Source organism: Actinopolyspora sp. BKK2, from assembly GCF_011291845.1.
Classification (GTDB): domain Bacteria; phylum Actinomycetota; class Actinomycetes; order Mycobacteriales; family Pseudonocardiaceae; genus Actinopolyspora; species Actinopolyspora saharensis.
This window is the reverse complement of record NZ_JAANTE010000002.1, coordinates 343,674-400,666: the sequence shown is the minus strand read 5'-3', so window position 1 is coordinate 400,666 and position 56,993 is coordinate 343,674. Positions and strand designations below refer to the sequence as shown.

Below are 56,993 nucleotides of genomic sequence, written 5' to 3'. Positions count from 1 at the left end.
CTGCTGGTGCCGTTCACCTTGGGCTGCTCGGAGCGCTGGTCCGCACCGTTGCGCCTCGGCTGCTCGGCGACCTCCTCGTCGCTGGTCAGCTGCTGCTCGATGGGCGAAACCCCCGGCATGCTCGGTGGCCCCTGGGGCGGTCCCGTGGGGGTCGGCGTGGACTGCTGCGGAACCTGAGCGGAACCGCTGCGGTCCGGGATGACGAGGTCCGGAGGCACGTGGACGGTGGCACGTATGCCGTCCACATCGTCGCCGCCGTGCAGTCGCACGGTGATCCCGTGCCTGCCGGACAGCCGCGCGATCACCAGCAGCCCCATCCGGCGCGACACGGACAGGTCATCCTCGTCGAAGGAGGCCAGCCGCTCGTTGGCCTCGACGATCTCCTCATCCCCCATGCCGATGCCGTGGTCCAGCACGTCGATGGTCAGCGAGGAGTCCTCCGACCGGCGACTGGACACCGTCACCGAGGTCTCCGGCGAGGAGAAGTTCGCGGCGTTGTCCAGCAGCTCCGCGACCAGGCGAACCAGGTCACTGCCCGCGTAACCGACCAGCCGCGCCGCGGGCGGGGACTGCACCACGACCCGCGGGTAGTGCTCGATCTCCGAAACACCGGCACGCAGCACGTCGGCCAGCTCCACGGGCTGGGTGAAGCGCCTGGCGATGTCACTGCCGGACAGCACCATCAGGTTCTCGTTGTTCCGGCGCATCCTGGTCGCGAGGTGGTCCAGCCGGAACAGGGTGGACAGCTGGTCCGGGTCGTCCTCGTCCTGCTCGAGCTGCTCGAACAGGCGCAGCTGACGTTCCAGCAGGCTCTGGCTGCGCCGGGAGACGTTGACGAACGAATCGCTGTACCCGCGACGCAGGTTCGCCTGCTCCGAGGCCAGCCAGAGGGCCTGCCTGTTGACCTCGTCGAAGGCACGCGCCACCTGGCCGACCTCCTCGGTCGTGGCCACCGGAACCGCGTCGACCTCGGTCTCGGCTTCGTTGCCCTGTCGAATGCGCTCCACCGCCCGGGGGAGCTGCTTGTTGGCCGCGTCCAGGGCGCCACGGCGGAGCTGCCCGAGGGAACCGAGCATGTGCCTGCCGATCACGAACATCACGGCAGCGGCGACGACCAGCGCGCTGAACAGCAGCACCGTCGTCGTTCCCGCGCGGTTGCTGGCGTCGTTGTACAGCGAGTAGGCGCGCTCGTTGAACTGCTCGGACAGGTTCGCGCGGACCTGGCTGGTGCGCTGGATCAACTGATCGGACAGCTGGTTCCACTGCCCCAGGGTCAGCGAGGAGTGGACATCGTCCACCCGGATGGCCCGCATCAGGTCGTCCTCGACGGCGGTCCAGCGTTCCATCTCCGCGCTGTTGACGACCTCACGCGCCTGACGCGGCTCGGAGTTGGCCACGGACCGGAAGCTGCTCACGCGCGAGTCCAGTCGTGCTCTGGCGTCGTTCAAGGCGTCGGTCAACGCCGGGGAGAACTCGCTGCGCGGAAGCGCGGCGTCCACCAGCGCACGCTGCATGCGGATCTCGTCCTCGGCTCTGGACAGCTCGTGCAGCGCGTTGATCATCGTGTACAGCCCGGAGTCGTCGATGGTGTTGATCACCGCTCGCTCCAACGACAGCAACGAGCCGATGACGTCGTTGTAGCGCTGGATGGCGTCCACCGGGCTCAGCGTTCTGGTGGCCACGCCCTTGCGCAGCTCCCGGAGAGTGCCCAGCTGCTTGCGCAGCTCGTCGAACTGGGCCGAGGTCACCGGGCTGAACTCCTGGACGTTGTCCAGCACCTGCGGGGCCTGCTCGGCGTACTTGGTGACCTTCTCGTACTGGCCCCGGTACTCCTGCATGGATCCCGGAGCGCCGCCCAGCACCTCGGCGGCCTTGGTTCTCTCCGCCTGCAGGCCGGTGAGCAACGGCTGGATCTTGTCACGCGCGGTAGCGAGGCGGCTGATCTCCTCGTACCGGTTCGCTTTCGTCACTTCGTCGTGGATCTGGACGACACCGAGTCCGACCGCGAAAACGACCGGGACCAGGACCACCGCGGCGAGCTTGATGGGGATGCGCCAGTTGCGCCAGTCGGTCAGCGCTGCCCGACGCGACCCTCCGGGCCTGCTGGGCGCGGCCGAAGCATCCTGGGCCTGCTCTCGGTTCGCCCGTCGTGCCGCCGCACTCACAAAGCCCCCCGGAAGTCAAGCTGTCGTTCGTCCTGCTCTGTCACAGTGCGGGTCCCTTCCGAACGAACAAATCGTAGGAGAACGGCATCTGCCACTCGTTCGAGTGAAGGCTTATCTACCTGCTGCCCGAGCAGATCTGAGCTCAGCGCAGGTGGTTTCGGTTCACAACTATTCTCGGCAAAGGGGATCCTTGCAATACTCTCCGTCACCAATAGTCGCCCACCGCAAGGAGTCACTTCACCGGCCTTTTCAACGGGTGACGCGCGGCTCGTGGCCACCCCGGATTGTAAAGACAGCGGCCAACATACCGATCACGGGGCGACTTTTCCAAACTTCGGGAGGTGATCTGCGAAATCGATTGCCGGCAAGATCACCCCGTCGGGGCGGGGACACGCCCGCGCCGCACCGGCCGGAACCGCACCGGACAGCGGGAAACCCAATCACTCTAACCGCCTCCACCACGCATGAAAACGGGGACAGCCGCGACTCCGCGCAGTAACTGTGGTACTCATCAGTAATGGCTTATGAGCTGCGGACACCGCAACCCGAGCCGCCGCGGCCCACAGCGCGGCACCCCGCCGTGGACCACCCCGACCCCCTACGACAGCAGGACCGTCACTCACCCTTCAGCAGGAGTGGCCCGTAGTATGTTGCGCTGACCCCGGCTGGGTCCGACGGACCACGTCGGACGCGGCGACCCAACCGCTCACGACTTTTCTCGACGCGGTCACGCGAGGCGGCACCGAATCGGAACAATACTAGTCAGCACAGTTCACCGACTTCGGAAGAAGGGCGCATGAGCAACACGACACCACCGCCGCTACGGTCCCGGCACGGGCAGCGGAGCGACAAAACGAGCGCCTCCTTCGGAGGCATCGACAAAAGCGCGGCCCGGAACTTCGGCAGCTCCGGGCCCGATTTCACCGGAATCGCGCGCTCGGCCGAATTCGCCGAGATCCGCTCGCGGTCGAAGCGATTCATAATCCCGATGACGCTGCTCTTCCTCGTGTTCTACATCGGGTACGTGGTGCTCGCGGCCTACGCGCCGGACTTCATGGCGGAACCGGTGTTCGGGCACATCAACGTCGGGATGTTGCTCGGGCTCAGCCAATTCGCTTCCACGCTCCTGATCACCACACTGTACGTCCGTTTCGCGACGCGGAAGATCGACCCCGAGGTCGACGAGATCCGGAACACGGCCGCTGGAGGTCAGCAATGATCACACACGCCCAGGACGAACCGGCGCTGGGCACCGGCAGTCCGGCCGTGAACATCACGGTGTTCGTGGCTCTGATCCTGATCACCCTCTACGTCACCTACCGCGCCAGCAGCCGCAGCAGCACGAGTGACTACTTCGCGGCCGGAGGGACCTTCTCCGGAGCGCAGAACGGGATCGCGCTCTCGGGGGACTTCCTGTCCGCCGCGTCCTTCCTCGGCATCGCGGGCGCCATCGCCGTGCACGGCTACGACGGCTTCCTCTACTCGATCGGCTTCCTCGTGGCCTGGCTGGTGAACCTGCTGCTCATCGCCGAACGCCTGCGGAACACGGGGCGCTTCACCATGGGCGACGTGCTCAGCTTCCGGATGCGTCAGCGCCCGGTGCGCGCGGCCGCAGCCGTGTCGACGCTGTTCATCACCGTCGTGTACATGATCGCGCAGATGGCGGGAGCGGGCGACCTCGTCGCCCTGCTGCTCAACGTGCGCAGTTCCGCGGGACAGGCTCTCGTGATCGCCGTGGTCGGCGTGGTGATGGTGCTCTACGTGCTGATCGGCGGAATGAAGGGCACCACCTGGGTGCAAATCCTCAAGGCCGGAATGCTGATGATGTCGGTGGCGCTCATCACGGTTTTCCTGTTCGGCAAGTTCGGCTTCAACTTCAGCACTCTGCTGCAGCAGGCTTCCGAGAACAATCCACTCGGTGACCGAATTCTCGCCCCCGGTGCGCAATACGGCGAAAGCGCACTGACCAAATTGGACTTCGTATCCCTGTCCCTGGCCCTGGTTTTCGGAGTGGCGGGGCTGCCCCACGTGTTGATGCGTTTCTACACCGTTCCGAACTCGCGGGAGGCGCGGCGTTCCGTGGTGTGGGCCACCTGGCTGATGTCCACGTTCTACCTGTGCACGCTGGTCATCGGTTTCGGCGCCTCGGCGATGGTCGGGGTCGAGGCCATCCAGGCCGCGCCCGGCGGGGAGAACTCGGCCGCCCCGCTGCTCGCCTACGAGATCGGTGGCACCGTGCTGCTCGGGGTGATCTCCGCCGTCGCCTTCGCGACGATCCTCGCGGTCGTCGCCGGGTTGACCCTGACCGCCTCCGCCTCGTTCGCCCACGACTTCTACGCCAACGTGATCCAGCGCGGCAACACCGACCCCGACTCCGAGGTCAGGGTCGCCCGGATCACCGCGATGGTCATCGGCGGTGTGGCCATCCTCGGCGGAATCCTGGTCAACGGACAGAACATCGCCTTCCTGGTCGGGCTGGCCTTCGCCATCGCGGCCTCGGCGAACCTGTCCACGCTGCTGTTCACGCTGTTCTGGAAGAGGTTCAACACCACGGGGACCCTGTGGGGCATGTACGGCGGGCTCGGCTCCTGCCTGGTGCTGATGTTCTTCTCGCCCGTCATGTCGGGGGCGCAGGACTCCATCATCCCCGCCGTGGACTTCAGCCTCTTCCCGCTGAGCAACCCGGGGATCGTCTCCATCCCGTTCTCGTTCCTCTGCGGGATCGTCGGCACCTTCCTGCACCGGGAGAAGGCCGACCCGAAGGACTTCGCCGAGATGGAGGTCCGCTCGCTCACCGGCATCGGCTCACGCGGCGCCGGGGTCTGACCGGATCCGGTCGAAGCCCGCGGGTGGGTACGGCACGGCGCCGTACCCACCCCTCCCCTTCGTCACCCGTGGATTCGGCGCACGAACTCGGCCACGACCTCGCCCAGTTCGGCCCCCACGTCCTCCTGCAGGAAGTGCCCCGCGTTCTCGAGCGTGGTGTGGTTCTGCCCCTCGGCTCCCGGGACCTTCCCACGCAGCACCGGGCCCATCGCCCCGGTTATCGGGTCGCTGTCCCCGAAAGCGGTGAGCAGCGGGATCCGGCTCGCGGCCAGTGCCCGCCAGGCCGCCCGGTTGGCCTCGGTGGCCGGGTCGTCCGGGCTCGTGGGAACGAGGGTGGGCATGACGCGCGGCCCCGCCTTGTGGGACTCGTCGGGGAACGGGGCGTCGTAGGCCGCCCGGACCTCCTCGGCGACCGGCCGGGCGCACCCGCCCTCGACCAGCCGACCGACATCGAGGTTCTCGGCCTTCTCGACCGTGCGGCGGAAGCGCCACCACACCTCGGGCATGTCGCGATCCCCGGTGGGCATCCCGGTGTTGGCCGCCACGGCACCCGCGAACCGCTCCGGGTGCTCCGCCAGCAGCCGCAGGCCGATCAGCCCGCCCCAGTCCTGGCCGACCAGCGTCACCCCGCGCAGGTCCAGCACGTCGAAGGCCAGGGAGCGGACCCACTCGACGTGGCGGGCATAACTGTGGTCGGCGGGGTCGGCCGGCTTGTCCGAACGGCCGAAACCGACCAGGTCGGGGGCCACGGCGCGGAGCCCCGCGCCGGTGAGCACCGGGACGACCTTCCGGTACAGGAACGACCAGCTCGGCTCCCCGTGCAGCAACAGCACGACGGGCCCCTGCCGCGGTCCTTCGTCCACGTAGGACATCCGCAGCGTCCCGCCGTCCTGGTCGGGCACCTCGGCGTAGTACGGCTGGTAGTCGAATCCGGTGACCCGCTCGAAAGCTTCCTGCGGGGTGGTCAACACGCGCATGTGCGGACGCTACAACCGCACGGGCCGCGGCGACCACAGCGACGTCCCCGCAGGAGCGTCCCGCCGAGGTCTTGGCGCACATTTGGCGCGGCGTGGCCACGCATTGGCCACGTGTACGTGCATCGTACGTAGAAGACCGGGTGACCCCGGGGAATTCCGGGGACGACCGGGTACACGAAAAAACCGCCCCCTGTCCCGTTTTCGCGGGTCAGAGGGCGGTTTCGCCGATGGTGCCGGGTAGAGGATTCGAACCTCTGAAGCTTGCGCGGCTGATTTACAGTCAGCTCCCTTTGGCCGCTCGGGCAACCCGGCTTGTGAGCCATCCGCTGTTGGCTTGTACTCAAATCATACACACCGTCGGACGCGCCTTCACAACGGGGGGCGGGTAGCGTGTTCGGGCACCACAAGCGCAACCGAAGGCGAGGAGTTGAACATGGCCGACCCGTCGTTCGACGTCGTGAGCAAGGTCGACCGCCAGGAGGTGGACAACGCGCTCAACCAGGCCGCCAAGGAACTGGCCAACCGCTTCGACTTCAGGGGCACCGGAACCAGGATCAACTGGGCCGGCGAGGAGAGCGTGACCCTCGAGTCCGAGACCGAGGAACGCTGCAAGGCCGCCGTGGAGGTCTTCAAGGAGAAGCTCGTCAAGCGCGGGGTGTCCCTGAAGGCCGTGGACCTGGGCGAACCGATCAGCTCGGGCCAGGTGCACAAGGTCACCGGCAACCTCAAGCAGGGCATCGCCCAGGAGACGGCCAAGAAGATCTCCAAGAAGATCAGGGACGAGGCCCCCAAGGGCGTGCAGGCCCAGATCCAGGGGGACCAGCTGCGCGTGTCCGGCAAGAAGAAGGACGACCTGCAGGACGTCATCTCGCTGCTGAAGAACAGCGACTTCGACGTGGCGCTCCAGTTCGAGAACTATCGTTGACACCTCGAACGCCCGCTGAACCGTCCCCGCCGCGGGGACGAGGGCGCCGCCGGTGACCCGACGGAAGGAGCCACGTGAAGGGGATCGTGCTCGCAGGAGGCAGCGGAACACGTCTGCACCCGGTCACGCAGGTGGTTTCCAAGCAGCTGCTGCCCGTCTACGACAAACCGATGGTGTACTACCCGTTGTCGGTGCTGATGCTCGCGGGCATCAGGGACGTCCTGCTGATCTCCACACCGGCCGACCTGCCGCTCTTCCGCAGGCTGTTCGGCGACGGAAGCCACCTCGGGCTCGACATCGACTACGCCGTCCAACACGAGCCCAACGGCCTGGCCGAGGCTTTCGTGATCGGTGCCGACTTCATCGGTGACGACTCGGTGGCCCTCGTCCTCGGGGACAACATCTTCTACGGCCAGGGCTTCTCGAAGCTGCTGCAGCGCAGCGCCCGCGAGCTGGACGGATGCACCCTGTTCGGCTACTCGGTGCGCGACCCCCAGCGCTACGGGGTCGGCGAGACCGACTCCTCCGGACGTCTGGTCTCCCTGGAGGAGAAACCGAGCCAACCGCGCTCCGACAAGGCGATCACCGGGCTGTACTTCTACGACAACGAGGTCGTGGACATCGCGCGCTCGCTGACCCCCTCCGCGCGGGGCGAGCTGGAGATCACCGACATCAACTCGGAGTACCTGAAGCGGGACAGGGCCAGGCTCACCGAGCTGGGACGCGGCTACGCCTGGTTGGACACCGGCACGCACGAGTCACTGCTGGAGGCGGGACAGTTCGTGCAGGTGCTGGAGAACCGCCAGGGCGTGCGCATCGCCTGCCTGGAGGAGATCGCCCTGCGAATGGGCTACATCTCCGCGGAGGCCTGCTACGAGCTCGGGGCCGGACTGGCCAAGTCCGGCTACGGTCAGTACGTCATGGAGGTGGCCCGGAGCGTGGCCGACGCCCCGGCACCGGACTGAGCAGCGGAGCATCCGCTCGGTTCCGCTCGGGTGGTCCGGCGAGGTGCCCCGCCCCTCCGGACCGGGATCGGGCCGGACCGGATCAGTAAGAGGGCAGCCTGCGACCAGCCATCCCCTCCAGGCGCTGCACCCGGTCCGAGATCGGCGGATGGGTGGAGAACAACCGCGCCATGCGCTCACCCGGGCGGAACGGGTTGGCGATCATCAGGTGGGACTCGCTGACCAGTCCCGGCTCGGCCGCGAGCGGGGCCTCCTGGGTCCCGCGCTCCAGCTTGCGCAACGCCGAGGCCAGGCCGAGCGGATCCCCGGTCAGCTCCGCGCCCGAGGAGTCGGCCTGGTACTCCCGGGAACGGCTCACCGCCATCTGGATCACGGCGGCCGCTATCGGACCGAGCAGGGAGACGAGCAACATCATGGCCAGACTCGGCCGGTCCTCGTCATCGCCCCCGAAGTGCGCGAAGAGCATCCCGAAGTTGGCCAGGAAGGTGACCGCGCTGGCCAGCGCCCCGGCCACGCTGGAGATCAGGATGTCGCGGTTGTACACGTGCGAGAGCTCGTGACCGAGCACGGCGCGCAGCTCGCGCTCGTCCAGCAGCTCCAGGATGCCCGCCGTCGCGCACACGGCCGCGTTGCGCGGGTTGCGTCCGGTGGCGAAGGCGTTGGGCGCCTTCGTCGGGCTGACGTACAAGGTGGGCATGGGCTGCTTGGCCGACGTGGCCAGTTCCCGGACTATGCGGTACATCCCCGGCTGCTCCGCCTCCGAGACGGGGCGGGCCCGCATCGAACGCAGCGCGAGGTTGGCAGAGTTGAAGTAGGCGTAACCGTTCACGCCGAGGGCGACCAACAGCGCCACGACCATCCCGGTCCGACCGAACAGAGCTCCGATCAGCACGATGAGCGCGCTCATGCCTCCCAGCAAGAGCGCCGTCTTGACTCCGTTCCACTGCCTGTGCACTGTGCTCCCGCCTTCGTCCGGACTCCGAACCGTTCGGCGAGTACTCCGCGGCGGAACCGGGACCGCGAACCACGCCCACCCGATCCGGTGGCCCCGTCCACGCCCCGACTCCGCGGGCGCCCTCCGAGGCTCGTGCCCGTCTCCGGGCACCTCGCGGAGAACTCACCTGGTCAACGTCGTGCGCCCTCCCCTAGTTCCGCGCCCCCCGACGACGAACACGTCACATGTGACCACCGACGATCGTGAACACGACCACCACCGATCATCTTTGCCTTCCCGGCAAACTAAACTACTGATCAGTTGAAGGTTCGTCTCGTAATGACCCCGTAGAACCGCACGGACTTCTCCGACGACCGTGCTCACGATTGACGAACGGGCTCCTGTGTACTGTCGCCGAACACCGAACCGGTGACCGGCGGCGGAGAGGATTTTCGGATGGTCTTGTCCAAACTGCGTCAACGTGGTTTCACCCGCTCCAGGAAACCGGGCCGAGAGGGTGCGAGCAACGCGCTGCCCCCGACACCTCTCGACGGCGGGACGTTGAGCTGCCAGGTGCACGACGAGGCTGATCGTCCGCTCCCCGACGCGACCGTCACCGTGGTCAACCGACTCAACCAGCAGGCCGCCGTCGGCACCACCGACGGGTACGGCTTCTTCCTCGCCACGGTTCCCCCCGGACAGCACAAGGTCTCCGTCACCGCGGGCGGCTATCAGCGGTTGGGCACGCGGGTGGAGATCCGCACCAACCGGCACACCTCCATCGGTGCCGTGCGGCTGACGCGCGACCCCGAGAGCGCCACCCTGCCCGAACCCGGCGTGTGGACCTTCGACCCGGACCACAGCGAGATACGGTTCATCGCCCAGCACATCGGCATGTCGAAGGTGCACGGCGCCTTCCGGGACCTCGAGGGGCGCATCATGGTGCGCGAGCCCTTCGAGGAGTCGAAGGTCGAGGTCGCCATAGACGCCTCCAGCATCGACACCGGAGTGCGCATGCGTGACGAGCACCTGCGCTCGGCGGACTTCCTGGACGTCGCCAATCACCCGAAGCTGTACTTCCGCAGCGACAGGATCACCCAGCTGCGCGGGGACAAGTGGCAGGTCAGCGGCAACCTCACGCTGCGCGGGAACTCCAGCCCGGTCCAGCTGGAAACCACCTATCTCGGCACCAGGAGCTGGAACGGCACCCGCACCGCCTGCCACTGCGCCACCGAACTGCGGCGGGAGGACTTCGCGGTCAACTGGCAGCAGCTGTTGAACAAGGGGATCGGCGTGGTCGGCCCCACCGTTCAGGTGAAGCTGGACATCCAGGCCGTGCTGGAGGAGTGAGCTGCGCCGCCCGCGTCGTCGCCTCCGGGCAGCGTTCCGGACCGGCACGTCGCGGGGCGGCGGGACCGGGCAACGCGGCACCACCCGCTCGCCCGGTGCCGTCCGCGCGGTCCCCCGTTCGAGAACGTCGGCCCGCCCCCGGGGTCACTCCCCGTGCAATTCCATTGTGCAGCACTTGGGGCCACCGCCGGACTTGCGCAGCTCCGAGACGTCGGTCAGCACCGGCTCGTAGCCCCGCCCTTCCAAGCTGCGCGCCAGGCCGGTCGCCTCGCTGGGCAGCACCACGTGCTTGCCGTCGGAGACCCCGTTCAGCCCGAGGCACTCGGCGTCGGCGGAATCGGCGATGACCGCGTCGGGGAAGAGCCTGCGCAGCACCCGCTGGGAGCCCGCGGAGAAGGCCTCCGGGTAGTAGGCCACCTGGGGGCGCGGGCCCTTGCTCAGCACGAACAGCGCCGTGTCCAGGTGGTAGTAGCGAGGATCGGTCAGCCCGAGCGAGACCACCGGCACGCCGAGCACCTCCTGCGCCTCGGAGTGCGCGCCCGGGTCGGTCCGGAAACCACTGCCCGCGAGCAGCAGCTGCCCCGTCCAGGCGAAGTCGCCCTCCGCCTCGTTGATGCTGGAGGGCATCACCAGGTCCCGGTACCCCTCGGTGGAGAACCAGCGACGGAAGTGCTCCGCCTCCGGGGCGCGCTCCGCGGAGCGGAAACGAGCCCCGAGCACCTTCCCCTCGATGACGGTGGCCGAGTTCGCGGAGAACACCATGTCCGGCAGGCCGGGCTGGGGCGGAACGGTCTCCACCGTGTGCCCCAGGTTCAGGTAGATGTCCTTCAGCGCACGCCACTGGGCCATCGCCAGCTCGGTGTCCACGGGCGCGTTCGGATCCATCCACGGGTTTATGGAGTACTCCACCGCGAAGTGCTCGGGTGGGCACATCACGTAGTGACGCCGGGTGGCGAGGACGGCGTCGTCCTCGGCTCGGGGGACGGCGTTGGGCACAGCGGTAGTGGGCACCGACATGATTCGCAATCTAATCCTCGTTCACCACTGCATTCAATGCGCCTTCATTGCGGTGGATGCGGCAGAATGTTGCACATGGACCCCCTGGACCAGCGAATCGTTTCGCAACTCGTCACGGATGCCCGAGCCAGTTACGCCGAGATCGGCCACGAGGTCGGCCTCTCCGCCCCGGCCGTGAAGAGGCGCGTGGACAAGCTGCTCGACACGGGCATCCTGCAGGGCTTCACCGCCGTGGTTGACCCGGAGGCCCTCGGCTGGGGGACCGAGGCCTTCGTGGAGGTGCACTGCCACGGGAACGTGCCGACCGAGAGGCTGCTGGCCGGGTTGGAACCGCTTCCCGAGGTCGTCCGCGCCTACACCGTCTCGGGAGAGGCGGACGCGATCGTGCACCTGCGCGCCGCCGACATCCACCACCTGGAGACGGCGCTGGAGCGGTTGCGCGCCGTGGAGTTCATCAACAGGACCGTCTCCACCGTGGTGCTCTCCCGCCTGCTCGACCGCCCGCCGCAGGCCTGACTTCCCCGAAAACGGTGGGACGTTTCACGCGAGACGTCCCACTACCCGCACCGCCGAGCAAACCGAGCAGATGAACTCCCGCCAGGAACTTCCGGAAGAAGGGCTCCATCCAACGCAGGCGCTTACGAGCCTGAGCAACCGGCACCGCCGCGGGTTCTCTCGTGGTGCTCTCGCGAGGAAGGCCCGACGTTGTGTAGGTCGCTACCCGATGTCGGGCCTCCCGGAGCGAGAGCCCGCGAGAGGTTCCGCCACGGAAACACCTACGCAAGCTGAGCCGCTCACTCCGAATGGGAGTCCCAGGGCTCAAAACCCGCCTGCTCCGCATCGGCAGCACTGCGGAACCAGACCTCGGCGACCACGTGGTCGAAGTACGGCGAGTCGGGGGTGTGGTACTGCCGGGAGCCGAACTGGCCCTTGACCGTGTAGCTCGCGTCCGGTCGTTCCTGGTCGGGAAGTTGCTCGTCCGGGTACCACTCCTGGGGGCGGTCACCGGCGGTCGAGTTCCCCTCGCCCGTCTGCTCGGAGTTCGGAGGGCGTCCCAGCGTCGGGGCGACGGCGGCGTCCTCGGGTATGTCGAGCACTCTGCCCGTCATCACCGGGCGGGCGTTGGGCGGGGTCCCCGGCCTGTCGGTGCTTCCCGGAACCCGCCTGGGCAGATCCTCGCCCGCACCGGTTTCCTCCGCGGTGCCGGATTCGCCCACCGAGTCGGCCGCGTTCCCTTCCGCCGGCTCCGCACTGCCGTGCTCCGGGGGCTGTTCAGCGGAGCGCTCGGGCTCCCCCGCGGACGTCTCCTCCTCCGCAGCGGGGGTGTGCCCCGGGAGCTCGACCCCTTCCCGGTCCGGTTCGATCCCCGGGGCGGCGAGCGGTTCGAACAGCGAGCGGAGCCTGCCGGTCAGCTCGCCCTCGGACTCCTTCCGCTCGGGTGCCGCGAGCGTCTCCGTCGATTCGTCGTGCGCACCCCCCGTCGCCGGGGCCGATTCGTTCCATCGCGGGGCCGCGTCGACCGCGGGGGATTCGGGCTGCGACTGCTCGACGCTGTCGGTGTCGTACATGTCGAATTCCGAGGCGGCGAACCACGTGTTCTCCCGGTCCGCGCCCGCGAGCTCGGCCCCCGGGGCCAACTCGGCGGGCGCCGTGGGCGGATCGGCACGTTCCTCCCTGCTCACGGAGGCCCGAGGAAGGTTCGGGGTGGTCTCGCGGTCCCGTTCCAACCGCAGCTCGGCGTCCTCCACGGGGGGTCCATCCGCCGTCCCCGGGGTTTCCTGGACGGGCTGCCACTCCGTGGCCGTGGACGCGAGCTCCTGCTCACCCCGCCCCGGTTGCGCACCGGTGTGCTCGGCGGCGAAGGCCTGGCCACCGAAGTCACCGGCGGCGACCTCCATCCAGCGTCCGCGCCCATCGTCCGGGGGCTGCGCGCTCGACTGCTCGGCGGAGCTCTCCTCCACCGAGCTCCCCGCCACGCTCCGCTCCGCGGTGCCGGACACGCGGAACGGCCGGTCCCCGGCAGGTCCCCCGAAGGCCGCATCGTCCGCGGAGTCCACGTCCAGCAGGTCCCACACGGCCGTGTCGGACTCCTCCCGCGGGAAGGCGTCGTCCTCCGCGCGCTCGGCCGGACCCGTCGCGTCCCACTCGGCCGCTCGTTGCCGCTCGCGCAGCTGCCTGAGCTGGCGATGGGCGGGGCGGACGAACAGCAGCCAGGTCAGCCCCACACCGCACAGGAAGCCTGCGAAGCTCCACAACCAGACCTGGGTAAACAGCCACGTCACCGCTGCGGTCCTTTCTCTCGCGACGCTGCCGGGACACGAGTATGACCGCGGTGCACCCCTGCGCGGTAGCCGGAGGTGCGCAGCGTCAACTCACCGGGTACGAGCCACCACGTAGTCGACCAGGGCGTAGAGCGCGTCACGCGGCGGGGAATCCGGCAGTCGGGCCAGCTCCGCGTTGGCCCGCTCGGCGTACTCGTCCAGGGTCTCACGAGCTCGTTTCAAACCGACCGAGTCGCGCAGCCCGCGCAGCGCCTCCTGCACGTCGTCGTCCGTCTCGAGGGTCCCCGAGAGCAGCTCGCGCAGCCGGGGATCGGCGTCGGGTTCGGTGAGCTCGCACAGCATCGGAAGCGTGCGCACTCCCTCTCTGAGGTCCGTGCCCGGCGTCTTGCCCGACTCGTCGGGCGGGGAGGCGATGTCGATGATGTCGTCGGATATCTGGAACGCCGTGCCCACGATCTTGCCGACGTTCTCCAGCACTTCGACCCGCTCCGCATCGAGCCCCGCGAACATGGCCCCGAAGCGCCCGCAGGTGGCGATCAGCGATCCGGTCTTCTCGTAGATCACCTCCAGGTAGTGGTCCACGAGACCGTCGTCCGACTCGGCTCCCACGGTCTCCCGCATCTGGCCGGTCACCAGCGACTCGAAGGTTCGCGCCAGGGAGCGCACCGCGTCCCCGCCGAGATCGGCCGCGATCCGGGAGGCCTGCGCGAAGAGGAAGTCGCCGGTGAGGATGGCCACCGAGTTGTCCCACCGCGCGTTGGCACTGGTCGCGCCGCGCCGCATGGTCGCCTCGTCCATCACGTCGTCGTGGTAGAGCGTGGCCAGGTGGACCATCTCGAGCACGGCCGCCGCCTTGACGACGCCCTCCCGGTCCGATTCGCCGAACTCCGCCGCCAGCAGCGTGAACAGCGGGCGGAACCTCTTGCCTCCCGCTTCCACGAGATGCAGCGAGGCGCGGGTCGCGAAGTCCAGGTCGCTGTCCACCGCCTCGTGCAGCAGTCGCTCGACCTGAGCCATCCCCCCGCGCACCGACTCGGCGAGCGCCGAATCAGCAATGTCGAAACCGCCGACGGCGGTGGCCGCTTCCCACGGCACACCGCTCGTCGGATCACCAACTGGGCTGGTCACGTCACCGTCGCCTTCGTCTCCCCCGGAAATGCCCTGCGAGGGACACCCTACGACACGAAGCCACCGACACTCGCCCAGTCCAGCGCCAGCATCGGAACCACTCCGAGCAGCAGGGTCATCACCACGCCCAGCGTGACAGCCGCCGTGGTGAAAGCTCCCGGCACGCTGACGGTCGGCCCGTTCGGGTCCGGATCGTGGAAGAACATCAGCACGATGAGCCGGATGTAGAGGTAGGCCGCCAGCGCGCTGGCCAGCAGGGCGACGACCACCAGCGGGGCCATTCCGGCGGAGAACGCCGCCGAGAAGACCGCGAACTTGCCCATGAATCCGCTGGTCGCCGGGATGCCGGCCAGGGCGAGCAGCAGGAAGGTGAACACCCCGGCCACCAGCGGGGAGCGCTTGGCCAGCCCGGCCCAGTCGGAGAGGTTGGTCGCCTCGCCCTCGGAGGTGCGCACCAGGCTGACGACGCCGAAGACCGCCAGTGTGGTGAAGCCGTAGGCGAGCAGGTAGAACAGCGTCGCCGCCAGCCCCCGGTCCGTCAGGGTGATCGAACCGACCATGAGAAATCCCGCATGGGCTATCGACGAGTAGGCGATCATGCGCTTGACGTCCTGCTGGGTCAGCCCGAGGACCACGCCGATGACCATGGAGAGCACGGCCACGGTCCACAGCACCCAGTGCCACTCCCAGCTGGAGGCCTCGAAGGCCACGTGCAGCAGCCGCAGCAGCCCGCCGAACGCCGCGACCTTGGTGCAGGCCGCCATGAAGCCGGTGACCGAGGTCGGCGCGCCGTGGTAGACGTCCGGGGTCCACAGGTGGAACGGCCCGACCGATCCCTTGAACAGCAGCCCCATCACCACCAGGCCCAGGCCCGCGAACAGCAGGGTGTCCGAGCGCAGGCTCCCCGCCGTCGCGGCGGATATCTCGGACAGCTGCACCGAGCCCGCGTAGCCGTACAGCAGCGCCAGCCCGTAGAGGAAGAAGGCCGAGGCGAAGGCCCCGAGCAGGAAGTACTTGACCGCAGCCTCCTGGGACAGCAGCCTGCGCCTCCTGGCCAGCCCGCAGAGCAGGTACAGCGGCAGGCTCAGCACCTCCAGCGCCACGAACATCGTGAGCAGATCGTTAGCGGCGCAGAACACCATCATCCCGCCGAGGGAGAACAGCGTCAGCGGGAAGACCTCGGTGCGCATCCCCACCGCCCCGGCTGCGCGCTCCATCACGGCCGACGAGGCGGCTCCCGGCGCGTCCGCCGGGGTCGCCCCGGGCGCCCGCGCCTCGGGCACGCTGTTCGTCTCGGCGACGAACGCGCCTCCCGGCTCGATCGACCTGTCCGCGATCAGCAGGATCGCCCCGAAGGACAGGGCCAGCAGGGTTCCCCACAGGAACAGGGTGGCCGGCCCCACCGCGAGGGTCTCGGCCAGGGTCGTCGCCCCGGTGTTGATCCCCTGCGCGTGCACCCCGAGGAAGACCCCGGCCAGGAGCACGGCGAGCAGACTGATCCCCACCTGAACGGGCCATCGCCGACCGGCGGGGGCGAAGGCCTCGACCAGCACCCCGATGCAGGCCGCCCCCAGCACGATCATCAGCGGCGCCACCGCCGCGTACTGGATCGACGGCATCTCGGTGGACTGCTGGGCCAGCACTCCCGAGCGCGGGGGCAGAGCAGCTCCCGCTTGCGCTACCACTCCCACTTTCAGTTACCTCCCTGAGAGGTCACGGGGTCGGTAACGCCGACCTCGCTCATCGTTGCTTCCACCGACGGTGTGATCACGTCCAGCACCGGCGCGGGATAGACGCCGAGCAGCACGACCAGCACCACCAGGGGGGTCAGCAGGCCGATCTCCCTTCCGCTGAGATCGCGCAGGTTCCCGCGCGCGGTCGCACCTCCGGAGTCGCCCCGCGGGAGGGTTTCCGGGTCGGTCGCGGCTCCGGGACCGCCGACCGCGTCGAGCACCGCCGTTCCCGAGGGCGGCCCCTGCATGACGCGCTGGTACAGGCGCAGCACGTAGGCGGCTGCCAGCACCAGCCCGAGCGTGGCCAGGGTCGTGAAGACGGGCCTGGTGGCGAACGAGCCGATCAGCACCAGGAACTCGCTGATGAAGGAGTTGGTCCCCGGCAGGGAGAGGGTGCTCAGTCCCGCGATCAGCAGCATCCCCCCGAGCAGCGGGGTCGCCCCCGCCATCCCCCCGTAGTCGGCGATCCGCGTGGAACCACCGCGCGCGATGATCATCCCGACCACCAGCACCAGCATTCCCGTGGCGATGCTGTGGTTGACCATGTACGAGGCCGCGCCCACCTGGGCCTGCGAGGTGAACGCGAAGATCCCCAGCGCTATGAACCCGAAGTGCGCGATCGAGACGTAGGCAATCAGCCGCTTCAGGTCGGTCTGGGCGAAGGCCTGCAGCGAGCCGTAGAGCACACCGATCACGCCCAGCGTGAGCACCAGCGGGGCCAGCAGCTGGGAGGCGTCCGGGGCCAGCGGCAGGCTGTAGCGCAGGAAGCCGAAGGTGCCGACCTTGTCGAGCACCCCGACCACGAGGACGACCACCCCGATCGGGGCCTGCTCCGCCGCGTCGGGCAGCCAGGTGTGCAGCGGAACCAGCGGGGCCTTGATCGCGAAGGCGGCGAAGAAGCCGAGGAAGATCCACACCTGCACCTCGGTCGGGGCGTCGGCGAGGACCGTCCGCAGCGTCGCCCAGTCGAAGGTTCCGACCCCGGTGGTCTCGGCCGCGTAGGCGTAGGCGCCGATCGCGGAGGCCAGCATGATCAGGCCACCGAGGAAGGAGTACAGGAAGAACTTCATCGCGGCGTACTGCCGTCGCTGCCCCCCGTAACCTCCGATGAGGAAGTACATCGGGATCAGCATGATCTCGAACAGCACGTAGAACACGAAGACGTCGGTCGCCGCGAACACCGCCACGGTCAGGGCCTGTTCGAGCAGCAGCAGCGCGAAGAAGCCTCCCCGCGTGCGTCCGGCGGGGAGCCGCTCGTCCCAGCTGAAGGCGAGCACCAGCGGCACGAGCAGCGCGATCACCGCGACCATGACCAGGGCGATGCCGTCGAGCCCGAAGGACAGGCTCACCCCGTAGTGCGGGATCCATTCCACCGAACCGGCGAGTTGCATCCGCGCGCCGCCCGGCTCGTGGACCACCCACGCCGCGGCGGCGAGCACGATCTCGAGCAGTGCGCAGACCAGCGCGACCGGTTTCGCCGCGCGCTCGTTGCCGCGCAGCAGCGCGACGACCACCGCGCCGAGCAGCGGCAACAGGATCAGCGCGAGGAGCAGGTTCATCGCGTCCCCTCTTCTCCGGCTATTTCGCGTGGATTCGACCGGCGGATCACCGTCATGGGGTCCCCACCGAGAGCAGGGCGGCGACCAGCAGGACACCGCCGACCAACATGGACATCGCGTAGGACCGGACGAATCCCGTCTGCCACCGGCGCAGCACCTGCGAAGTGGCGCCGAACGTCGAGGCCACCCCGTTGACCGCGCCGTCGACCCCGGCGCGGTCGAACCGGGCCAGACCGTCGGCCAGCCCCACGGTCGGGCGCACGGCCACGGCGCGGTTCAGCGCGTTGCCGTACAGGTCGGCGCGGGCCGCGCGGACCAGCGGCGACACCCGCTGCGGGCGGGTCTCGGAGACGGGGCCGCGTCCGACCACCAGCCAGGCCAGCAGCACACCGAGCGCGGAGAGCCCCAGCGTCAGCACCGGGATCACCGAGTGCGGCAGAACCGCGTGCCCCTCGGGCGCCTCCCCGAGAGCCGGGGAGAGGAAGTCCACCAGCATTTCCCCCCTGGTGAACACCAGGCCAGCCGCGACGGAGCCGACGGCCAGCACGATCATGGGGCCGGTCATCACCGGCGGGGACTCGTGCGGGTGGAACGACCTGCCGTCCGCGGTGGTGCGGTTCTCCCAGCGCCGCTCGCCGAAGAAGGTCATCAGCATCAGGCGGGTCATGTAGAAGGCGGTCAGCCCCGCGCCGAGCACGGCGGCACCGCCGAGCGCCCAGCCCTGCCATCCCGGCGCTTCGAAGGCCGCGGAGACGATCGCCTCCTTGGAGTAGTACCCGGACAGGAACGGGAAACCGATCAGCGCCAGGTACCCGAGCCCGAAGGTGACGAAGGTAACGGGCATGTAGCGGTACAGCCCGCCGAAGCGGCGCATGTTCACCTCGTCGTTCATGCCGTGCATGACCGAGCCCGCCCCGAGGAACAGCCCCGCCTTGAAGAAGCCGTGCGTGAGCAGGTGCATGATGCCCAGCGCGTAGCCGGCCGGCCCCAGTCCGACGGCGAGCATCATGTAACCGATCTGGCTGACCGTGGAGTAGGCCAGCACCTTCTTGATGTCGTCGTAGGCGCAACCGATCACGCAACCGACCAGCAGGGTCACCGCTCCGACCAGCGCCACGACCAGCTGCCCCGTCCCGGTCAGGCTGTAGAGCGGGTTGGCCCTGGCGATCAGGTAGACACCGGCGGTGACCATCGTCGCCGCGTGGATCAGCGCCGAGACCGGGGTCGGGCCCTCCATCGCGTCGGGGAGCCAGGCCTGCAGCGGAACCTGGCCGGACTTGCCGCAGGCACCGAGCAGCAGCAACAGGGCGATGGCCAGCAGCACCCCCGCGGGCAGCTCACCGGCGCGCGCGAAGACCTCGGAGTACCGCGTGGTTCCGAGGTGGGCGAACATCAGGAAGATCGCCAGCGCCAGGCCGACGTCGCCGACCCGGTTCATGACGAACGCCTTGGTGGCCGCCCCCGCGGCCGAGGCCCGCTGCTGCCAGAACCCGATCAGCAGGTAGGAGGCGAGTCCCACGCCCTCCCAACCCAGGTACAGCGTGACGAAGCTGTTGCCGAGCACCAGGATCAGCATCGCCGCGACGAACAGGTTGAGGTAGCCGAAGAACCGGCGGCGCTCGGTGTTGGCGCTTCCGGACCTGCCCTGCTGATCGTGCGCCATGTAGCCGATCGAGTAGATGTGGATCAGCGCACCGACCCCGGTGATCAGCAGCACGAAGACCAGCGACAGCGGGTCGATCCGGAGTCCGAAGTCCACGCTCAGGGCGTTGACGGGGATCCAGGAGAACAGGTGCACCGAGCGGGCCGCCGCTTCCCCGCCCGCGGCGGAGGAGAACAGGGCCAGGGAGTACCCGAAGGAGGCGATCACCGTGGCACAGCCGAGCAGGTGCCCCCATCCGTCGGCGCGCTTGCCTGCCAGCAGCAGCACAGCCGCACCGAGCAGCGGTATCGCGATGATCAGCCACGCGTTGCCCTGGATCGCCCCCTGAGCTGCCTGTACCGGCTCCGGAGCGGCCAGAATGGAAGTCGTCACGCTGTCTCCCCATCCGTTCCGTGGGTCCATTCGCTGTGCGTCCGTTCGGTGTGGGCTAGTACTTCAGCAGGTTGGCGTCGTCGACGGAGGCGGATCGGCGGGTCCGGAAGATGGACATGATGATCGCCAGGCCGACGACCACCTCGGCCGCGGCGACGACCATCACGAAGAAGGCCATGACCTGGCCGTCGATCGTTCCCTCGATCCGGGCGAAGGTGACCAGCGAGAGGTTGACCGCGTTGAGCATCAGCTCCACGCACATGAACAGCACGATCGCGTTCCGCCGCACCAGCACCCCGACCGTGCCGATGGTGAACAGCAGCGCCGAGAGCAGCAGGTAATGAGTGGGGGTCACTGCCTGACCTCCTCGGGTGAGTCGGCGTCGGTCCCGGGGTTGTCGGGGACGCCGTCGTTGCCCGCCGGGGCGGAGCCGTTGTCCTCGCCCCGACCGTTCTTGCCGTTGGTCGCGCCGTCGTCGGTTCCGCCGCCGCTCGCCGCGCTGCCGCCGGGGGAACCGCCCTGTTCGGCGGAACCGCTCGCAGGCCCCTCCACCGCGGCGTCCGCGTCGGCGGGCCGCTCGGTGCCCCCGTCGGCACCGCCCTCCCGGGTGGGTTGTCCGGTCAGCGCGTGCGCATCGGGTTGCCCGGTGCGGCCGGAGACCGCGGTCCGATCGGCGCGCAGCCGCTCCACGGGAGTGGTGTCCAAGATGTCCGACAGCGAGTCCTCGGCAACCGAGCCGTCCGGCAGCAGCGCGGGCGTGGCCACGGAGTTCGCCGTGGCGTAGACGCCGGGGCCCGGAAGCGGCGAGGGGCGGGAGTACTCACCGCGGAAGCGCGCCTCCACGGTCTCCCGCTGTCCCATGCGCGGCTTGCGCCCCTTGCCGCCGTAGGCCAGCACCATCGCACCGAGCGAGGCGGTGATCAGCAGCGCCGAGGTGAGCTCGAACGGGAAGAGGTAGTCGGTGAAGATCACCTGACCGAGACCGCCCGCGGCGCCGCCTCCCGGAGCCCACGGGTTGAGCGGGGCGGCGGGGACCACGTCGGTCAACGAGCGGGCCAGTCCCGCCACCAGCAGCGCCGCGAACGCCACTCCGAGCACGGCCGCGGCCAGGCGCTGACCGCGCAGGACCTCGACCACCGAGTCGGAGGCGTCCCTGCCGACCACCATCAGCACGAACAGGAACAGCATCATGATCGCGCCGGTGTAGACGATGATCTGGGTGAATCCGAGGAACTGGGCGCTCTGGGCCATGTAGAGCACGCCCAGGCTCAGCATCGTCAGCACCAGCCACAGCGCCGAGTGCACCGCGCTGCGCGCGAACACCATGCCCAGCGCCCCGAGCAGCGCCAGCGGCCCGAGGATCCAGAAGACCACGGTCTCGCCCGTGCCCACCACACCCTGCTGGGCCAGCGTCGTCTGCGCGAGCGTCGCGCCGGAAACCGCCAAGGTCATCACCGCACGGCCTCCTCGCCACCGGTCTCGACCGTCGTGTCGGAGGGCACTCCCTGCTGACGGGCGAGTTCCGGACCGTTGACGTAGTAGTCCTGCTCGTTCTCACCGAGCCGCATGTCGTGCGGGGGCTGCTCCATGCCGGGCAGCAGCGGGGCTAGCAGGTCCTCCTTGGTGTAGATCAGGTTCTGGCGGTCGTCGTCGGCGGTCTCGTACTCGTTGGTCATCGTCAGCGCCCTGGTGGGGCACGCCTCGATGCAGAGCCCGCAACCGATGCACCTCAGGTAGTTGATCTGGTAGTCGAACCCGTAGCGCTCGCCCGGCGAGTAGCGCTCCTCGTCGGTGTTGGTCCCGCCCTCGACGAATATCGCGTCGGCCGGGCACGCCCAGGCGCACAGCTCGCAGCCCACGCACTTCTCCAGCCCGTCCGGATGCCTGTTGAGCTGGTGCTTGCCGTGGAACCGCGGGGCGGGAATCTTCTTGACCTCCGGGTACTCCTCCGTGAGCACCGTTTTGAACATCTTGGACAGCGTGACTCCGAAGCCCTTCAGGGGATCAGTCATTCCCATCGGGTGCCTCCTTAGTTGAGCTGGTGGGCTCCTGTCCGGCCTCCGGCAGCCGGGAACGCGTCCCCGAAGCAGTCGGGACCGTGGTCGCGCGCGGGTTCTCCGGGACCCTCAGGTCCGTGGGAGGTACCGGGTAACCGCCTCCGGAGAGCGGCACTTCGTTCTCGGCGGTCTCCTCCTCCGGAGGTTTGCGGTCCGGAACGAGGAAGGCCAGGATCAGCAGGGCCACGACCACACCGCCGCCGATGAACAGGAACTGCTGCGAACCGAGCAGGTCGGCGTTGCGGATCCCCCTTATCGCGGTGACGGCGCAGATCCACACCAGGCTCAGCGGGACCAGCACCTTCCACCCCAGGTTCATGAACTGGTCGTAGCGCAACCTCGGCAGCGTGCCGCGCAGCCAGACGAACACGAACAGGAAGAGCATCGTCTTGAGCAGGAACCACAGCACCGGCCACCAGCCCGTGTTCAGCACCCCGTCGCCGACCAGGTAGAGCGGCCACGGCGCGTGCCACCCGCCGAGGAACAGCGTGGTCGCCAGCGCGGAGACGGTGACCATGTTGATGTACTCGGCGAGGAAGAACAGCGCGAACTTCAGCGAGGAGTACTCGGTGTGGAAACCGCCGACCAGCTCCGACTCGGCCTCGGGCAGGTCGAAGGGAGCGCGGTTGGTCTCACCGACCATGGCGATGGCGTAGACGACGAAGCTGAACGGCAGCAGCGCGAAGAACCAGCCGTTCTCCTGGGCCGCCACTATGCCCGATGTGGACAGCGTTCCCGCGTAGAGGATGACCGCGATGAACGACAGCCCCATCGCGATCTCGTAGGAGATCACCTGCGCGGCCGAGCGCAGCGCACCCAGCAGCGGGTACGGCGATCCGGAGGACCAGCCCGCCAGCACGATGCCGTAGACCCCGACCGAGGCGCAGGCGAGCACCACGAGCAGGCTCACCGGCAGCTCCACCAGCTGCAGGGCGGTGCGCTCCCCGAAGATGGTCACCTCACCGCCGACGGGGATCACCGAGAACGCCACCAGCGCCGGGGTGGCCGACACGACCGGAGCCAGGATGTAGATCCACTTGTCGGCCAGGACCGGACGTATGTCCTCCTTGAACGCGAGCTTGAGGCCGTCCGCGAGGGACTGCAGCATCCCGAACGGACCGGCCCTGTTCGGCCCGGGGCGCTGCTGCATCCTGCCGATGACCCTGCGCTCCGCCCAGATGGTCAGCAGGGTCATCACGACGAGGAACGCGAAGGTCCCCACTACCTTGATCAGGATCAGCCAGATGGGGTCGTCCCCGATCAGGCGTGCCGTCTCGTTCATGTTCACGCGTCACCCCCGTCGGTGTCCGCACGGCCGGTCCCGTTGCGCCCGGAACCGTTCAAGCCGCCGTGCTCGGAACCGTGACCGTTGGGACCGCGGACCGATGCAGGCGCGGAGACCGCGCCCTCCCGCTCCACCGTCCCGGCCGGGATCTCCGCCCCGGCCGCCTCGTCCGCTCCGGAGGGGGCGCTGCGCGGCGCCGGAACCGGCCCGACCGCGATGCTCACCACGGAACCGTGCCCGGCCCCGAGCACCCGGTTCAGCCGCGCCGAACCCGAGTTCCCGGGCAGCCACACCACCTCGTCCGGCATCTCGACCACTTCGGACTCCAGCGTCAGCTCCCCGTGCGCGGTGCTGACCCGCACCGTCCGGCCGGAGGCCAGGCCCAGCCGCCGCGCCGTTCCGGCGGACACCCGCGCCACCGGGGGGCGGGCCGTTCCGGCGAGGTTCGGCTCCTCGACCTGCAGGCTCCCGTTGTCCAGCAGGTGCCTCCAGGTGGCCAGCAGCGCCCTGCCCTCACCCGGACTTCCGGGGCGGGTCGCCGGGACGTCCGGGGGCTTCGGCCGCGCTCCGGGATTCGGCCCGAGCCTGGCCAGCTCACCCGCCACCGCGGCCGGGGTCTGGGTGAACAGGTCCACGTCCATCTCGACCGCGAGCGTGTCCAGCACGCGGCAGTCCGGCAGCGCCCCGGTCCCCTCGATGGTCACCTCGAACTCGCGGGCACGGCCCTCCCAGTTCAGGAAGGTCCCCGACTTCTCGACGGTCGGGGCCACGGGCAGCACCACGTCGGCCAACTCGGTCACGCCGCTCGGGCGCAGCTCGAGGCTGACGACGAAGTCGGCCGCCCGCAGCGCCCGCTCGGCCTGCGCGGGATCGGGCAGGTCGTCCGGTTCGACTCCGCCAACCAGCAACCCGGACAGCTCCCCCGACTCGGTCGCGGCGAGGATTCCCTCCAGTTCCTTGCCGGGGAGGCCGGGGATGCCGCCCTCGTCCATCCCCCACTGCCGCTCGACGTCGGCCCGCACGACCGAGTCCGAGACCGGGCGTCCGTTCGGCAGCAGCGTCGGCAGGGTTCCCGCCTCCACGGCGCCGCGCTCGCCCGCGCGGCGCGGGATCCAGGCCGGGCGCGCACCGGTGCGCTCGGCCACGCGCATCGCTGCCGAGTACAGGCCGGGCACCTGGGCGCAGCGCTCGCCGAGCAGCAGCACCGAGCCCGGTTCGCTCAGTTCCCGCTCGATCTCCTCCGGGAGCTCGGAGAGCACGGCCGCCTCCTCGCCGGGAAGGCACCGCAGCAGCTCCCCGCTGTGGATCGGGCTGCCCGCGTCGGCGATCTCGGTGGTCTTCTCCACCCCCGGAGAGCCCCACTGCCCGAGGTGGTGCACCCTGGTCCCCTTGTCCCTGGCCGCCTTGCGCAGCCGCAGGAAGACGATCGGGGACTCCTCCTCCGGTTCGAAGGCCACGCACAGCACCGTCGGGGCGGACTCGATCCCCGCGTAGGTGACCCCGTCCTCCGGGCCAGTTCCGACGACGGCGGCGCCGAGGAAGTCGAGCTCCTCCGTGGAGTGCGGCCTGGCGCGGTGGTCGATGTCGTTGGTGCGCAGCGCCACCCGGGCGAACTTCCCGTAGGCGTAGGCGTCCTCGCGGGTGAGCCTGCCGCCGGGCAGCACCCCGACCCCTCCGGAGTCGCGGGCGCTGAGCAGCCCGTCGGCCGCCACGCGCAGCGCCTCGGTCCAGGAGGTCTCCCGCAGCCGTCCCGACCGGCGGTCCCGCACCAGCGGCCGGGTGAACCGGTCGGCCGCCGTGGCGTAGCGGAACGCGAAGCGGCCCTTGTCGCAGTTCCACTCCTCGTTGACCTCGGGGTCGTCCCCGGCGAGCCTGCGCATCACCTTCCCGCGGCGCCAGTCCGTGCGCTGGGAGCACCCCGCGGAGCAGTGCTCGCAGACCCCCGGTGTGGAGACGAGGTCGAAGGGTCGGGAGCGGAACCGGTAGGCCGCGCTGGTCAACGCCCCCACCGGGCAGATCTGGATGGTGTTGCCGGAGAAGTAGGACTGGAAGGGCTGCTGCTCGCCGGTACCTATCTGCTGCAGCGCACCGCGTTCCAGCATCTCGATGAACGGGTCACCGGCTATCTGCTTGGAGAAGCGGGTGCAGCGCTGGCACAGCACGCAGCGCTCCCGGTCGAGCAGGATCTGCGAGGAGATCGAAACCGGCTTCGCGAACGTCCGCTTCTTGTCCACGAAGCGCGAGTCGGCGCGCCCGTGCTTGAGCGCCTGGTTCTGCAGCGGGCACTCCCCGCCCTTGTCGCAGATCGGGCAGTCCAGCGGGTGGTTGATCAGCAGCAGCTCCATCACGCCCTGCTGGGCCTTGTCCGCCACCGCCGAGGTCTGCTGGGTGTGGACGACCATCCCGTCGGCGACCGCCATCGTGCAGGAGGCCGCGGGCTTGGGCATGGGCTTGCCGTTGACCTCGATCTCCACCAGGCACTGCCTGCAGGCGCCTGCCGGGTCGAGCAGCGGGTGGTCGCAGAAACGCGGAACCACGATGCCCAGCCGCTCGGCCGTGCGGATAACCAGCTCCCCCTTCGGGGCGTCCACCTCGATCCCGTCGATCGTCAGTCGGACGTGCCCCTCGGGCACCGGCCGGTTCTCCGCGGTGTCGTTTCCGGACGCGGATGCCACCGTCATCGGGCCACTCCTGCCAACGCGGATTCGGAAGCCTCTGTCGTGTCCTGACCGCGATTGCTCGCGCACAGCGCGCGGAACTCCTCGCGGAAGTACTTGATACCGCTGGTGATGGGGCTGACCGCGCCGTCACCGAGCGCGCAGAACGAACGGCCCAGCACGTTGTCGCAGACGTCGAGCAGGGTGTCGATGTCCTCCTCGGTCCCGCGGCCCTCGACCATCCGTTCCAGCACCTGGGCCAGCCAGAAGCAGCCCTCGCGGCACGGGGTGCACTTGCCGCAGGACTCGTGCTCGTAGAACTGGGTCCACTTCATCACCGCCCACGGGACCGAGACCGTCTCGTTGAAGATCATCAGCGCCGTGGTGCCCAGCATCGACCCGGCCTCGGTCGCTCCCTCGAAGTCCAGCGGCACGTCGAGGTGGTCGGCCGTGAACAGCGGAGTCGAGGAACCTCCCGGCGTCCAGAACTTCAGCGGGATGCCGTCCTTCATCCCGCCGGCCATTTCGAGCAGCTCCCGCAGCGTCGTCCCCAGCGGGGCCTCGTACTGGCCCGGGCGTTCGACGTGCCCGGACAGCGAGAAGATCTTCGGGCCGGGGGACTTCTCGCGCCCCATGGAGCGGAACCAGTCCACCCCGCCGTTGACGATGTAGGGCACCGTGGCGATCGTCTCGACGTTGTTGACCGTGGTCGGGCAGGAGTAGAGCCCGGCCTGCGCGGGGAACGGCGGTTTCAGCCTCGGCTGCCCGCGCTTCCCCTCGAGGGAGTCCAGCAGCGCCGTCTCCTCACCGCAGATGTAGGCTCCCGCCCCCGCGTGCACGACCACGTCCAGGTCGAACCCGGAGTCGAGGATGTTCTCGCCGAGGTAGCCCGCCGAGTAGGCCTCCTGCACGGCCTGGTGCAGCCTGCGCATGCAGTGCAGCGCCTCGCCCCGCACGTAGATCATGCAGTGGTTGGCGCGCATCGCGTAGGCGGCGATGACGCACCCCTCGATCAGCGAGTGCGGGTCGGCCATCATCAGCGGGACGTCCTTGCACGTTCCCGGCTCGCCCTCGTCGGCGTTTATGACCAGGTAGTGCGGCTTGGACGGGTCCTTGGGCATGAAGCCCCACTTGACGCCGGAGGGGAACCCGGCCCCGCCCCTGCCGCGCAACCCGGCCGCCTTGACCAGCTCGATGAGCTGGTCGGGATGGGCCGCCAGAGCGGTGCGCAGGGCGGTGTAGCCCTCCAGCTCCTCGTAGGTGCGCAGTGACCAGGACTCCGGCGACAGCCAGCGCCGGGTAAGCACCGGGGTGAGCGGGTTGGTCGCCGCGCGCCCCTCGACCTCGTGGGCGTTCGCTTCGCTCATCGCCTGCCCTCACTTCTTGTCCGGAATCGGCGGAAGTTCGACTTCGTCGGGCATCGGCGGGGCCATCCAACCGCGCTCGCGGGCCTGCTCGGCACCGCGGACCGTCTCCGGGGCCGCGGCGGACGCCGTGGTGGCCTCCTCCGCCCCCGGACCGTCGAAGAACCCGGCGAGCTGACGTTCGGTGTCGCGGAAGTCGGTCAGCGGTGCCCCGCGGGTCGGGGACCGGCGTTCGCCCCGCCGCAGGGCGCGAACCGTTTCCAGCGCCTCGTCCACCGTCTGGTTGTCGAAGTACTCGTAGTTGACCTGCAGCACCGGGGCGAAGTCGCAGGCGGCCAGGCACTCGGCGTGCTCCAGCGTCACCGAGCCCTCGGCTCCGGGGGTGCCCGCCGTCTCCTCGTGCCCGGCCCCGAGCTCCTCGGACAGCGCGCGGTATATCTCGTCACCGCCCATGGCGGCGCACAGCGTGTTGGTGCAGACGCTGACCAGGAACTGCCCGCACGGTCGGCGCTTGTACATCGTGTAGAACGTGGCGACCGCGTTGACCTCGGCCGTGGACAGCGCGAGCTGCTCGGCGCAGAAGTTCATCCCCTCCGGGGTGACGTGCCCCTGCACCGACTGCACCAGGTGCAGCATGGGCAGCAGCGCCGAGCGCGACTCCGGGTAGCGCTCCACGACGAGTCGGGCCTCGGTGCGCACCCGCTCGTCGAAGACCGTCTCCTCCGCGCCCTGGTCGCCCGCTTCGGGGCCGACCACGTGCTCGGTCGTGGTGTAGTCGAACTGCTCGGTCATCTAACGATCCACCCCACCCATCACCGGATCGATCGAGGCAACGACGGCGATCACGTCCGCGACCAGGCCGCCCTCGGCCATCGCGGGGAACGCCTGCAAATTCACGAAGCTGGGGTCGCGCACGTGCACCCGCATCGGTCGGGTGCCCCCGTCGGAGACCACGTGGTAGCCGAGCTCGCCGCGCGGCGCCTCCACCGGCACGTAGGCCTGCCCCGGTGGAACGTCGAACCCTTCGGTGACCAGCTTGAAGTGGTGGATCAGCGACTCCATCGACTGACCCATGATCTTGCGCACGTGGTCGAGCGAGTTGCCCATGCCGTCCGGCCCGATCGTCAGCTGCGCGGGCCAGGCGATCTTGGGGTCGTCCACCATGACCGGCCCCGACTCCATCTTGTCCACGCACTGCCGCACGATCCGCAGCGACTGCCTGATCTCCTCGACCCGCAGCAGGAACCGGGAGAAGCAGTCGGCGTCGGTGCTGGTCGGGACGTCGAAGTCGTACTCCTCGTAGCCGCAGTACGGCTGCACCTTGCGCAGGTCCCAGCCGAGCCCGGCCGAGCGCAGGATCGGGCCGCTGGTGCCCAGCGCCAGGCACGAGTCCAGCGGGAGGTAGCCCACCCCGCTCAACCGCTGCTTCCAGATCGGCTGCCCGGAGAACAGCTTGTCGTAGTCGGTCAGCCTGCTGTCCATGACCTTGCAGAACTCCAGGATCTTCTCCCGGTAGTTCTCCGGAAGGTCCTGGGCGACTCCCCCCGGACGGATGAACGCGTGGTTCATCCGCAGCCCGGTGAGGAACTCCAGCAGGTGCAGCACCTCCTCCCGGTCCCTGAACCCGAGGGTCATACCGGTGGTGGAGCCCAGCTCCATGGCGCCGGTGGCCAGAAAGACCAGGTGCGAGGAGATGCGGTTCAGCTCCATCAGCAGCACCCGGATCGTCTCCGCCCTCTTCGGCGCGGAGATCCGCAGCAGCTTCTCCACGCCCATGGAGTAGGCGGCCTCGTTGTACAGCGGCGCCAGGTAGTCCATCCGCGTGACGAAGGTGACGCCCTGGGTCCAGGTGCGGTACTCGGTGTTCTTCTCGATGCCGGTGTGCAGGTAGCCGATCACCGAGCGGGCCTTGGTTACCCGTTCGCCCTCCAGTTCCAGCACCAGCCGCAGCACGCCGTGGGTCGAGGGGTGCTGCGGCCCCAGGTTGATGACGACGCGCTCCTCCTGCTCCGCGTCGTCCAGGAAGTCCTCCCAGTCACCCCCGGTGACCGTGTAGACCCTTCCCTCGGTGGTCTCCCTGGCCTCGGCCGAGAACGGGTCCGCCCCGGAGCGGGCTCCGCCGTCCTGTTCGGCGTCGATACTCATGCGTCCTCCTCGAACAGCGCGACCGTCCGGCCTGCGGCCCGGTGATCGCACCCGACGGGTTCACACCCGCTCACGTGTAGGACCTGCGCTGGTCGGGCGGGGGGACCTCGGCGCCCTCGCCCTTGTACTCCACCGGGATGCCGCCGAGCGGGTAGTCCTTCCGCTGCGGATGGCCCTCCCAGTCGTCCGGCATGAGGATGCGGGTCAGGGAGGGGTGGTCGTCGTAGACGATTCCGTACATGTCCCAGGCCTCGCGCTCCTGGAAGTCCGCCGTGGGGTACACCTCCACGACCGAGGGGATCCGCGGGTCCGCGACGTCGACGGCCACCTCCACCCTGATCCTGCGCCGGTAGGTCATGGACGTGAGATGGCAGACCGAGTGCAGCCGCTGCGGGACGTCGGGGCCGTAGTCCACACCGGACAAGCTGCTGCAGAACTCGAACCGCAGATCCGGTTCGTCCCGGAAAGTGCGGCAGATCTCGAGCAGGTGCCTCCGGTCGACGTAGAAGGTGATCTCGCCTCTGTCCACGGTGATGCGCAGCACCGCGTCGGAGGGGATCCCCCGGCGGCTCATCCCGTCGAACAGCCCGTCGGCGACCTCGTCGAACCAGCCGCCGAAGGGGCGCTCCGCTGCGGGCGGCACGTAGGCGGGCACCCGCAGGCCGCCGTACCCCGAGGTGTCGCCGGGGCCCGTGACCCCGAACATCCCCTCGCGGGGGCGCCCGGCGACCACCGGCTGCTCGTCGGCACCCGGCTCCTGCCCGGGCGGACCACCGTGCTCCGCCGCGGTCTCGGGAAGACCGCCCGCGGTCCCGTCACCGCTCATCGACAATCACCTACCCGTCGACTTCTCTTCGCGTCGCCGCTGGTCCCCGGAACCGCCACCGGGCGGCAGCCCCTCCACGCCCGCGGCGCCCAGCGCTCCCTCGGCGCCCATCTCGCGCCGCTGCGCGTCCTGCTGCCTCTCGGCCATCCGGCGCTTGCCCGCCCGCTTCGGGGCGTACTTCTCCGAGGAGGCGGTCAGCTCCGTGCGCTTGCCCTCCTCGACCTGGAGCGCGGCACGCTTGCCGTTGATCGGCTCGTCCATGACCTTGGCGTGCAGCTTGAGAATCGCGTCGAGCAGCATCTCCGGGCGGGGAGGGCACCCGGGCAGGTACATGTCCACCGGAACCACGTGGTCCACGCCCTGCACCACCGCGTAGTTGTTGAACATCCCCCCGGTGGAGGCGCACACGCCCATGGCCAGCACCCAGCGGGGTTCGGGCATCTGGTCGTAGATCTGCCGCAGCACCGGCGCCATCTTGTTGGTGACCCGCCCCGCCACGATCATCAGATCGGCCTGGCGCGGGGTGGCCGAGAATCTCTCCATCCCGAACCGCGCGATGTCGTAGCGGGACCCGCCCACCGTCATCATCTCGATCGCGCAGCAGGCCAACCCGAAGGTCGCAGGCCACATCGAGGTCTTGCGGGTCCAGTTGACGAGTTTTTCCACATTGGCCAGCAGGATGCCGTTGGGCAGGCTTTCCTCAAGCCCCATCTCGGCACTCCCTTCCACGAGTGGCCCCGCCCCACGGGACGACGCCGATCCGGACGTCTCCGCGGTTCGCCCTCACGTTCAGTCCCAATCGAAGCCACCACGCCGCCACACGTAGAGATCGGCGAATCCGAACGTGACGATGAACAGGATCACCGCGACCACGCCGTAGAGCCCGAGCGCGTCGGCGGAGACCGCGTACGGGAACAGGAAGACCATCTCGATGTCGAAGAGGATGAACATCATCGCCGTCAGGTAGTAGGCGACCGGCATCCGGCCGCCGCCCCCGACCGGCTGCGGTGAGGGTTCGATACCGCACTCGTAGGCGTCGAGCTTGGCCCTGTTGTACCGGCGCGGACCGACCAACGGCGCGATCGCGACGGAGAACACGGCGAAACCGAACGCCAACGCGAACATCAGCACCAGCGGGATGTATGGATCCAGCACCGTGCCCGCCTCCTTAACTCCAGTTCCCGCGACGCCCCGAGCGAACTCGGTGACCGTTGTTCGGCACTGTATGCGGTCGGTTGGGTCCACCCCGTATTGAGGTGAACCTAACTTTATGAATTACCACACAAGGCCGGTGGAATCTGATCAGACACGACCCCTCAGGCGCTAGGCGTGAGACGAGTAGTGGCACTTATCACACGATCCATCACGTCACCGCCCCTCCGGTCGTAGAGGTTGCCCATCAACTTGAGCACGAAGCGCATCAGGGTCACCCGCGGCATTCCGTACTTGGTGGCCATGTGCAGCACGGTCGGGTGACCGATGATCTTGCTGAACAGATTCCCCATCCGGAAGTAGCCACCGAGCGATTCGGCGACCGCGTCCGGGTAACGGGCCAGCGCCCGCTCGCGGGCCATCCCCTCGGGCCGGGCCCGGGCCTGCACCACGCACTCGGCGGCCAGGCGCGCCGATTCCATGGCGTAGGCGATCCCCTCGCCGTTGAACGGATTCACCATTCCGCCGGAGTCGCCCACCAGCAACAGGCCGGAACCGTAGTGCGGCTTGCGGTTGAACCCCATGGGCAGTGCGGCCCCGCCGATCTTGCCCGTGGCGTTGTCCTCCCGCAGCCCCCATTCGTCGGGGGTTCCTTCCAGCCAGGTGCGCAGCAGTGAGCGGTAGTTGGTCTTGCCGTAGGCCTTCGAGCTGGAAAGCGCTCCGAGACCGACGTTGACCGTGCCGTCCCCCATGCCGAAGATCCAGCCGTACCCGGGGAGCAGCTTCGGATCGGCCGGGTTGGAGCGGTCCCACAGCTCCATGTGCGACTCCAGGTAGTCGTCAGCGGTGCGCGGGCTCTCGTAGTAGCGCCGGACCGCCACCCCCATCGGGCGGTCCTCCTTGCGCTGCAGCCCCATGGAGAGCGCGAGCCTGCCGGATACCCCGTCGCAGGAGACCACCAGCGGAGCCCGGTAGGTGACCTCGGTGCGCTCCGGGCCCGACTTGGCGTGCACCCCGGCGATCCGGCCGGTGCGCTCGTCGACCAGGGCCGAGTTCACCGAGGTCCGCTCCACCAGCCGGGCGCCCGCCTGCTGGGCGTGCCGCACGAGGAGGTCGTCGAAGTCGTGCCGGGGCCGCACCACCCCGTAGGGCGGGTAGTCGGCCAGCTCCGGCCAGTCCAGCTCCAGGCGGACCCCGCCCGAGACCACGCGCAGCCCCCGGTTGTGCAGCCAGCCCGCCTCCTCGCGAGTGTCCACCCCGAGATCGATGAGTTCCTTGACCCCGCGCGGGGTGAGGCCGTCCCCGCACACCTTCTCCCGCGGGAAGGCGCTCTTCTCCAGCACGAGCACGTCCAGTCCCGCCTGGGCCAGGTAAGCCGCGGCCGTGGCCCCCGCCGGTCCCGCTCCGACGACGATCACCTCGGCGTCATCGGTGTTTCCTGTTCGACCGGGGGTCGTTGTCATGACACTCCTTGTGTTCGTCGTTTCCCGGACCGGTGAGCACCGGTCCGACCGTCACAACGCGCCGGAGCGCCTTCGCGGACCCGACTTTTCGCAGGCCTCGCCACGTCCGCCGCTTGTGAACGAGTTCACTAGTAAGTCTAGGACGGACGTCTCGCACGATCGAGGCATCGCGGGCACACGACTCGCGATGACACCGCGCACACGTGGCGGTTCCGCGCGGGACATTCACCCTGGAGCGACTCCGGAAAGCACGTTTCACGCGAAACGTCCGCTTCGTGGTCGCGGGCCCCGAAGGAGACGGGACGCGGGTGCCCGGGGGAAGGCTCCGCCAACCGAGCTGTCGAACTCCCGTCAGGAACTTCCAGTGGAAGACGCTCCGTTCGACGCGAGCGCTTCAGCCCAGGCAGGAGGAGGAGCTCCGGTGCGTGAGTCGGATGCATTGCAAGGCGGGAGGGCACGTGGCGTAGGCCGCTGCTCGAGGTGCCCTCCAACGCAGCAAGACGCCGACTCACGTGACGGCTACCCGAGGCGGCTACCCGAGGCGGCTACGCAGAGTCCCGTTGTGAGTCATAAGGTTTGACGGCCCGGTGCACGGCGACGATCCCCCCGGTCAGGTCACGCCAGGCCACCTCCGACCACCCGGCGCGACCGATCTCGGCGGCCAGGCTCGGCTGGTCCGGCCAGGCCAGGATCGACTCGGCCAGGTAGACGTAGGCGTCCGGGTTGCTCGAGACGGCGCGGGCCACCGGAGGGACCGCGCGCAGGGCGAGGTTGCGGTAAACGGAACGCAACGCCTGCCGGGTCGGGGTGGAGAACTCGCAGATCACCAACCTGCCCCCCGGACGGACCACCCGGGCCATCTCCCGCAGGCCCGCCGCGGTGTCCGCCAGATTTCGCAGGCCGAACAGCATCGCCACCCCGTCGAAGGTGCCGTCGGCGAAGGGCAGGTTCAGCGCGTCGGCCGCGACCATGGGCAGCCCCCTGCTGTACCCCGCCGAGAGCATGCCGAAGGAGAAGTCGGCGGCCACGCACTTGGCCCCCGAACGGGCGAACTCGGCAGTGGACACGCCGGTTCCCGCCGCCAGGTCCAGGATGCGCTCCCCGCTCGCGGGCGACAGCGCGCGCCGGGTCACTTCCCTCCAGTGCCGATCCAGACCGAGCGAGAGCACCGTGTTGGCGAGGTCGTAGCGGCACGCGACGTCGTCGAACATCGCGGCCACGGCACGCGGATCCCTGTCCAGGTCGGCACGAGACACACCCGCAGCCTACGTCCCCGCTACCCCCTTCCGGTGAGCGGTTCCGCTCGAGCTCCCCCGACCGGCACCGCCCGCGCGGTGCCGTTTTGACCGGAACATCTCCTGGTGTCCACCCGCACGTCTCCTGCTCGTCACCCCGGAACGCGACCATGTGTCGGGATGGACGTCTCTTCTTCCCAACGGGCCGGGCGCGCGGAACCCGCGCTGGTGTCGCACGCCCTGGAAACAGCGGGCCGCCTGGCCAACGAGGCCGCCGACGTCATCACGGCCACGGCAGGCAAGGACCCGCGGTCGCCGCAGGCCGCCGATCCGCCGTTCGACTGGGTGACCGACACCGGCCGCACCCTCGAGCGGCACACCCGGCGAGTCCTCGCCGACAACTTCCCCGGTGTCCCGGTGTTCGGGGACGAGTTCGACGCTTCCACCTTCGGCGAGGACGCCACGGGCCTGCGGTGGGTCGTCGACCCGGTGGACGGCACGGCGAACTACTCGGCCGGGGTGCCCTGGTGCGCGTACAGCCTGGCCATGCTGGACGACCACGGGCCGGTGGTCGGGGTGGTCGCCGATCCGTACCGCACGCAGATCTACGCGGCGGCGCGGGGCAGGGGGATGCGCGCCAACGGCAGGCCGGTGCGGTTGGCTGAGCGCCGCAGGGAGGGGTCCGGGCTCGTCTGCACCGAGTTCACCAGGTACGGCCCCTGGGAGGGCATGGACCGCTTCATAACCAACGCAGCGGCCGACCAGGTCGGCGTGCGGGTGCTCGGTTCGCCCGCGCTGGCCATCACCCAGGTGGCGCTGGGACAGGCGACGGCCGCCGTGCTGCCGAGCTACGGTGAGTGGGACGTGGCGGGCGCGCTCGCCCTGGCCGTCGAGGCCGGGGCCACCGTGCTGGACCGGAGCGGGCACCCGGCCACCCTGCCGAGGGACGGCCTGCTGGTCGCCGCTCCCGAGATGACCGCGACCGCCTTCGGGTGGTGGCGGCAGGCCTCGCAGGCCGTCGCGGAGACGCCGGAGGCCGGGGCGGTCTCCGGAACACCGGAGTAGGCGGTCACCCGCAGCTGCCTGGTCGGCGACCGCGCCGCTGTCCCGCAGGACTCCGCCCACCCGGGGTGCGGCGAGTCCGAACCGGCTTCAGCGGGTCTCGCTCAGGAGCTCGTCCTCCGCGGAGCGCGGCCGCCTCCGCTCCTGCCGCGCGGTGAGGATCTCCGACATCGAGGGCAGCAGGGGGAACCGCTCCCGCAGGCCGCTGATCCGGGTCTGCGCGTGCTCCGGATCGCCTTCGGCGTTGAGCTCGGCCACCACCTCGGTGAGCCGGTCGGCGAAACTCGTGAACTCGGCGGAGGCCTCCCGGGCCCGCCGGTGCAGCCGCCACGAGGTGGCCCGCCGTTCCGAGCTGTCCCGCTCCGCGGGCGCCGCCTCGCCCGCGCCCGGTTCCGCCTCCGCGGCGGCGGAGTCGAATTCGCGCCCCAGTTCCACCAGCGTGCGCATCGTGGGCAGCTCGGCGTCCATCCGGTGGACCACCTGCCGCAGTCCACGACGCACCGGCTGCGAGGAGACCGTGTCCGCCGCGCGCACCGCCCGGCGAACCGCCTGCTCACAGCGGTTGAGCTCGCACAACCACCGATCCCGGTTCCGGTGCCGGCTCGCGCGCTGCGCGCTGCTCGGGACCGCTTCCGCGGCGGGTGACGTCCGCTGCCGCGCGCGCCCCCGCGTGGGCTCACTCGACGAGCAGCAGAACGACAGCCCCAGCAGCGTTCCGAACGCCCCCGCGAGCAGCGCCACGATCAGGTGCGTCACGAATCCGCTCATTGTCCGCGGTGCCCTTCACTCGACTCCCCCATTGCCGTGTGCGGCGCGCATTACGCCATCTGACAACTGTGCATCACGCGGACGGGGGGTGGCTTGGGGAAAAGTACTCAAATGGCGGGACGCGCTTCACGGGATCACGAGGTTTCCCGGGCAGCGCGCCTCCGCCGGGCTCCGCCGCACGGCAGTCGCAGCAGTGTGTCGTTGAGATAGCCCGGAACAAGTACACACGTGTCCAGAAAGGCGGGGAAGGCCACCGCGGATCGCTCCTACTCCTGTGGCAGGGGTTGCAGGGTGTCGTCGTAGAAACCGGCTTCCTGAGCGGCGGTGGCCATCTCGTCGAGTGCGTCCTCGCGCTCCTGCCACGCACGACGCTGATAGGCGACGACGTCTTTCAGCCGCATCTTCCGATGACGTCCGTGGAGCACATAGGGAATCTCGCCGGCCTCGAGCCGTTTGACCAACGTCGGCCGCGAGATCCCCAACAGATCGGCAGCCTCCTGGGTGGTGAGCATCGTGTTGTGCGGAGCCACCGTGATGGCCAAACCCTGCGACATCGCGCTGACGACGTCACGCAGCGCCTGGAACACGGGGGCCGGTAGCTCGATCCCGCTGCCGTCGGGGCCCAACAGCAGCGCACGTCCGTCTTGCCCGTCGTCGGCTAACTGTTCGGCCAACGCCCCCAACAGGTGCTGGTCCTCCCCCGTGGACGGGGGAAGCACAGTCTGGTCCTGCATCGTCGCGGTCATGGGTGACCCTCCCTCGATGCGCAGCGGTTCACGAGGACCACTCGCTCCCTGGCACGTACCAGTGTGCGCATCTATTCGAAAAATTCGAAATCACTGGATCTCGTGAGCGCGCCTGCGCCGGGCCCGCGCTCCGGGGTGAGCGTGAACTCCTGAGCGCTCAGCGCGCTCCCTCCCTACCCGAACTCGAGCTCAGCCTCGCGGCGGGTCGCGGCGAGCAGGAAGTCCAGCGCCGCGGTGTGCGCTCCGCCGCGTCCGCTCGGTTCCTCCTGCCCGGAGAACACCCGGGGATCGGGGAAGTCCAACCGGGCGACGGAGAGCACCTCGTCGACCAGGTCCGCGACTTCGGTGCGCAGCCCGCCCGGATCCACGGCGTAGCCGGCATCGGCCAGGCGCCGCTCCACGGGGTGCGTCGCGAAGAGCTCCCGCGTCATGGGCCAGACGCGGGCCAGTCCGGCGCGCATCCGTTCCCTGCTGCCCGCCGTCCCGTCGCCCAGCCGTATGACCCACCGCGCTGCGTGGTCCCGGTGCTCGCGGGCCTCGGGCCAGGCCACCCCGGCGAGAGCCCGGCCAGCACGGGGTCACGGCTGTCCGTCAGCCTGCGCAGCAGCGCGCTGCGCCACGCCGCGCAGACCAGCAGCCGCGCGACCGAAGCGGCGAAGTCCCCGCCCGCACCGGGACCGCAGTCGAGCTCGGTGAGCCGCACGTTGCGGAACTGCTCGGAGTCGCGGGAGTGCGCCAGGACGTTCTCGTCCCGAGCTCCGCCCTCCACCGTCGCCGCCCGACTCAACAGCTCCCGCGCGTGGCCGATCAGCTCCAGCAGGATGCGGGCCCGCACCTGGTCCTCCTCCAGGTCGGGACCGCGGTGGCACCACTGGGCCAAGCGCCACGACAGCACCAGGGCGTCGTCGCCGAGCATCAGGCAGTAGGCCGAGAGGTCCGCCACGGACACGTCGGTGGGAACCCCGCGGTCCACTCCGGCCAGGGGGTTGTTCGCGGCCGGGCGCACCTCCCAGCCGGGGGACGGCCGGGGCTCCGGGGTTCGCTCCCGCGCTCGGGGGAACTGCTCGGTCCCGCCTCCGAAACCCGAAGAGTTCATGACCACCTCGATTCCGTGCCGCTGGGCCGAGGACGCGATCGCCGAAGCACTGCGGGTGAGGCGCTCACCCGGTGAGGGTGGAAAGGACTGCGGGGCGATCACGTTCCGGCGCCGGTTCTGCCGACTCCGGGGTGAGCGAGTTCGAGGGGATCCGGGGTCGGCGATCGGTCGAGGACCATCGGAAAGCGCACCCCCAGTGTCGCACCGCACACCGGTGAGCCCCAACCACGCGTTCGGGGAGAACCGCCCGAGCGCCCGCTGCTCCGCGCAGCGGAACCGGCGAAACCTCGCCCCGGCGGGCGACGCGCGCACCCGCGCGAGCCGGGCGCGGGACCGCCCCGGGAGCTCAGCTCCGCGCCCGGTCCTGCCGTGGACCGGCGGGCGCCCTCCTGCGCAGCAGCCAGTAGGTGGGCAGCAGCACGGCCCAGACCACGGCCGTGGCGCTGCCGACGGGAAGGAGCGCCACGCTCATGTTCCGGTCCTGCACCCGGACGAGATCGGGATTGCGGGTGTCGAACTCGACCCGGACGAGCTGCCCCTCCTGGAGGTCCTCCGGGTAGAGGACCCCTCCCGGCGGGACGTAGACCCTGCCCTCGTCGGTGTTGAACCGCACGACGGTGCGGAAGTAGGACTTCTCCACCACTTCCGCCACGGCGGTACCGCGGGACTCCTCGATGGTGCGGTCGTTTATGTGGCAGGCCAGCAGCAGGGCGGCCGCGAGCGCGGTGAGGAGCCCACCCAGCGCCAGCACCAGCCGCGGGGCGAGGCGTCCGAACCTCCGCCGCCCGCGCGGGGGATTCGGACCGCCGTCCGAGGAGTCCGGCCCGCCGGTGGGACCGTCCGCTCCTCGGGTGTGCGTTTCAACAGCCACGGCCGGTGATTGTAGGCCAAGCGTTCCACCCGCACGGAGCATCCGGTGGGCTCCGGCGGGTGTGCCTCGCCACGTGCGCGGGAGACCTACCCTCGAGCCGTGGAGTATTTCCAGCGCAACCTCACTGTCCGCACACGCGCGGTTCCACCCGGGCAGGAACTCCCCGACCTCCTGGAGTCGCTGCCCGAGGGCGTCTCCCCGGACACGGATCCCGTCTGCTGGATCCGGAACGGTTCCGGGCTCGTGGGCTGGGGCGAAGCGGCCCGCGTCGAGACGAGCGGCGGCGAACGGTTCGTCGAGGCCGACGAGCGGTGGCGCGAGCTGGTCGCGGGGATGGACGTCGACGACGAGGTGGGGCTGCCAGGCACCGGGCCGGTCGCCTTCACGAGCATCGCCTTCGCCGACGATCCCGGCTCGTCGGTGCTGATCGTGCCCGAGGTCGTCATCGGTCAGCGCGCCGGAGTTCGCTGGATCACCACCATCGGCGGAGGGCGGCGCGAGGTGCGCGAGGCACCGCCCGCGGCCGCTCCCGGAACCGTCCGCTACTCCGACGGGAACTTCCCGGCCACCCGCTACGGGCAGGCGGTGGCCGAGGCGGTGCACCGGATGCGGGAGTCGGAATCTCTGGACAAGGTGGTACTGGCACACGACCTGCTCGCCACGACCTCCGAACCGCTGCGCGGCAGATACCTGCTCGACAACCTCACCCGCCGCTACCCGGACTGCTGGACCTTCGCGGTGGACGGTCTGGTCGGGGCCACCCCGGAGCTGCTGCTGCGGCGCGCCGGGGACGAGGTCAACTCGCGCGTGCTGGCCGGGACGGCCTGGCCGCGCGACGGACGACCCCAGCACCAGCTCGTCACCGAGCTGATCGACTCGGCCAAGAACCGGGGCGAGCACACGCACGCCGTGCGTTCGCTGGCCCGGGAGCTCGAACCCTTCTGCAAGGAGTTGGACGTCCCCTCCACTCCCGAGGTGCTGCGGTTGCGAAACGTGCTCCACCTCGCCTCGGACGTCTCGGGCAGGCTCGACCCGGCGCTGGTGGAGAACGGGGAAGCGGGGCTGCTGCGGCTGACCCGCGCGGTGCACCCCACCGCCGCTGTCGGCGGAACCCCCACGGCGCGGGCCATCGAGCTGATCGACGAGCTGGAGGAGATGGACCGGGGACGCTACAGCGGGCCGGTGGGCTGGCAGGACGCCGAGGGCAACGGGGAGTTCGGCATAGCCCTGCGGTGCGCCCGGATCACCGAGGACGCGGACGGCGGTTCCCGGGCACGCCTGTTCGCGGGCTGCGGGGTCGTCGCGGACTCGGACCCGGACACCGAGGTGGCCGAGGCCGAGGCGAAGATGCTGCCGGTGCGGGAGGCGCTGGAAGGGCTCCGCTGACCGCGCCGCACCGGGGTCCCGACCTCGCCGGACAGCACTGCTACTGCCCGGAAGCGCCGGTGAGCCCCGGATCCGCGCGGAACCGGCGCCACTGCCGGCGCGTGAACACCAGGGTTCCACCCGCGCGGTCCTTGGTGTCCCTCACCAGCACCGCGTCCTCGGCGAGCCCCACTTCGACGCAGTCGTTGTGGGGATGACTCCGGCTGGACTTGCGCCACGCGTGCTCGTGCACGTACCCGCCCGTTGCGTCGTTCTCGCCGTGCATCGCTTCCGCAGTCCTTCCCGGCACCTGGAGCTCGAGCAGGAAACGTCCGGTCTGTTCCGGACCGAGCGCGACCGCCTCGTGCTGTTCCAGGTACACGACATCGAACGCCGGGTCGGTGTCACAGCCGAAGATCGCGCAGTCGTGCGACTTCCGTTCAGGAAACGTGCCTGGCCAGGCGCAGCCGCTCGGCCACCGCGGCAACGTCCCGCCGGGCGGCGTCCGGCTCCACGCGGTAGGCGGTGACCAGCTTGCCCACCACCCGCTCGGGGGTCTCTCCCCCGGCCAGGTCCCGCAGCACCCACGCAGCGGTTTCGGTCAACCGGGCGGTGGGCTCGTCACGCAGCAGCAGTCCCATACGAAACCTCGGCACCTCCCGCGAGCACGGAATCCACCTCCGAGGCTAGCCACGTCGCAGATCCCACCACAGTGAACCGTCCTAAGTTCACGCGAAGGTGCAACCCCGATTCGGGGGAGGGAGAGCGGGAAACCGCCCCGCCCGAGGAGGACGGGGGCGGTCGGAACTTCCCGCCGGAACTCAGCCCGCGTTGTGCCTGCGGGCCAGCATCCGGTGCGTGTGATCCAGCTGCTCCACCGCCTTCGGCGCGGCGGCGGTGCGGGCGGTGGCGGCTGCCGCGCGCGGCACACCGGTCCTCTCGCCCACCTGCGGCTTGCCCGAGCTGAACAGCCACTCGTCGAAGAACCCGTCGAGCTGCTGTCCCGAGATCCGCTCGGTCAGCGCGATGAACTCGTCCACCGTGGCGTTGCCGCCCCGGTTCTGCTCGTACCAGCTCCGCACCGTGCGCAGCATGGCCTGATCACCGATGCGGTTGCGCAGCGCGTGCAGCGTCATGGCGCCCCGGTCGTAGACGGCGCTGTGGAACAGGTTCTCCTCGCCAGGAGCACCGGGCTCGACCTGCCAGAACTCGTCACCGGCCGGATGGGCGGAGTAGTAGTGGTCGAACAGCTCCTGGGCCGTTCCGTTGCCCTGGTGCTCGGCCCACAACCACTCGGCGTAGCTGGCGAAGCCCTCGTTGAGCCAGATCTGCGACCAGTCCTGCACCGCCACCGAGTCCCCGAACCACTGGTGGGCGAGCTCGTGGGTGACCACCGAAGTGTTCGAGCCGATCCTGAAGAAGCCCGGGCTGTAGACGGGACGGGTCTGCGTCTCCAGCGCGAACCCGAGTCCCTCGGCCGGAACCACACCGCCCTGGGACTCGAACGGGTACTCGCCGAAGAATCCGGACAGGAAGTCCAGCACCTCGGGAGTGCGCTCCACGCTGGCCTTGGCGGGCCCCTTCAGGTCTCCCAGACCGTCGGCGTAGGCCGTGACCATCGGCTGGTCGAAGGCACCGGTCTTGCCGCTGACCTCGTACTGCCCGATGGCCAGGAAGGCCAGGTAGGTGGCGGAACGGCTGGGCATCCGCCAGTTCCACCTGGTCCAGTCCCCCAGCTCGGTGCGCCCGGTCATCCTTCCGTTGGACAGCACCTCCGTGCCGTTCGGCACCGCCACCGAGATGTCGAAGCTCGCCTTGTCACTGGGGTGATCGCTGCTGGGGTACCACCACTCGGCGATCTGCGGCTGCCCCACCGCCACCGCACCCGTTCCGGTGTGCTTCCAGGGGCTCTTCCCACCGGCCTCCACCTCGGACGGTTTGTCCGCGTACTCGACCACGAAGGTGGCCAGACTTCCCGCACGCAGGGACGTCTTCGGCTCGACCCGCACCTCGGTGGCGTTCTCGCGGGCGACCTCGGCGGGCTTGCCGTTGACCCGCACCGACCGGATGTTCAGCGCGAAGTCCAGGTTGAAGCTGCTGAGGTCCTCGGTCGGTTCGGCCACGATGGTCGTGGTCCCCCGCAGCTGGTCGTTCTTCGGCTGGTAGCGCAGCCTGACGTCGTAGTGCGACACGTCGTAGCCGCCGTTGCCCGCCTCCGGGTAGTACGGGTCACCGACACCCGGTGCCCCAGGGCTCGCGCTGCCTGCCAGCGCGGGGGCGGCGAAAACCGCCATGGCACCGCAGGTGGCTGCGGCGGTGCGCAGACCTCGTCTCCGCAACACGTGGTTACCTCCTCGAACACTGCTCGACGCGAACACGCGAGGTGATCGTACGCCCACCCAGTGCGATCACGCCGCATCAGCAGCGCACTCCGACGGGAAGTCGCCACTTCCGGCCGAACGCGACGGAGTCGCGGAATTCGCCGCGCTCCCGCGAAGAGCGGCGGCACAGCCACCCGCCGGTCCACAGCGGCCGGTGCTTCCGCGGGTCCGCTTCCCGTCGCACAGCACCGCGAACGGCCACGGCCGCGGGACGCGGAGCCGGTCGGTCCGGGCGCGGTGAAGGAGCTCAACCGAGCACGGCGGCCGAAACCGCCTCGTGCAGTCGATCGTGGACCCCGCGCAGCCCCTCCCGCGGCGCGCGGACCTCCACCACCCGCAGCCCCGGCCGGTACCGCAGGGCGGAAGCCAGCTCCTCCCGACCGGTCACCAGCTCGTGGGGAACGTGGTGCGCCGCGCACAGCGCTGCCAGATCCGTCCCGTGCGGCGTGCCGAAAACGCGCTCGAACGTCGCCGAACGCGCGGAACGCCCCTGCTCGAGCAGGCTGAAGATCCCGCCGCCGTCGTCGTTGTACACCACGATCGTCAGATCGGGACGGCGCTCGTGCGGCCCGAGCAGCAGACCGTTGGAGTCGTGCAGGAAACCGAGGTCGCCCAGCAGCGCGTAGTTCGGCCCCGAGCTCTCCAGCGCCACGCCCACCGCCGTGGAAACCAGCCCGTCGATGCCGGCCGCACCGCGGTTGCGGTGCACCCGGACGTCCGGCCTGCGCACCCCGCACAGCGCGACGTCCCGGGCCGGGTTGGACGACCCCAGCACCAGCAGCGAGTCCGCGGGCAGCTCCTCGACCAGCCGCCCGGCCACGACCGGCCCGCTGTCGCCCTCCTCCCGCTCCAGCGCGGCGCTCAACTCGGTGCGCGCCTCGTGGTCCGCGGCGCGCCAGGAGTCCAGCCACTCCGGATCGGGGATCACGGCCGTGGTGTCCAACCCGTCCGCCACCACCGAGACGTCGTGCGCCGGCGCGGGCCAGCCGTCCGGATCGGAGTGCACCAGGATCACCTCGACCCCGCTGTCGGCGAGCAGCCGCTGGACCTGGCGGAACACGGTCGGGCGACCGACGCAGACCACCTGTTCCGGGCGGTGCTGCCGCACGAACTCCGGCAGCGCGAGCAGCCACATCCCGGTCGACAGCGCGTTCTCCCCGGCCACGACCCCGCCCGTCTCGGACAGCAGCGGCCAGCCGAGCTCCCGCGCCCACGCGGCGGCCCGCTCCGCGGCGTCCCGGTCGGCGAGCAGCACCAGACCACGCGCGGAACGCACCTCGGCCACCGCGGAGGCCGCGGCGGCCGCGCCGAAACCGGTCCAGGGCCCGCCGTCGGCACGCCCCTCCAGGGACTCGCACCACTCAGCACCGCCGTCCTCGTCCGGCACCAGGGGCTCCCGGAACGGAACGTTGAGGTGCACCGGGGCGCTCTGGCGGCCCCCGCCCGCGGCGGTGTGCACCGCGCGGCAGACCTGACTGCGCCAGTACGCGTTCTGCCCCGGCCGGTTCTCGGCCACGGCGATCTCGTCGAACCACCGCACCGCCGAGGTGTAGAGCCGGTTCTGGTCGATCGACTGGTTGGCCCCGGCCGCGCGCAGCTCCGGAGGCCGGTCGGCGGTGAGCAGGACCAACGGCACCCCGGCGTGCCGAGCCTCGCTGACCACGGGGTGCAGGTTCGCCGCCGCCGTGCCCGAAGTGCACACCACCGCCACGGGAGTCCCGCCCGCCGCGAGCCCCAGCGCCAGGTACCCGGCGCTGCGCTCGTCGACGCGCACGTGCAGCCGGACCCGCCCGGCGACCTCGGCCCGCTGCAGCGCGAAGGCCAGCGCCGCGTTGCGGGAACCCGGCGACAGCACCACGTGACGCACGCCGTCGCGTACGAGTTCGTCGACCATGACCTGGGCCTGCGCCGTCGCGGGATTCAAACGAGCACTCCAGCTTCGCGGTGGGGGTGCGACTCGGGAACAGACTAGTCGAGGCGAGGACGAGCAGGTCGGCGGTGTGCTCCCGCGCCTTCCGCCCCGCGCTGCCTGCTCGGGCGCTGCCCGCTCGGGTGCTGCCGCGCGGGCCACCGCCCGGCATATGCTTCCCGGCGTGGCTGACACAGGTGTTTCCGAGATCTTCGACCCGAAAAGCTGGCGCGCCGTTGAGGGATTCGAGTTCACCGACATCACGTACCACCGGTGCGTGCTCGACGGTCCCGCATCCGGCACGGTTCGCATCGCGCTGAACCGCCCGGAAGTGCGCAACGCCTTCCGCCCGCACACCGTGGACGAGCTCTACCGGGCTCTCGACCACGCCAGGATGAGCTCCGACGTGGGCTGCGTGCTGCTCACCGGCAACGGCCCCTCCCCGAAGGACGGGGGCTGGGCCTTCTGCTCCGGAGGTGACCAGCGGATCCGCGGACGCTCCGGATACCGCTACGCGGAGGGGGAGACGGCCGAGACGGTCGACCCGGCTCAGGCGGGACGACTGCACATCCTGGAAGTGCAGCGGCTGATCCGGTTCATGCCCAAGGTGGTGATCGCCGTCGTGGGCGGCTGGGCCGCGGGCGGCGGGCACAGCCTGCACGTGGTCTGCGACCTCACGCTGGCCAGCTCCGAGCACGCCCGCTTCAAGCAGACCGACGCGGACGTGGGCAGCTTCGACGGCGGTTTCGGCTCGGCCTACCTCGCCCGCCAGGTCGGGCAGAAGTTCGCCCGCGAGATCTTCTTCCTCGGACGCCCCTACGACGCGGAGCAGGGGCACCGCATGGGGATGGTCAACGAGGTGGTTCCGCACGAGCAGCTGGAAAGCACCGCCCTGGAGTGGTCGAGCGAGGTCAACCGCAAGTCCCCCACTGCCCAGCGGATGCTCAAGTACGCCTTCAACAGCATCGACGACGGACTCGTCGGGCAGCAGCTCTTCGCCGGGGAGTCCACCAGGCTGGCCTACATGTCCGACGAGGCCGTGGAGGGCAGGGATGCCTTTCTGCAGCGGAGGGAGCCCGACTGGTCCGAGTTCCCCTGGTACTACTGAGGGACGACCCCGCTCGTCCGGCCGGGTGCCTCGGGGCGCTCCGGCGCCGCCGGGCCGCGGTACCGCCCCGACGGTGGCCCCGGGAACCCCGCGACGGCGACAGGCAGCTCACATCGTCCCCGGGCACGGTCCGGCGCGGGAGCACCCCTGCGGACAATGCCGGTATGAGCAGCACGCGGAAACTCCGGCCCCTGAAGATCCCCGACGGCGCCCGCGCCCCGGAGGTCCTCCCCGAACTGCGCCGGGCGCTGGACGGCGCTGGCCCGGCCCTGCTTCCGGTTCCGGAGCAGGACCCGCTCGCCGCGGAAACCGCCGGGGCGCTCGGAGTCGACGAACCGCTGGCCCCGGAGGAGGACTCCCCGGTGGACCCGACCGCGCTCGTGATCGCGACCTCCGGTTCCACCGGGTGCCCCAAGGGGGTGCTGCTCTCCTCGGCCACGCTGCGCGCCTCCGCGCGGGCCACCCACCACCACCTGGGCGGACCGGGGCGGTGGCTGCTGGCCATGCCCGCTCACCACATCGCGGGCATCCAGGTGCTGATCCGCTCGCTGCTGGCGGACCGCCCCGCCCGCGCCGTCGACTCGATGGGCGGCTTTCGCCCCGAGGTCTTCGCGGACGCGGCCGAGGAGGTGCTGTCCGTGCCGGACAGGCACTACACGGCGCTGGTGCCCACCCAGCTGGGCAGGCTGCTCGCTCCCGAGAGCGATCCGCGCGGGCTGCGTGCGCTGCGCGCCTTCGACGCGGTGCTGGTCGGCGGCTCGGCCATCGCGCCGACCCTGCTGGACAGCGCGCGGCAGGCCGGCGTGAACGTGGTCACCACCTACGGGATGAGCGAGACCGCGGGCGGGTGCGTCTACGACGGAAAGCCCCTGCCCGGAGTCGAGGTCCACATCGATACCCCCTCCCCCGGCGCCATCAGCCTGTCCGGGCCGACCCTGGCGCGCGGCTACCGCCGCTCCGGAGGCGACACCGCCTTCGCCGACGGCTGGTTCCGCACCGGTGACCTGGGCGAGTGGCGCGACGGCCTGCTCGACGTCCTGGGCCGGACGGACGATCTGATCATCACCGGCGGAGTCAACGTGGCCCCGGCCGTGGTCGAGCGCGCGCTGAGCGAACACCCGCTGGTCCGGGAGGCCTGCGTGCTGGGCGGCCCGGACCAGGAGTGGGGGCAGGCCGTGCTGGCCGCCGTGGTCCCCGCTGGGGAAGCTCCCCCGCTCGAGGAGCTGCGCGCGGCCGTGCGCGAGCGGGCCGGCGCCGCGTGCGTCCCCAAGCGCTTCGCCGTGCTGGACGAACTGCCCCGCAGGGGCCCGGGCAAACCGGACAGGACGGCACTTCTCGACATGTTCGCCGAAGACGGTGCGCACGACCCCTCGGCGGGACTGCCCACCGGGTCGGTAAGTCCGATGCGCGAAGATGACCCCCATGGCCTCAGTCGCTGAATGGGTGGAAGGTGCCCGCATCCGCACGCTGCCGAACGCGATCGCCCCCGTGATCGCGGGCAGCGGCGCCGCGCTCGGCACCTCCGGGTTCGACTTCCCGCTGGCCTTGTTGGCCCTGGCCGTGTCACTGCTGCTGATCACGGGCGTCAACTTCGCCAACGACTACTCCGACGGCATCCGCGGCACTGACGAGGAGCGGACCGGCCCGCAACGCCTCGTCGGTTCGGGGGCGGCCCACCCGCGCAACGTGCTCGCGGCGGCCCTGACCTGCTTCGGGCTGGCAGCGATCGCCGGGTTGGCCGTGCTGTACCTGAGCGGGCACTGGTGGCTGCTGCTGCTCGGCGCGGCCAGCATCGCGGGAGCCTGGTTCTACACCGGGGGCAAGCACCCCTACGGCTACGCGGGGCTCGGCGAGCTGGCCGTCTTCTGCTTCTTCGGCCCCGTCGCGGTGCTGGGCACGATGTACGTGCAGGCCGACACCGTCAACGGCTCCGGGATCGGGGCAGCCGTGGCTATGGGATCGTTCTCCAGCGCGGTGCTGGTGGCCAACAACCTGCGCGACATCCCCACCGACACAGCCAGCGGCAAGCGCACCCTGGCCGTGCTGCTCGGCGACAGGGACACCAGGACCCTGTACGTGCTGCTCATGCTGCTGCCGTTCCTGATCACCACGCTCACCGCGCTGCGGATCCTGCCCGCGCTGCTCGGCTTCCTGGCCCTGCCGCTGGTCATAACTCCACTGCGGACGGTGGTGGGCGGCAGGACCGGGCTGAGCCTACTTCCCGTGCTGCGCGACACGGGACTGGCCATGCTGCTGTGGGCCGTGGTCACGGCCATAGGATTCGCCGTCGCCTGACCGGGACTCACGCTCCTCCGCGCGGGTCCCGGCCGGACGGCAAACCCGCGCGGAAACGCGGGACGGTGCGGATTCGACCTCAGCGCCGCCGGATCCGCACCAGTCCGGTCGACCAGATGAGAGCGAGAATGAACGGCACCGCACCCACCACGGCGAAAGCCAGTTGACCCAACCGCGAATTGACCAACTCGTATATTCGCAGCGTGGTTCCGCTGCGGACAGTCACCTGGTCTCTGCAGGTCATGGTCGCCGACCCCGTGAACCAGGGCTCGTAGTCCCTGTGCATCACGTTGATGCGCCCCTGGGTCTCGATATGGCGCATTTCACCGTTTTCCGGCCTGACCTCGCAGGACACGAATCCTGTCTTCTTCCCTCTCTTCCTCTCGTTGTCACTGATCGCGATCCTGCCGCCGTCCCAGTGATACTGCTCGGTCATCCTCTCGGGGCTGTACTCGGTCACATGAAGCGTGGTGTAGTTCAACGCTCCGATTCCGTAGAGCACGCCGTAGCTGGCGAGCACGAGCACGAGCCAACCGACACCAAGGCCGAGCACCACTTTCTTTAACATTCGTCCTCTCTCGCCGTTTCCTCCACGCGGGTCCCGGCCGGACGGCAAACCCGCGCGGAAACGCGGGACGGTGCGGATTCGACCTCAGCGCCGCCGGATCCGCACCAGTCCGAACACCCAGTTGAGCGCGAGCGCCAGCGGCACCGCGGCAGCCACGGCCAGGCCGATCTGGAACAGCCGCGAACTGGCCAACCCGTACACCTGGAGAGCGGTCCCGGTGCGGACCCTGACTTTCTGGTCACAAGTCATCGTGGCCGGACCGGAGAACCAGCGCTCGTAGTGCCTGTAGTAGTCGGACCTTCTGGTCGGACTCTGGAGATTGCGCTCCTCTCCGTTCGCCGGGACCACGTGGCAGTAGGCCATCGTGTGCTCGCGGGAAGCCTTCTCGATGCCGATATCGCCGTTTTCCCAGGTGAACTCCTCGGTCACCTGGTCATGGCCGTGCTCGACCAACGTCATGTACGTGGAGTTCAAGGTCCCGTAGCCGTACATCACCGCGAACAGGAGCACGAGCAGACCGGCCCAACCGATCGTAAGGCCGAGCACCACTTTCTTTAACATTCGTCCTCTCTCGCCGTTTCCTCCGCGCGGAGGAGAGTCCCGCCCCTCACTCGGGCGGACGGTTCGGATCGTTCTCGATGATCTCGTCGATCTCGTGGCCCTCGTCGATCATTTCCTTGGCCTGCTGCATGTTGGGCACTCCGGAGGCGAAGGCCGACTGCACCCCCTCGTCCTGCAGCGCGCGCCCCTCGGCCACGTCGTCCCAGCTCAGCTCGCCCTCATCGATGCGCCGTTGCAGTTCGACGATCCCCTCCGGAGCCTGCCCCCTGCGGACGAACTGCTCGATCCGCTCGGTCTGCTCCTCCGAGAGCTTGGACTCGGACAGCTCCCGACTCATCTCGTCCGCGCGGGCGCCGACGCGTTCGGCATTGGCCAGCGCCTCCTCCAGCGCGGCCTCGGCGTCCCGGATCTCCTGGGTCTTCCAGTCCTCGTTCACTTGTTCCCCCGACCGTTCGACTGCTCTCGCGCGAAAAGCGGGCGCTCCCGCACGAACTCCTCCCTCACGAACACGACGAATCCGCTACAGGGTCCCCGACATGGACGTCTGATAGCCCGAGGTCCCACCGTCGTCCCGGGAGCCGGAGGACGAGGTGGAAGCGGAACCGTCCTGCTGCGCGGAACCATCGCCGCTGCGCATCTCGGAGTAGGTCTGCCGCGCCTGGGAGGCCTGGTCGCGTATCTGCGGGGCGTCCTGGCGCGCCTGCGTGGCCCCGTCCCGCACCTGCGTGGCCCCGTCGGCCACCTGCGTGGCCCCGTCCTTCACCCCGGACACGGCGCTGCTGAGCTCGCTGCTCTGGTCCAGGACCGCGTTGACGGCGTCCCCGGTGCTGCGCGGACCGTCACCGCTGGCGATCTCCTTTATCTTGGACAGCGAGGTGCCCGCGTCCTTGACCCCGTTGATCATCTGCTGGACGCCCTCGTACATCTGCTTGAGCGCAGCGATCATGTCCATGATCATGAAAACGAGGTCGACACACTGCAGCACGAGACGCACCGCGTTCGCCCAGCCCCCGACCGGGATCCAGGCGGTGCAGGCGGCCTGGATCAGCCTGTTGACCAGCTTGGTCAGCAGCTCGAGGATCTTCGAGCACAGCATCTTCGAGGTCTCGGCCGCTTTCGTGAAGCCCTGGCTGATCAGATCGGCCACCGCGGCGTCGGCCTCGAGGGCAACGGTCCAGGTCCCGACGATCATGGCCTCGAAGGAGGCCGCGGCCTCGCCCTCCCAGCTCTCGCGCAGATCGCTGGCACCGTGATTGATGTTCTCGCGGATCGCCCGCAGCGATTTGCCCACAGCCGTCCACGCCTTGGCGTTCTGCTCGATCTTGGCGAAATCGCCGGTGATCGGCGAGATCAACGACTCGACCAGGTTCTGACCGGTCACCTGCTCGTAGATCCAGTTGATCCCCTGAACCTGCCAGCTGGCCCCCTCGATCGCCGATTTGAGCCCTTCCGAGGTATCGTCGCTCACCTCGGGTTCGAGCTTGGCCAACGGATCGGCAGTGTCCTCGAACAACGCCACTGAGTTCCCCCTTCTCCTCGTCCGTGAGCGAAAACGCCGACGTCCGCCGCGCGCAGCTGGCCGCGCCGCGGGCGGTCGGCACCGAGCGCCGAACCCGCTTCCGGGACCCGGCCCTCCCGGTAAGCGGGCTCAGACCCGCATCCCGTCGAGTTCCGAGGAGATCTTGTCGAGCATCATCTTGATCTTCTGCTCGCGCTCCTCGTACTCCTCGGCCGTCTTGTCCAGTTCCTCCCGGACCTGAGTGAGACGGGACTTGGCCAGCTGCAAGGTCTCGGAGTACAGGGTGGTCACCCCCTCCACCACGGGGATCAGGGCCGCCATGACCCCGGTGAAGCCGCTGGTGTCCGAGGCCGTCTGGTTGGTGTACTCCTCGATCTTGCCGAAGTACTCCGCGTTGCGTTGCAGCAGTTCGCCATACCCCTGCAACTGGGTAGTCGTCACCCGCGCCAGTGCCGTCAACGCCTCTCCTGCCGATCGCTGCGGTGATGTCGGGACTCTGCCTAGCAATCGCCCGTGCGGAGGATCGCGAATACGCTGAAAATGTTTCCTTTTCGTAATATTCGAGTCCGGTCCGCAGGAACCTCCGCAGCACGGCCCCCGCAGCGGGAGGCGGACAGCGCCCCGGTCAGTAGGCCAGCGGGCGCAGCACGCGACGCGACACCTCGGTCGCCGTGTCGCACTGCGCGGAGTCCGCGTCAGGAGCGGTCACCGTTACCTGCAGAGTCGCCCCGGCGACATCGGAGTAGACGGTGCAGTCGTTGACGTGCGACGCGCTCGAAGCGGTAACCGGCAACGAGGTGACCTCCTCGCCGCCGAGCTCGTGGTAGCCGTCCGGCTGCGCGGCGATCAGCACGGAACGCTCGCCTTCCCGCTCGGGGAAGCGACATCCCCGCACCGGCGGGTTGAAGCTCACCTCCTCCGAGCTTCCGGACTCCACCGGGAAGGCCGAGCGCCCCAGTTCTTCCGGTCCCACCAGTTCGCACAGCCGCCCGGCGGACAACCTCCCCAGTCGTTCCCGCTCCTGCTCGGGAACCTCCCGTGTGGTCGAAACGCCGGAGGAACTGGGGGAGGGCGCGGAGGAGCTCCCGGGTCCGTTCGTGGTGGAGCCGCCACCGGAGCACCCGGCGAGAGTGACCAACAGCACCCCGACGCCCAGGGAAACGCCCGCCGTACCCCTCGATCCACGCGGGAAACCGACACCTGATTCACGAGACATGGACCTCAGGATGCCTGACGGAGATTTTCCGCCGCGGTCGTCATGGGCACTCGCCCGGGTGAAGTCGCCACGGACTTCCCCCACCGCCCGGCTGCGAGCGCCCAGCGCCGACCCGTGCTACTCCTGCCTGCGATCCGATTCCGAGTCCTGCGCATCGGGCTCCACCGCATCGGGTTCCACCGGCGAGGGATCGGCCGTTCCGCGGAGCTGCGCGCGCAGTCGCTCCTTCCGCTCGCGACGTACACGGCTTCGCTCGGCCATCCCCTCGGCCACTCGGCGGCGCAGCCCCGAGAAGATCACCAGGGACAGCGGCATCGCCACCACCACGGCAACGGCCAGGGCCACGAGCAGCGGAACCCGGAAAAGCACGAGCACCCCCGCCAGCACGGCGAGCAGGCCGAAGCGGGCCACGGTGTAGAGAGCGATGTCGAGCGCCAACCGGTTCGACTTCCGCTCCTCCCGAGAGTTCTGGTCACCCGACTCGAAGTCGGGGGTTCCCTGCTGTTGCTGCACCTCAGCCAGGGTAGAGGACGGCCGCGAACGCGGAACCGCCCGTTCGGCGAAACGCCTCCGGGAGGAGATCCCGCCGCTGACTCCTCCCGAAACGGAATCGGCGGCCGGAGCACTCCGGGCGGAAGTGACTCGAAACACGTTCGGAGCAATCGACCGCGAACCGGGCCCGCGGGCGCCGCGAACACCGGTGCGTTCCGAAAAGTCGCAGGTCGCCCGAACCGCACTTTTCGTCCCTTACTTTCCCTTTACCTGGACCCAACTGTTCGAGTACCCGGCACCAGGAGTGCCAGGATGCGACCGGAATGCCCGGATACCAACTTCGACCGTGGAGGTCATCAGTGACAGCGTCGACCCAGCAGCTTCCGCAGAACAGCCAGGATCAACTGCTCACTCCAGGAGAGGTCGCCGCTATGTTCCGCGTCGACCCGAAGACAGTGACCAGGTGGGCCACCGCCGGTCGGATCGGGTCGATTCGCACGCCCGGCGGGCACCGCAGGTTCCGCGAATCCGAGGTCCGCACCATGCTCGCCGAGCTGACCAGCGATGTGGACGCGGTGAACGGGGGCTGACGAACTCGCCCGCGTGGCTGTCGTCGCGGGTTCGCCGGAGCCGAGCCTGCCGCCCTTATCGGGGTCGCGCTCGATTTCCCCTTCCCTGGGCGGGTACCGTGAAATCGACACGAAGCGGACCAAGAGTTCTTTTCGGACGAGCCGGAGTCCCGATCAAGCACTCGGAACTTCGAGCGCAGATCCGGAAGGGGTCCGCGAGGCGCCGCCACTGAACTCGTTCGGTGTGCGACCGTACACATCAGGTGTCTGTCAGTTCCGAGCGTGTTCCGCTAACCTGGGAGCGGGGAGAGAACGGAGGTGGCCACGATGCTCTACGCCCTGGCTGCGATCGGTGCGGTGACACTGGTCGTGCTCCTGTGGAAGGGCTTCGGCCCGGTGCGCGAAGCACTCGAACAGCGGGAGGACGCACAGCCCGGACGCCCGGCTCCCGACGACGATCCGGAATTCCTCCGCAGGATCGCGGAGCAGCAGAACAAGCCCGGTGAGGAAAACCGCTGAACAGTTGATCGGGTGGTGGTGAGCGGCGTCGGCCGCTCATCACCACCCGATCAACCGGCACCGCCGGTTTGACCCGATATCTTCCCGGCGCGCAGCGCCGAAACACCGTCTACGCAGCCAGCCCCACCGGACAAGGGCTCCCGGACAGGAACTCCCGGCGAAAGCCTCCGCTCAACGCAGGCGCGTTGAGCCCGAGCAGTCGGCACCGCCGCAATAGGTCCGAACCGACGCGAACCCGGACAGCAACTCCCGACCAAGAGGCTCGCTCCAACGAAAGCGCTTACGAGCCTGGGCAACCGGCACCGCCGGGGGTTCTCAGTCACGGGTCTCGCGAGGACAGCCTCGACGTTGTGTAGGTGCCTACCCGATGTCGAGGATCGGAGCAGCGAGACCCCGACTGAGGTTCCGCCAAGCGACCACCCGAGCAACGGGACCCACCCGAAGAGCCCCTACTGCCTCCCGGCAGCGTGGGGGAAGTCATCGGCAACACTCGCGGCGAGCTCGAGCAGGGCCAGCCTGGTGGGCGCGGCGAGCTGGTCCAGGTCCACCTCGGCGCCCTCCTCGAGGTGGGGATCGAACGGAATCCGGGAGACCGAGCGGCACCTGGCCCCGAAGTGCGCTGCCAGTTTGTCCACATCGACCTTGCCCGACCCCGGCCGCACCGAGTTGATCACCGCCACGGAGCGCGCGACCAGCTCGCCGTAACCGTGCGCGTCCAGCCAGTCCAGTGTGGCCGAAGCGCTGCGCGCTCCGTCGACCGAACCGGGTGAGACGATCACCAGGGAGTCGGCCACGTCGAGCACGCCCTTCATGGCCGAGTGCATCAGACCTGTTCCGCAGTCGGTGAGCACCATGTTGTAGAAGTGCTCCAGCAGCGACACCGTGGTGTGGTAGTCGGACTCGCTGAAGGCCTCCGAAACGGCCGGGTCCTGCTCGCTGGCCAGCACCTCGAGCCTGCTCGGCCCCTGCGAGGTATACGAGCGGACGTCGCTGTACTTGCGGATGCGCTGGGCGTCGCGCAGCAGGTGCCGCACCGTCGCCGTGGTCTCCATCGGGATCTTCTGCCCCAGCGTCCCCCGGTCCGGGTTCGCGTCCACCGCGATCACGCGGTCACCGCGCAGCGAGGAGAACGTGGAGCCGAGCGTGGCCGTGGTGGTGGTCTTGCCCACCCCGCCCTTCAGGCTGAGCATCGCGATCTTGTAGCAGCCCTGCAGCGGTTGGTTGATGCGATTGATCAGTTCGCGCCTGCGGACGTCGGCCGGGCTCTCCCCCGGATTGATCGTCTTCCCGCTGGCCAGGTAGACGGCACGTCGCCAGCCGGACTGCGGGGGCCGTTTGACCTGCCGCACCAGCTGCGCCGAGGAGAGGTCCTGCCCCAGTGCCGGGTCGTGCTGGCCGGGAACCTGCTGCTGCGCCGGGAAGGACTGCCCCTGCTGCGGCTGCGGGTGCCCCTGCGGATACCCCTGCGGAGGATGGGGCTGCTGTCCGGGAGGGGCCGGGTAGGGCCCGGACTGTCCACCCCACACCTGGTGCGCGCCGGAAGAGCCCGGAGTCTGGTAAGGCCCGGACTGCATGCGGTACTGCTCCGCTCCAGGAGCCTGCTGAGGCCCCGAAGCCGCGGGGTTCACGTAGGGCGGCACCACGGGATTGGGACCGGAGTACGGCTGTCCCGGAACCTGCTGCGGAGGAGGAGCTCCGCCGGGCGCCCCCGGCTGCTGCTGATGCGCCCCCGCGTCCCCGGACGGATTCGCACCGGCGGCGGGATCGCCCCCCTGGGGAGCGCTCGCCCCGGAACCGGCACCGTAGTCGGGCACCGAGTGCTCCGGCCGGGAACCGCTCTCGGCAGCAGCGGCGTTCGGGTTCGGCGTCGCGTCGGAGGAGCCCTGTTCCGAGTCCCAGCGGGGCCCCGGCTCGTCCTGTCTTCCGGTCACCGTTCGAATCCTCCAAGAACGAATCGAGAGCCACCGGTCCGCGCGCACGGCAGTTCGCGGGTGAGGCCGAGTCCGCGCCGGACGGCACTCGCCGGAAGCGGTCGTCCACCGCGGCGCGAAACCGGTCCGGGCATCGGACCGGGCACGGCAACCGCGATCTTACGGACGGTGTCGACCGGTGCGCGAGGACCCTGCCGCCCCGGCTCCTCCCCCCGCGGGTCTCACAGCCCCGCGTAGGAGTGCAGCCCGGAGATGACGATGTTGATGAAGAACAGGTTGAACACCATCACGGCCAGTCCGAAGATGTTGATCCAGGCCGCGCGGGTGCCGCGCCACCCCGAGGTCGCCCGGGCGTGCAGGTAGGCCGCGTAGACGATCCACGCGATGAAGGAGCAGGTCTCCTTGGGGTCCCAGCCCCAGAAACGTCCCCACGCGGCTTCGGCCCAGATCGCGCCCGCGATGATCGCGAACGTCCACACCGGCATGATCAGCACGGTGGCCCGGTAGGCCACCCGGTCCAGCAGCTGGCTGGCGGGCAGCCTGCTGCCGATCCGCTCCGACTTCAGCGGGTTGTTCTCGTACCGCAGCCGGACGAGGAACATCATGCTGGTGACACCGGCCACCATGAAGACGCCGGTGGAGACGATGGCGGCGGTAACGTGGATCCAGATCCAGTAGGACTGCAGCGCGGGCTGCAGCTGGGAGGCCTTGGCGTACAGCGCCGTCCCGGACAGGAACAGCAGCAGCGTGGTCGGCAGCAGCACGAACCCGCCGAGACCGCGCAGGCGGGGAGCGGTGGTGGCCTTGCGCCGGGGGCGGGACTGCCGGTAGAGCACCACCAACCACGCCACGACGGCGACCAGGCAGATGGCCGAGCCGAACTCGTACATGTTCCCCCAGGGCACGCGCCCCACGGCGAAGCCGCGGGTCACCAGGGAGAAGGCGTGCACGAGAGTCGCGAGCACCGTGACGGCCACGGCCATCCCGCCGAAGCGTTCGGACCACGGCTTGCGCGGCTCCGGTTCCAGCCGTCCCACGACGGGACCTTGCGATCCCCCCGCCGTGGAGCCGCCCCCGCCCGCGGGCACGGGCTCGGCCGCGCTCTCCTCCGCCGCGTCCCGCGCTCGCGCGGAGGCGAACTCGGCGAAGTACAGCAGCATGGCGAGAACGTAGACGGCGACCGAAGTCGCGAAAGCCATGTCGCTCAACGTAGACAGCGTCCCGTTGACCTGCATCAACTACTCCTTCCGCGGGAGTTGTCCCCCGCCACCGGGGAGGAGGTGGCCCCACGCCCGCTCACCAGCAGCTCTTCGGCGATTCTGGTGAACTCCTCGCCGTATCCGGCCTGATCGGTACGGGCGAGTCCGCCGATCTCGACGGAAGTGTTGCCGTCCGACTCCTCCGCGTCCGCTTCGGTGGTTCCGGTTCCCGCTCCGGCCGGAGTGATCCGCACCCAGATCCTGCGCCGCTTGATGCTCAGCGAGGCGCCGAGACCGACGACGACCGTCAGCGCGAACACCAGGACGTACTGCTGGAACGGGTTGTGCGAGACCTGCAGGTTCACCCACCGTTGCACACCGTCGAACCTGATGGTGGTCCCGTCTTCCAGACGCACCGAATCGCCGACGGCCAGGTTCTGCCGGTCGACCCGCTCCAGCTGCCCGGAGTCGATCAGTTCCTGGTTCACGTTGAAGATCGACTGGCTCTCCCCGGTGGCGAAACCGAGCTTGCCCTTGAGCACGTCCACGGCGACCATCGGGTCGTTCAGCGCGGGAAAGCTCGAGCTGAGCACCTTGCCGTTCAGCTGCGCCGTCGGCGCGAACAGTCCCCTGATCGCCAGTTGGTTCTGGTGCCGCCGCTGCTCGTCGGGCATGTCCGGCCGGTCGAACTTGGTGGCCCCCTGCGAGAGCATGGTGCCGGTGTTGACCGGTTTCCAC

At 69.5% G+C, this 56,993-nt stretch carries 54 protein-coding genes and 1 tRNA gene (2 of these 55 cut by a window edge); 13 read left to right on the top strand and 42 right to left on the bottom strand.

Features of this window, described 5'->3' with window-relative positions; translation table 11 throughout:
* Positions 1–2,165: the 5' portion of a nitrate- and nitrite sensing domain-containing protein gene (locus tag G9Q41_RS05675; RefSeq protein ID WP_165631881.1), read on the bottom strand. 1,378 nt of this gene lie to the left of the window's left edge; 2,165 of the gene's 3,543 nt are visible here — the first part of the coding sequence; its start codon is at positions 2,163–2,165; its stop codon lies off the left edge, out of view.
* A 796-nt stretch (positions 2,166–2,961) separates the two neighbouring features.
* Here G9Q41_RS05675 and G9Q41_RS05670 point away from each other — a divergent pair.
* Both G9Q41_RS05670 and G9Q41_RS05665 read left to right on the top strand, forming a co-directional pair.
* Complete coding sequence (locus G9Q41_RS05670; protein ID WP_092525827.1) at positions 2,962–3,384, top strand: DUF485 domain-containing protein; 423 nt, start codon at positions 2,962–2,964, stop codon at positions 3,382–3,384.
* Entirely contained in the window at positions 3,381–4,991 is a 1,611-nt protein-coding gene (locus G9Q41_RS05665) for a cation acetate symporter (RefSeq protein ID WP_165631882.1), read from the top strand. Before G9Q41_RS05670 ends, G9Q41_RS05665 begins: the two co-directional genes overlap by 4 nt.
* Positions 4,992–5,053: 62 nt before the next feature.
* Here the strand turns inward: G9Q41_RS05665 and G9Q41_RS05660 are convergent, their stop codons facing one another.
* Positions 5,054–5,968, bottom strand: a complete 915-nt coding sequence (locus G9Q41_RS05660; protein ID WP_165631883.1) for a haloalkane dehalogenase — start codon at positions 5,966–5,968, stop codon at positions 5,054–5,056.
* A gap of 228 nt (positions 5,969–6,196) precedes the next feature.
* Positions 6,197–6,280, bottom strand: a tRNA-Tyr gene (locus G9Q41_RS05655).
* Between the two features lie 121 nt (positions 6,281–6,401).
* Between G9Q41_RS05655 and G9Q41_RS05650 the strand changes: the two genes are divergently transcribed.
* The gene (locus tag G9Q41_RS05650) at positions 6,402–6,893 is read left to right on the top strand and encodes a YajQ family cyclic di-GMP-binding protein (protein WP_165631884.1); all 492 of its coding nucleotides are present in this window, start codon (positions 6,402–6,404) and stop codon (positions 6,891–6,893) included.
* 74 nt (positions 6,894–6,967) lie between these two features.
* Positions 6,968–7,858, top strand: coding sequence for a glucose-1-phosphate thymidylyltransferase RfbA (gene rfbA / locus G9Q41_RS05645; RefSeq protein WP_165631885.1), 891 nt, complete (start codon positions 6,968–6,970; stop codon positions 7,856–7,858).
* 82 nt (positions 7,859–7,940) lie between these two features.
* Here the strand turns inward: rfbA and htpX are convergent, their stop codons facing one another.
* Positions 7,941–8,813, bottom strand: a complete 873-nt coding sequence (gene htpX / locus G9Q41_RS05640; protein ID WP_092525817.1) for a zinc metalloprotease HtpX — start codon at positions 8,811–8,813, stop codon at positions 7,941–7,943.
* Positions 8,814–9,248: 435 nt separating this feature from the next.
* Between htpX and G9Q41_RS05635 the strand changes: the two genes are divergently transcribed.
* The gene (locus tag G9Q41_RS05635; RefSeq protein ID WP_092525815.1) at positions 9,249–10,142 is read left to right on the top strand and encodes a YceI family protein; all 894 of its coding nucleotides are present in this window, start codon (positions 9,249–9,251) and stop codon (positions 10,140–10,142) included.
* Between the two features lie 144 nt (positions 10,143–10,286).
* On the opposite strand, the gene ddaH is transcribed toward G9Q41_RS05635, so the two are convergent.
* Positions 10,287–11,159, bottom strand: coding sequence for a dimethylargininase (gene ddaH / locus G9Q41_RS05630; protein ID WP_175455144.1), 873 nt, complete (start codon positions 11,157–11,159; stop codon positions 10,287–10,289).
* 75 nt (positions 11,160–11,234) lie between these two features.
* Here ddaH and G9Q41_RS05625 point away from each other — a divergent pair, with 75 nt between their 5' ends.
* Positions 11,235–11,675, top strand: coding sequence for an Lrp/AsnC family transcriptional regulator (locus tag G9Q41_RS05625; protein ID WP_165631886.1), 441 nt, complete (start codon positions 11,235–11,237; stop codon positions 11,673–11,675).
* Between the two features lie 278 nt (positions 11,676–11,953).
* Here the strand turns inward: G9Q41_RS05625 and G9Q41_RS05620 are convergent, their stop codons facing one another.
* The 18 genes from G9Q41_RS05620 to G9Q41_RS05535 form a co-directional block, all read right to left on the bottom strand.
* The gene (locus G9Q41_RS05620) at positions 11,954–13,441 is read right to left on the bottom strand and encodes a hypothetical protein (protein WP_165631887.1); all 1,488 of its coding nucleotides are present in this window, start codon (positions 13,439–13,441) and stop codon (positions 11,954–11,956) included.
* A 90-nt stretch (positions 13,442–13,531) separates the two neighbouring features.
* On the bottom strand, positions 13,532–14,458 hold the full coding sequence (locus G9Q41_RS05615) for a polyprenyl synthetase family protein (protein ID WP_207630651.1): 927 nt from the start codon (positions 14,456–14,458) through the stop codon (positions 13,532–13,534).
* Positions 14,459–14,616: 158 nt separating this feature from the next.
* Positions 14,617–16,212: an NADH-quinone oxidoreductase subunit NuoN gene (gene nuoN / locus G9Q41_RS05610; RefSeq protein ID WP_347567478.1), complete on the bottom strand. Its 1,596-nt coding sequence runs from the start codon at positions 16,210–16,212 to the stop codon at positions 14,617–14,619.
* Positions 16,213–16,262: 50 nt separating this feature from the next.
* Positions 16,263–17,861, bottom strand: a complete 1,599-nt coding sequence (locus tag G9Q41_RS05605; RefSeq protein ID WP_092525809.1) for an NADH-quinone oxidoreductase subunit M — start codon at positions 17,859–17,861, stop codon at positions 16,263–16,265.
* A gap of 52 nt (positions 17,862–17,913) precedes the next feature.
* Complete coding sequence (gene nuoL, locus G9Q41_RS05600; RefSeq protein ID WP_165632109.1) at positions 17,914–19,842, bottom strand: NADH-quinone oxidoreductase subunit L; 1,929 nt, start codon at positions 19,840–19,842, stop codon at positions 17,914–17,916.
* A gap of 109 nt (positions 19,843–19,951) precedes the next feature.
* Positions 19,952–20,251, bottom strand: coding sequence for an NADH-quinone oxidoreductase subunit NuoK (gene nuoK, locus G9Q41_RS05595; RefSeq protein ID WP_092525807.1), 300 nt, complete (start codon positions 20,249–20,251; stop codon positions 19,952–19,954).
* On the bottom strand, positions 20,248–21,348 hold the full coding sequence (locus G9Q41_RS05590) for an NADH-quinone oxidoreductase subunit J (RefSeq protein ID WP_165631888.1): 1,101 nt from the start codon (positions 21,346–21,348) through the stop codon (positions 20,248–20,250). The genes nuoK and G9Q41_RS05590 overlap by 4 nt, the downstream gene beginning before the upstream one ends.
* On the bottom strand, positions 21,348–21,914 hold the full coding sequence (gene nuoI / locus G9Q41_RS05585; protein ID WP_175455142.1) for an NADH-quinone oxidoreductase subunit NuoI: 567 nt from the start codon (positions 21,912–21,914) through the stop codon (positions 21,348–21,350). Before nuoI ends, G9Q41_RS05590 begins: the two co-directional genes overlap by 1 nt.
* Entirely contained in the window at positions 21,901–23,235 is a 1,335-nt protein-coding gene (nuoH, locus tag G9Q41_RS05580; RefSeq protein ID WP_092525801.1) for an NADH-quinone oxidoreductase subunit NuoH, read from the bottom strand. Before nuoH ends, nuoI begins: the two co-directional genes overlap by 14 nt.
* A 2-nt stretch (positions 23,236–23,237) precedes the next feature.
* Positions 23,238–25,919 carry an NADH-quinone oxidoreductase subunit G gene (locus G9Q41_RS05575; RefSeq protein WP_165631889.1) on the bottom strand — a complete coding sequence of 894 codons (2,682 nt, stop codon included), beginning with the start codon at positions 25,917–25,919 and terminating at the stop codon, positions 23,238–23,240.
* Positions 25,916–27,262 (bottom strand): NADH-quinone oxidoreductase subunit NuoF, encoded by a 1,347-nt coding sequence (nuoF, locus tag G9Q41_RS05570; protein WP_092525797.1) that lies wholly within the window; start codon positions 27,260–27,262, stop codon positions 25,916–25,918. The genes G9Q41_RS05575 and nuoF overlap by 4 nt, the downstream gene beginning before the upstream one ends.
* 9 nt (positions 27,263–27,271) lie before the next feature.
* Positions 27,272–28,051, bottom strand: a complete 780-nt coding sequence (nuoE, locus tag G9Q41_RS05565; protein WP_165631890.1) for an NADH-quinone oxidoreductase subunit NuoE — start codon at positions 28,049–28,051, stop codon at positions 27,272–27,274.
* Positions 28,052–29,404, bottom strand: coding sequence for an NADH-quinone oxidoreductase subunit D (locus G9Q41_RS05560; RefSeq protein ID WP_092525793.1), 1,353 nt, complete (start codon positions 29,402–29,404; stop codon positions 28,052–28,054).
* Between the two features lie 70 nt (positions 29,405–29,474).
* Positions 29,475–30,230: an NADH-quinone oxidoreductase subunit C gene (locus G9Q41_RS05555; protein ID WP_165631891.1), complete on the bottom strand. Its 756-nt coding sequence runs from the start codon at positions 30,228–30,230 to the stop codon at positions 29,475–29,477.
* A gap of 6 nt (positions 30,231–30,236) precedes the next feature.
* Entirely contained in the window at positions 30,237–30,941 is a 705-nt protein-coding gene (locus G9Q41_RS21795; protein WP_092525791.1) for an NADH-quinone oxidoreductase subunit B, read from the bottom strand.
* A 78-nt stretch (positions 30,942–31,019) separates the two neighbouring features.
* Positions 31,020–31,385, bottom strand: a complete 366-nt coding sequence (locus G9Q41_RS05545; RefSeq protein ID WP_026152761.1) for an NADH-quinone oxidoreductase subunit A — start codon at positions 31,383–31,385, stop codon at positions 31,020–31,022.
* Positions 31,386–31,546: 161 nt separating this feature from the next.
* The gene (locus G9Q41_RS05540) at positions 31,547–32,845 is read right to left on the bottom strand and encodes a geranylgeranyl reductase family protein (protein ID WP_165631892.1); all 1,299 of its coding nucleotides are present in this window, start codon (positions 32,843–32,845) and stop codon (positions 31,547–31,549) included.
* A gap of 545 nt (positions 32,846–33,390) precedes the next feature.
* Positions 33,391–34,101: a demethylmenaquinone methyltransferase gene (locus G9Q41_RS05535; RefSeq protein WP_165631893.1), complete on the bottom strand. Its 711-nt coding sequence runs from the start codon at positions 34,099–34,101 to the stop codon at positions 33,391–33,393.
* Positions 34,102–34,260: 159 nt separating this feature from the next.
* Between G9Q41_RS05535 and G9Q41_RS05530 the strand changes: the two genes are divergently transcribed.
* Complete coding sequence (locus tag G9Q41_RS05530) at positions 34,261–35,145, top strand: inositol monophosphatase (RefSeq protein ID WP_165631894.1); 885 nt, start codon at positions 34,261–34,263, stop codon at positions 35,143–35,145.
* Between the two features lie 87 nt (positions 35,146–35,232).
* On the opposite strand, the gene G9Q41_RS05525 is transcribed toward G9Q41_RS05530, so the two are convergent.
* The 5 genes from G9Q41_RS05525 to G9Q41_RS05505 all read right to left on the bottom strand — a co-directional run bounded on the left by G9Q41_RS05525 (position 35,233) and on the right by G9Q41_RS05505 (position 38,623).
* Positions 35,233–35,898 (bottom strand): hypothetical protein, encoded by a 666-nt coding sequence (locus tag G9Q41_RS05525; protein ID WP_165631895.1) that lies wholly within the window; start codon positions 35,896–35,898, stop codon positions 35,233–35,235.
* A 278-nt stretch (positions 35,899–36,176) separates the two neighbouring features.
* Complete coding sequence (locus G9Q41_RS05515) at positions 36,177–36,656, bottom strand: helix-turn-helix domain-containing protein (RefSeq protein ID WP_165631896.1); 480 nt, start codon at positions 36,654–36,656, stop codon at positions 36,177–36,179.
* Positions 36,657–36,829: 173 nt separating this feature from the next.
* Complete coding sequence (locus tag G9Q41_RS22250; protein ID WP_278250821.1) at positions 36,830–37,150, bottom strand: Phenylacetic acid catabolic protein; 321 nt, start codon at positions 37,148–37,150, stop codon at positions 36,830–36,832.
* A complete protein-coding gene (locus G9Q41_RS22245) occupies positions 37,084–37,752 on the bottom strand; it encodes a Phenylacetic acid catabolic protein (protein WP_278250800.1) in 669 nt (222 codons plus the stop codon). The genes G9Q41_RS22250 and G9Q41_RS22245 overlap by 67 nt, the downstream gene beginning before the upstream one ends.
* A gap of 346 nt (positions 37,753–38,098) precedes the next feature.
* A complete protein-coding gene (locus tag G9Q41_RS05505) occupies positions 38,099–38,623 on the bottom strand; it encodes a DUF3592 domain-containing protein (RefSeq protein ID WP_347567462.1) in 525 nt (174 codons plus the stop codon).
* 99 nt (positions 38,624–38,722) lie between these two features.
* Between G9Q41_RS05505 and G9Q41_RS05500 the strand changes: the two genes are divergently transcribed.
* On the top strand, positions 38,723–40,009 hold the full coding sequence (locus G9Q41_RS05500; RefSeq protein ID WP_092525780.1) for an isochorismate synthase: 1,287 nt from the start codon (positions 38,723–38,725) through the stop codon (positions 40,007–40,009).
* 40 nt (positions 40,010–40,049) lie between these two features.
* Here G9Q41_RS05500 and G9Q41_RS05495 read toward each other — a convergent pair whose 3' ends face one another.
* The 4 genes from G9Q41_RS05495 to menD all read right to left on the bottom strand — a co-directional run bounded on the left by G9Q41_RS05495 (position 40,050) and on the right by menD (position 44,293).
* Positions 40,050–40,370 carry a DUF397 domain-containing protein gene (locus G9Q41_RS05495; RefSeq protein ID WP_347567463.1) on the bottom strand — a complete coding sequence of 107 codons (321 nt, stop codon included), beginning with the start codon at positions 40,368–40,370 and terminating at the stop codon, positions 40,050–40,052.
* Positions 40,371–40,428: 58 nt separating this feature from the next.
* Positions 40,429–40,629 carry a PqqD family peptide modification chaperone gene (locus G9Q41_RS05490; RefSeq protein WP_165631897.1) on the bottom strand — a complete coding sequence of 67 codons (201 nt, stop codon included), beginning with the start codon at positions 40,627–40,629 and terminating at the stop codon, positions 40,429–40,431.
* 180 nt (positions 40,630–40,809) lie between these two features.
* Positions 40,810–42,282 carry a M1 family metallopeptidase gene (locus G9Q41_RS05485; protein ID WP_165632113.1) on the bottom strand — a complete coding sequence of 491 codons (1,473 nt, stop codon included), beginning with the start codon at positions 42,280–42,282 and terminating at the stop codon, positions 40,810–40,812.
* 334 nt (positions 42,283–42,616) lie between these two features.
* The gene (gene menD / locus G9Q41_RS05480) at positions 42,617–44,293 is read right to left on the bottom strand and encodes a 2-succinyl-5-enolpyruvyl-6-hydroxy-3-cyclohexene-1-carboxylic-acid synthase (RefSeq protein WP_165631898.1); all 1,677 of its coding nucleotides are present in this window, start codon (positions 44,291–44,293) and stop codon (positions 42,617–42,619) included.
* Positions 44,294–44,462: 169 nt separating this feature from the next.
* Between menD and G9Q41_RS05475 the strand changes: the two genes are divergently transcribed.
* The 3 genes from G9Q41_RS05475 (at position 44,463) to G9Q41_RS05465 (ending at position 47,681) form a co-directional block, all read left to right on the top strand.
* Positions 44,463–45,386 carry a 1,4-dihydroxy-2-naphthoyl-CoA synthase gene (locus G9Q41_RS05475; protein WP_092527932.1) on the top strand — a complete coding sequence of 308 codons (924 nt, stop codon included), beginning with the start codon at positions 44,463–44,465 and terminating at the stop codon, positions 45,384–45,386.
* Between the two features lie 164 nt (positions 45,387–45,550).
* Entirely contained in the window at positions 45,551–46,825 is a 1,275-nt protein-coding gene (menE, locus tag G9Q41_RS05470) for an o-succinylbenzoate--CoA ligase (RefSeq protein WP_165631899.1), read from the top strand.
* Positions 46,809–47,681 (top strand): 1,4-dihydroxy-2-naphthoate polyprenyltransferase, encoded by an 873-nt coding sequence (locus tag G9Q41_RS05465; protein WP_165631900.1) that lies wholly within the window; start codon positions 46,809–46,811, stop codon positions 47,679–47,681. Before menE ends, G9Q41_RS05465 begins: the two co-directional genes overlap by 17 nt.
* A 79-nt stretch (positions 47,682–47,760) precedes the next feature.
* On the opposite strand, the gene G9Q41_RS05460 is transcribed toward G9Q41_RS05465, so the two are convergent.
* From G9Q41_RS05460 to G9Q41_RS05430, 7 genes are all read right to left on the bottom strand, one after another.
* Positions 47,761–48,249, bottom strand: coding sequence for a hypothetical protein (locus G9Q41_RS05460; protein WP_139186587.1), 489 nt, complete (start codon positions 48,247–48,249; stop codon positions 47,761–47,763).
* A gap of 84 nt (positions 48,250–48,333) precedes the next feature.
* A complete protein-coding gene (locus G9Q41_RS05455; protein WP_165631901.1) occupies positions 48,334–48,810 on the bottom strand; it encodes a hypothetical protein in 477 nt (158 codons plus the stop codon).
* Between the two features lie 46 nt (positions 48,811–48,856).
* Complete coding sequence (locus G9Q41_RS05450) at positions 48,857–49,246, bottom strand: hypothetical protein (protein WP_165631902.1); 390 nt, start codon at positions 49,244–49,246, stop codon at positions 48,857–48,859.
* 84 nt (positions 49,247–49,330) lie between these two features.
* Positions 49,331–50,329, bottom strand: coding sequence for a hypothetical protein (locus G9Q41_RS05445; protein ID WP_165631903.1), 999 nt, complete (start codon positions 50,327–50,329; stop codon positions 49,331–49,333).
* Between the two features lie 129 nt (positions 50,330–50,458).
* Entirely contained in the window at positions 50,459–50,788 is a 330-nt protein-coding gene (locus tag G9Q41_RS05440; protein ID WP_165631904.1) for a type VII secretion target, read from the bottom strand.
* A gap of 166 nt (positions 50,789–50,954) precedes the next feature.
* Positions 50,955–51,545, bottom strand: coding sequence for a DUF3558 domain-containing protein (locus G9Q41_RS05435; RefSeq protein ID WP_165631905.1), 591 nt, complete (start codon positions 51,543–51,545; stop codon positions 50,955–50,957).
* Between the two features lie 117 nt (positions 51,546–51,662).
* Positions 51,663–52,058, bottom strand: coding sequence for a DUF4229 domain-containing protein (locus G9Q41_RS05430; protein WP_207630557.1), 396 nt, complete (start codon positions 52,056–52,058; stop codon positions 51,663–51,665).
* A gap of 338 nt (positions 52,059–52,396) precedes the next feature.
* Between G9Q41_RS05430 and G9Q41_RS21790 the strand changes: the two genes are divergently transcribed.
* The gene (locus G9Q41_RS21790) at positions 52,397–52,627 is read left to right on the top strand and encodes a BldC family transcriptional regulator (RefSeq protein WP_092525758.1); all 231 of its coding nucleotides are present in this window, start codon (positions 52,397–52,399) and stop codon (positions 52,625–52,627) included.
* A 306-nt stretch (positions 52,628–52,933) separates the two neighbouring features.
* Positions 52,934–53,125 (top strand): hypothetical protein, encoded by a 192-nt coding sequence (locus G9Q41_RS05420; protein WP_165631906.1) that lies wholly within the window; start codon positions 52,934–52,936, stop codon positions 53,123–53,125.
* Between the two features lie 449 nt (positions 53,126–53,574).
* Here G9Q41_RS05420 and G9Q41_RS22610 read toward each other — a convergent pair whose 3' ends face one another.
* The 3 genes from G9Q41_RS22610 to G9Q41_RS05405 form a co-directional block, all read right to left on the bottom strand.
* Positions 53,575–55,056, bottom strand: coding sequence for a MinD/ParA family protein (locus tag G9Q41_RS22610; RefSeq protein ID WP_165631907.1), 1,482 nt, complete (start codon positions 55,054–55,056; stop codon positions 53,575–53,577).
* A 221-nt stretch (positions 55,057–55,277) separates the two neighbouring features.
* A complete protein-coding gene (ccsB, locus tag G9Q41_RS05410; RefSeq protein WP_165631908.1) occupies positions 55,278–56,291 on the bottom strand; it encodes a c-type cytochrome biogenesis protein CcsB in 1,014 nt (337 codons plus the stop codon).
* Positions 56,291–56,993, bottom strand: the final stretch of a protein-coding gene (locus tag G9Q41_RS05405; RefSeq protein WP_165631909.1) for a cytochrome c biogenesis protein ResB. 941 nt of this gene lie beyond the right edge of the window; the window shows 703 of its 1,644 coding nt (coding positions 942–1,644); its start codon lies off the right edge, out of view — the gene reads right to left on this strand; its stop codon occupies positions 56,291–56,293. The genes ccsB and G9Q41_RS05405 overlap by 1 nt, the downstream gene beginning before the upstream one ends.

Bases quoted from the DNA above. Each gene is read 5' to 3' on its own strand.
- G9Q41_RS05670 (WP_092525827.1), top strand. From the start codon at position 2,962: ATGAGCAACACGACACCACCGCCGCTACGGTCCCGGCACGGGCAGCGG.
- G9Q41_RS05665 (WP_165631882.1), top strand. From the start codon at position 3,381: ATGATCACACACGCCCAGGACGAACCGGCGCTGGGCACCGGCAGTCCG.
- G9Q41_RS05660 (WP_165631883.1), bottom strand. From the start codon at position 5,968: ATGCGCGTGTTGACCACCCCGCAGGAAGCTTTCGAGCGGGTCACCGGA.
- G9Q41_RS05650 (WP_165631884.1), top strand. From the start codon at position 6,402: ATGGCCGACCCGTCGTTCGACGTCGTGAGCAAGGTCGACCGCCAGGAG.
- G9Q41_RS05635 (WP_092525815.1), top strand. From the start codon at position 9,249: ATGGTCTTGTCCAAACTGCGTCAACGTGGTTTCACCCGCTCCAGGAAA.
- ddaH (WP_175455144.1), bottom strand. From the start codon at position 11,159: ATGTCGGTGCCCACTACCGCTGTGCCCAACGCCGTCCCCCGAGCCGAG.
- G9Q41_RS05625 (WP_165631886.1), top strand. From the start codon at position 11,235: ATGGACCCCCTGGACCAGCGAATCGTTTCGCAACTCGTCACGGATGCC.
- G9Q41_RS05615 (WP_207630651.1), bottom strand. From the start codon at position 14,458: ATGGCTCAGGTCGAGCGACTGCTGCACGAGGCGGTGGACAGCGACCTG.
- G9Q41_RS05605 (WP_092525809.1), bottom strand. From the start codon at position 17,861: ATGAACCTGCTCCTCGCGCTGATCCTGTTGCCGCTGCTCGGCGCGGTG.
- G9Q41_RS05590 (WP_165631888.1), bottom strand. From the start codon at position 21,348: ATGACCTTGGCGGTTTCCGGCGCGACGCTCGCGCAGACGACGCTGGCC.
- nuoI (WP_175455142.1), bottom strand. From the start codon at position 21,914: ATGGGAATGACTGATCCCCTGAAGGGCTTCGGAGTCACGCTGTCCAAG.
- nuoH (WP_092525801.1), bottom strand. From the start codon at position 23,235: ATGAACGAGACGGCACGCCTGATCGGGGACGACCCCATCTGGCTGATC.
- G9Q41_RS05575 (WP_165631889.1), bottom strand. From the start codon at position 25,919: ATGACGGTGGCATCCGCGTCCGGAAACGACACCGCGGAGAACCGGCCG.
- nuoF (WP_092525797.1), bottom strand. From the start codon at position 27,262: ATGAGCGAAGCGAACGCCCACGAGGTCGAGGGGCGCGCGGCGACCAAC.
- nuoE (WP_165631890.1), bottom strand. From the start codon at position 28,051: ATGACCGAGCAGTTCGACTACACCACGACCGAGCACGTGGTCGGCCCC.
- G9Q41_RS05560 (WP_092525793.1), bottom strand. From the start codon at position 29,404: ATGAGTATCGACGCCGAACAGGACGGCGGAGCCCGCTCCGGGGCGGAC.
- G9Q41_RS05555 (WP_165631891.1), bottom strand. From the start codon at position 30,230: ATGAGCGGTGACGGGACCGCGGGCGGTCTTCCCGAGACCGCGGCGGAG.
- G9Q41_RS21795 (WP_092525791.1), bottom strand. From the start codon at position 30,941: ATGGGGCTTGAGGAAAGCCTGCCCAACGGCATCCTGCTGGCCAATGTG.
- G9Q41_RS05540 (WP_165631892.1), bottom strand. From the start codon at position 32,845: ATGACAACGACCCCCGGTCGAACAGGAAACACCGATGACGCCGAGGTG.
- G9Q41_RS05530 (WP_165631894.1), top strand. From the start codon at position 34,261: ATGGACGTCTCTTCTTCCCAACGGGCCGGGCGCGCGGAACCCGCGCTG.
- G9Q41_RS05515 (WP_165631896.1), bottom strand. From the start codon at position 36,656: ATGACCGCGACGATGCAGGACCAGACTGTGCTTCCCCCGTCCACGGGG.
- G9Q41_RS22245 (WP_278250800.1), bottom strand. From the start codon at position 37,752: ATGAACTCTTCGGGTTTCGGAGGCGGGACCGAGCAGTTCCCCCGAGCG.
- G9Q41_RS05490 (WP_165631897.1), bottom strand. From the start codon at position 40,629: ATGGGACTGCTGCTGCGTGACGAGCCCACCGCCCGGTTGACCGAAACC.
- G9Q41_RS05485 (WP_165632113.1), bottom strand. From the start codon at position 42,282: ATGGCGGTTTTCGCCGCCCCCGCGCTGGCAGGCAGCGCGAGCCCTGGG.
- menE (WP_165631899.1), top strand. From the start codon at position 45,551: ATGAGCAGCACGCGGAAACTCCGGCCCCTGAAGATCCCCGACGGCGCC.
- G9Q41_RS05465 (WP_165631900.1), top strand. From the start codon at position 46,809: ATGGCCTCAGTCGCTGAATGGGTGGAAGGTGCCCGCATCCGCACGCTG.
- G9Q41_RS05460 (WP_139186587.1), bottom strand. From the start codon at position 48,249: ATGTTAAAGAAAGTGGTGCTCGGCCTTGGTGTCGGTTGGCTCGTGCTC.
- G9Q41_RS05455 (WP_165631901.1), bottom strand. From the start codon at position 48,810: ATGTTAAAGAAAGTGGTGCTCGGCCTTACGATCGGTTGGGCCGGTCTG.
- G9Q41_RS05435 (WP_165631905.1), bottom strand. From the start codon at position 51,545: ATGTCTCGTGAATCAGGTGTCGGTTTCCCGCGTGGATCGAGGGGTACG.
- G9Q41_RS05420 (WP_165631906.1), top strand. From the start codon at position 52,934: ATGCTCTACGCCCTGGCTGCGATCGGTGCGGTGACACTGGTCGTGCTC.
- ccsB (WP_165631908.1), bottom strand. From the start codon at position 56,291: ATGCAGGTCAACGGGACGCTGTCTACGTTGAGCGACATGGCTTTCGCG.